Annotated in this window: 50 protein-coding genes and 4 pseudogenes (1 of these 54 running past the window's edge); 32 read left to right on the forward strand and 22 right to left on the reverse strand. The window is 30.3% G+C overall.

The features are described from left to right. The coding region (locus tag FBF10_RS07190; protein WP_172671602.1) for a cache domain-containing protein at nucleotides 1-967 on the reverse strand (967 nt) is incomplete at its 3' end. Nucleotides 968-1046: 79 nt separating this feature from the next. Here FBF10_RS07190 and FBF10_RS07195 point away from each other — a divergent pair. Continuing rightward, nucleotides 1047-1477, forward strand: a pseudogene (locus FBF10_RS07195) (MerR family transcriptional regulator). Nucleotides 1478-1484: 7 nt separating this feature from the next. Here the strand turns inward: FBF10_RS07195 and FBF10_RS07200 are convergent. After that, on the reverse strand, nucleotides 1485-1808 hold the full coding sequence (locus FBF10_RS07200) for a metalloregulator ArsR/SmtB family transcription factor (RefSeq protein ID WP_020247134.1): 324 nt from the start codon (nucleotides 1806-1808) through the stop codon (nucleotides 1485-1487). 103 nt (nucleotides 1809-1911) lie between these two features. Between FBF10_RS07200 and FBF10_RS07205 the strand changes: the two are divergent. The 4 genes and pseudogenes from FBF10_RS07205 to FBF10_RS07220 form a co-directional block, all read left to right on the forward strand. Next, nucleotides 1912-2007, forward strand: a pseudogene (locus tag FBF10_RS07205) (NAD(P)-dependent oxidoreductase); the annotation flags it as partial. Nucleotides 2008-2182: 175 nt separating this feature from the next. Next, nucleotides 2183-3058, forward strand: a complete 876-nt coding sequence (locus FBF10_RS07210) for an MFS transporter (protein WP_052789879.1) — start codon at nucleotides 2183-2185, stop codon at nucleotides 3056-3058. Nucleotides 3059-3114: 56 nt separating this feature from the next. Next, nucleotides 3115-3533 (forward strand): annotated as a pseudogene (locus FBF10_RS07215) (cupin domain-containing protein). A 107-nt stretch (nucleotides 3534-3640) separates the two neighbouring features. Beyond that, nucleotides 3641-4393 carry a carboxymuconolactone decarboxylase family protein gene (locus FBF10_RS07220; RefSeq protein ID WP_052789880.1) on the forward strand — a complete coding sequence of 251 codons (753 nt, stop codon included), beginning with the start codon at nucleotides 3641-3643 and terminating at the stop codon, nucleotides 4391-4393. A 77-nt stretch (nucleotides 4394-4470) separates the two neighbouring features. On the opposite strand, the gene FBF10_RS07225 is transcribed toward FBF10_RS07220, so the two are convergent. The 4 genes from FBF10_RS07225 to FBF10_RS07240 form a co-directional block, all read right to left on the reverse strand. Next, on the reverse strand, nucleotides 4471-5955 hold the full coding sequence (locus FBF10_RS07225; RefSeq protein ID WP_002909060.1) for a class I SAM-dependent DNA methyltransferase: 1485 nt from the start codon (nucleotides 5953-5955) through the stop codon (nucleotides 4471-4473). A gap of 147 nt (nucleotides 5956-6102) precedes the next feature. Then, nucleotides 6103-7347 carry a restriction endonuclease subunit S gene (locus FBF10_RS07230; RefSeq protein WP_020247170.1) on the reverse strand — a complete coding sequence of 415 codons (1245 nt, stop codon included), beginning with the start codon at nucleotides 7345-7347 and terminating at the stop codon, nucleotides 6103-6105. Between the two features lie 18 nt (nucleotides 7348-7365). Continuing rightward, on the reverse strand, nucleotides 7366-9768 hold the full coding sequence (locus FBF10_RS07235; protein ID WP_052789881.1) for an AAA family ATPase: 2403 nt from the start codon (nucleotides 9766-9768) through the stop codon (nucleotides 7366-7368). Between the two features lie 3 nt (nucleotides 9769-9771). Continuing rightward, nucleotides 9772-12081 carry a type I restriction endonuclease subunit R gene (locus tag FBF10_RS07240; protein WP_020247169.1) on the reverse strand — a complete coding sequence of 770 codons (2310 nt, stop codon included), beginning with the start codon at nucleotides 12079-12081 and terminating at the stop codon, nucleotides 9772-9774. 130 nt (nucleotides 12082-12211) lie between these two features. Between FBF10_RS07240 and FBF10_RS07245 the strand changes: the two genes are divergently transcribed. Further along, the gene (locus tag FBF10_RS07245; protein ID WP_165433907.1) at nucleotides 12212-13288 is read left to right on the forward strand and encodes an NAD(P)-dependent alcohol dehydrogenase; all 1077 of its coding nucleotides are present in this window, start codon (nucleotides 12212-12214) and stop codon (nucleotides 13286-13288) included. Between the two features lie 2 nt (nucleotides 13289-13290). Here the strand turns inward: FBF10_RS07245 and FBF10_RS07250 are convergent, their stop codons facing one another. Both FBF10_RS07250 and FBF10_RS07255 read right to left on the reverse strand, forming a co-directional pair. Then, a complete protein-coding gene (locus FBF10_RS07250; RefSeq protein WP_002873046.1) occupies nucleotides 13291-13842 on the reverse strand; it encodes a hypothetical protein in 552 nt (183 codons plus the stop codon). Then, nucleotides 13843-14184 carry a helix-turn-helix domain-containing protein gene (locus tag FBF10_RS07255; protein ID WP_002860673.1) on the reverse strand — a complete coding sequence of 114 codons (342 nt, stop codon included), beginning with the start codon at nucleotides 14182-14184 and terminating at the stop codon, nucleotides 13843-13845. Between the two features lie 99 nt (nucleotides 14185-14283). On the opposite strand from FBF10_RS07255, the gene FBF10_RS07260 reads away from it, so the two are divergent. Together FBF10_RS07260 and FBF10_RS07265 are read left to right on the forward strand one after the other, a co-directional pair. After that, a complete protein-coding gene (locus FBF10_RS07260) occupies nucleotides 14284-14862 on the forward strand; it encodes an NAD(P)H-dependent oxidoreductase (RefSeq protein ID WP_002860674.1) in 579 nt (192 codons plus the stop codon). Between the two features lie 32 nt (nucleotides 14863-14894). Continuing rightward, nucleotides 14895-15791, forward strand: coding sequence for a DMT family transporter (locus FBF10_RS07265; RefSeq protein ID WP_002869215.1), 897 nt, complete (start codon nucleotides 14895-14897; stop codon nucleotides 15789-15791). Here the strand turns inward: FBF10_RS07265 and FBF10_RS07270 are convergent. From FBF10_RS07270 to tupA, 4 genes are all read right to left on the reverse strand, one after another. Further along, nucleotides 15788-16753 (reverse strand): biotin-dependent carboxyltransferase family protein, encoded by a 966-nt coding sequence (locus FBF10_RS07270; protein WP_002858255.1) that lies wholly within the window; start codon nucleotides 16751-16753, stop codon nucleotides 15788-15790. The genes FBF10_RS07265 and FBF10_RS07270 overlap by 4 nt on opposite strands. Next, on the reverse strand, nucleotides 16734-17474 hold the full coding sequence (pxpB, locus tag FBF10_RS07275) for a 5-oxoprolinase subunit PxpB (protein ID WP_002884274.1): 741 nt from the start codon (nucleotides 17472-17474) through the stop codon (nucleotides 16734-16736). The genes FBF10_RS07270 and pxpB overlap by 20 nt, the downstream gene beginning before the upstream one ends. A gap of 9 nt (nucleotides 17475-17483) precedes the next feature. Continuing rightward, nucleotides 17484-18251 carry a LamB/YcsF family protein gene (locus tag FBF10_RS07280; RefSeq protein ID WP_002888576.1) on the reverse strand — a complete coding sequence of 256 codons (768 nt, stop codon included), beginning with the start codon at nucleotides 18249-18251 and terminating at the stop codon, nucleotides 17484-17486. 141 nt (nucleotides 18252-18392) lie between these two features. After that, nucleotides 18393-19202, reverse strand: a complete 810-nt coding sequence (gene tupA, locus FBF10_RS07285; RefSeq protein WP_002888579.1) for a tungstate ABC transporter substrate-binding protein TupA — start codon at nucleotides 19200-19202, stop codon at nucleotides 18393-18395. Between the two features lie 78 nt (nucleotides 19203-19280). Here tupA and tupB point away from each other — a divergent pair, with 78 nt between their 5' ends. From tupB to FBF10_RS07320, 7 genes are all read left to right on the forward strand, one after another. Further along, on the forward strand, nucleotides 19281-19967 hold the full coding sequence (tupB, locus tag FBF10_RS07290) for a tungstate ABC transporter permease TupB (RefSeq protein WP_002855945.1): 687 nt from the start codon (nucleotides 19281-19283) through the stop codon (nucleotides 19965-19967). 1 nt (nucleotide 19968) lies between these two features. Next, nucleotides 19969-20964 carry a tungstate ABC transporter ATP-binding protein TupC gene (tupC, locus tag FBF10_RS07295; RefSeq protein WP_002855825.1) on the forward strand — a complete coding sequence of 332 codons (996 nt, stop codon included), beginning with the start codon at nucleotides 19969-19971 and terminating at the stop codon, nucleotides 20962-20964. Between the two features lie 138 nt (nucleotides 20965-21102). Continuing rightward, on the forward strand, nucleotides 21103-23076 hold the full coding sequence (acs, locus tag FBF10_RS07300) for an acetate--CoA ligase (RefSeq protein ID WP_002888581.1): 1974 nt from the start codon (nucleotides 21103-21105) through the stop codon (nucleotides 23074-23076). Nucleotides 23077-23157: 81 nt separating this feature from the next. Continuing rightward, nucleotides 23158-23982, forward strand: a complete 825-nt coding sequence (gene galU, locus FBF10_RS07305; protein ID WP_002860681.1) for a UTP--glucose-1-phosphate uridylyltransferase GalU — start codon at nucleotides 23158-23160, stop codon at nucleotides 23980-23982. Then, entirely contained in the window at nucleotides 23976-25196 is a 1221-nt protein-coding gene (locus tag FBF10_RS07310; RefSeq protein ID WP_002860682.1) for a glucose-6-phosphate isomerase, read from the forward strand. The genes galU and FBF10_RS07310 overlap by 7 nt, the downstream gene beginning before the upstream one ends. Nucleotides 25197-25322: 126 nt before the next feature. After that, nucleotides 25323-25772: a Dps family protein gene (locus tag FBF10_RS07315; RefSeq protein ID WP_002851546.1), complete on the forward strand. Its 450-nt coding sequence runs from the start codon at nucleotides 25323-25325 to the stop codon at nucleotides 25770-25772. Between the two features lie 64 nt (nucleotides 25773-25836). Next, complete coding sequence (locus FBF10_RS07320; protein WP_002888583.1) at nucleotides 25837-26874, forward strand: ATP-binding protein; 1038 nt, start codon at nucleotides 25837-25839, stop codon at nucleotides 26872-26874. On the opposite strand, the gene FBF10_RS07325 is transcribed toward FBF10_RS07320, so the two are convergent. From FBF10_RS07325 to coaE, 3 genes are read right to left on the reverse strand one after another with little or no spacing between them, the layout of a single operon-like run. Beyond that, nucleotides 26871-27602, reverse strand: a complete 732-nt coding sequence (locus tag FBF10_RS07325) for a glucosaminidase domain-containing protein (protein WP_002855377.1) — start codon at nucleotides 27600-27602, stop codon at nucleotides 26871-26873. The two genes, FBF10_RS07320 and FBF10_RS07325, sit on opposite strands and share 4 nt — an antisense overlap. Continuing rightward, nucleotides 27577-28326, reverse strand: coding sequence for a diaminopimelate epimerase (gene dapF, locus FBF10_RS07330; protein WP_002888585.1), 750 nt, complete (start codon nucleotides 28324-28326; stop codon nucleotides 27577-27579). The genes FBF10_RS07325 and dapF overlap by 26 nt, the downstream gene beginning before the upstream one ends. Beyond that, nucleotides 28323-28928 (reverse strand): dephospho-CoA kinase, encoded by a 606-nt coding sequence (gene coaE, locus FBF10_RS07335; RefSeq protein ID WP_002858894.1) that lies wholly within the window; start codon nucleotides 28926-28928, stop codon nucleotides 28323-28325. The genes dapF and coaE overlap by 4 nt, the downstream gene beginning before the upstream one ends. A gap of 60 nt (nucleotides 28929-28988) precedes the next feature. On the opposite strand from coaE, the gene purM reads away from it, so the two are divergent. Further along, nucleotides 28989-29978, forward strand: a complete 990-nt coding sequence (purM, locus tag FBF10_RS07340; RefSeq protein ID WP_002888587.1) for a phosphoribosylformylglycinamidine cyclo-ligase — start codon at nucleotides 28989-28991, stop codon at nucleotides 29976-29978. A gap of 20 nt (nucleotides 29979-29998) precedes the next feature. Here the strand turns inward: purM and dcuC are convergent, their stop codons facing one another. Then, entirely contained in the window at nucleotides 29999-31453 is a 1455-nt protein-coding gene (gene dcuC, locus FBF10_RS07345) for a C4-dicarboxylate transporter DcuC (RefSeq protein ID WP_057033335.1), read from the reverse strand. A 206-nt stretch (nucleotides 31454-31659) separates the two neighbouring features. Here dcuC and cas9 point away from each other — a divergent pair, with 206 nt between their 5' ends. From cas9 to cas2, 3 genes and pseudogenes are all read left to right on the forward strand, one after another. After that, a complete protein-coding gene (cas9, locus tag FBF10_RS07350; RefSeq protein WP_032584577.1) occupies nucleotides 31660-34623 on the forward strand; it encodes a type II CRISPR RNA-guided endonuclease Cas9 in 2964 nt (987 codons plus the stop codon). Next, nucleotides 34610-35499, forward strand: a pseudogene (gene cas1 / locus FBF10_RS07355) (type II CRISPR-associated endonuclease Cas1). Before cas9 ends, cas1 begins: the two are co-directional and overlap by 14 nt. Then, nucleotides 35492-35923 carry a CRISPR-associated endonuclease Cas2 gene (cas2, locus tag FBF10_RS07360; protein WP_002780988.1) on the forward strand — a complete coding sequence of 144 codons (432 nt, stop codon included), beginning with the start codon at nucleotides 35492-35494 and terminating at the stop codon, nucleotides 35921-35923. Before cas1 ends, cas2 begins: the two are co-directional and overlap by 8 nt. Before the next feature lie 364 nt (nucleotides 35924-36287). On the opposite strand, the gene FBF10_RS07365 is transcribed toward cas2, so the two are convergent. From FBF10_RS07365 to cueO, 4 genes are read right to left on the reverse strand one after another with little or no spacing between them, the layout of a single operon-like run. Then, entirely contained in the window at nucleotides 36288-37478 is a 1191-nt protein-coding gene (locus FBF10_RS07365; RefSeq protein WP_002887719.1) for a molybdopterin molybdotransferase MoeA, read from the reverse strand. A 3-nt stretch (nucleotides 37479-37481) separates the two neighbouring features. Continuing rightward, nucleotides 37482-37928 carry a molybdenum cofactor biosynthesis protein MoaE gene (locus FBF10_RS07370; protein WP_002887720.1) on the reverse strand — a complete coding sequence of 149 codons (447 nt, stop codon included), beginning with the start codon at nucleotides 37926-37928 and terminating at the stop codon, nucleotides 37482-37484. Then, entirely contained in the window at nucleotides 37929-38150 is a 222-nt protein-coding gene (locus FBF10_RS07375; protein ID WP_002807291.1) for a MoaD/ThiS family protein, read from the reverse strand. It abuts the gene before it with no gap. Between the two features lies 1 nt (nucleotide 38151). After that, nucleotides 38152-39693 (reverse strand): multicopper oxidase CueO, encoded by a 1542-nt coding sequence (cueO, locus tag FBF10_RS07380; RefSeq protein ID WP_002887722.1) that lies wholly within the window; start codon nucleotides 39691-39693, stop codon nucleotides 38152-38154. A gap of 123 nt (nucleotides 39694-39816) precedes the next feature. On the opposite strand from cueO, the gene nspC reads away from it, so the two are divergent. From nspC to putP, 13 genes are all read left to right on the forward strand, one after another. Then, nucleotides 39817-40965: a carboxynorspermidine decarboxylase gene (gene nspC, locus FBF10_RS07385; protein WP_002887724.1), complete on the forward strand. Its 1149-nt coding sequence runs from the start codon at nucleotides 39817-39819 to the stop codon at nucleotides 40963-40965. Nucleotides 40966-41268: 303 nt separating this feature from the next. Next, complete coding sequence (locus tag FBF10_RS07390; protein ID WP_020247128.1) at nucleotides 41269-41982, forward strand: molecular chaperone TorD family protein; 714 nt, start codon at nucleotides 41269-41271, stop codon at nucleotides 41980-41982. After that, a complete protein-coding gene (locus tag FBF10_RS07395) occupies nucleotides 41957-42148 on the forward strand; it encodes a twin-arginine translocation signal domain-containing protein (protein WP_002803269.1) in 192 nt (63 codons plus the stop codon). Before FBF10_RS07390 ends, FBF10_RS07395 begins: the two co-directional genes overlap by 26 nt. Then, nucleotides 42148-44952, forward strand: a complete 2805-nt coding sequence (locus FBF10_RS07405; RefSeq protein WP_079263690.1) for a formate dehydrogenase subunit alpha — start codon at nucleotides 42148-42150, stop codon at nucleotides 44950-44952. The genes FBF10_RS07395 and FBF10_RS07405 overlap by 1 nt, the downstream gene beginning before the upstream one ends. Next, the gene (gene fdh3B / locus FBF10_RS07410) at nucleotides 44949-45590 is read left to right on the forward strand and encodes a formate dehydrogenase FDH3 subunit beta (protein WP_002851264.1); all 642 of its coding nucleotides are present in this window, start codon (nucleotides 44949-44951) and stop codon (nucleotides 45588-45590) included. The genes FBF10_RS07405 and fdh3B overlap by 4 nt, the downstream gene beginning before the upstream one ends. Beyond that, the gene (locus tag FBF10_RS07415; RefSeq protein ID WP_002867229.1) at nucleotides 45587-46519 is read left to right on the forward strand and encodes a formate dehydrogenase subunit gamma; all 933 of its coding nucleotides are present in this window, start codon (nucleotides 45587-45589) and stop codon (nucleotides 46517-46519) included. The genes fdh3B and FBF10_RS07415 overlap by 4 nt, the downstream gene beginning before the upstream one ends. 166 nt (nucleotides 46520-46685) lie before the next feature. Further along, nucleotides 46686-47468 (forward strand): formate dehydrogenase accessory sulfurtransferase FdhD, encoded by a 783-nt coding sequence (gene fdhD / locus FBF10_RS07420; RefSeq protein WP_002858885.1) that lies wholly within the window; start codon nucleotides 46686-46688, stop codon nucleotides 47466-47468. Then, a complete protein-coding gene (locus FBF10_RS07425; RefSeq protein WP_002822570.1) occupies nucleotides 47461-48198 on the forward strand; it encodes a winged helix-turn-helix domain-containing protein in 738 nt (245 codons plus the stop codon). Before fdhD ends, FBF10_RS07425 begins: the two co-directional genes overlap by 8 nt. A gap of 112 nt (nucleotides 48199-48310) precedes the next feature. After that, complete coding sequence (gene ccaA / locus FBF10_RS07430; protein WP_002858883.1) at nucleotides 48311-50413, forward strand: aspartate chemotaxis receptor CcaA; 2103 nt, start codon at nucleotides 48311-48313, stop codon at nucleotides 50411-50413. Between the two features lie 110 nt (nucleotides 50414-50523). Then, nucleotides 50524-51096 carry a sulfurtransferase-like selenium metabolism protein YedF gene (yedF, locus tag FBF10_RS07435; RefSeq protein ID WP_002860696.1) on the forward strand — a complete coding sequence of 191 codons (573 nt, stop codon included), beginning with the start codon at nucleotides 50524-50526 and terminating at the stop codon, nucleotides 51094-51096. 9 nt (nucleotides 51097-51105) lie between these two features. Next, nucleotides 51106-52128, forward strand: a complete 1023-nt coding sequence (selD, locus tag FBF10_RS07440) for a selenide, water dikinase SelD (protein ID WP_079268905.1) — start codon at nucleotides 51106-51108, stop codon at nucleotides 52126-52128. Between the two features lie 130 nt (nucleotides 52129-52258). Continuing rightward, nucleotides 52259-55747: a proline dehydrogenase family protein gene (locus FBF10_RS07445; RefSeq protein ID WP_020247125.1), complete on the forward strand. Its 3489-nt coding sequence runs from the start codon at nucleotides 52259-52261 to the stop codon at nucleotides 55745-55747. A 17-nt stretch (nucleotides 55748-55764) separates the two neighbouring features. Beyond that, nucleotides 55765-57234 carry a sodium/proline symporter PutP gene (putP, locus tag FBF10_RS07450; protein WP_002887731.1) on the forward strand — a complete coding sequence of 490 codons (1470 nt, stop codon included), beginning with the start codon at nucleotides 55765-55767 and terminating at the stop codon, nucleotides 57232-57234. 15 nt (nucleotides 57235-57249) lie between these two features. Here putP and yedF (FBF10_RS07455) read toward each other — a convergent pair whose 3' ends face one another. Both yedF (FBF10_RS07455) and yedE read right to left on the reverse strand, forming a co-directional pair. Then, nucleotides 57250-57477, reverse strand: coding sequence for a sulfurtransferase-like selenium metabolism protein YedF (yedF, locus tag FBF10_RS07455; protein WP_002851188.1), 228 nt, complete (start codon nucleotides 57475-57477; stop codon nucleotides 57250-57252). A 3-nt stretch (nucleotides 57478-57480) separates the two neighbouring features. Continuing rightward, nucleotides 57481-57671, reverse strand: the 3' end of a protein-coding gene (gene yedE, locus FBF10_RS07460) for a selenium metabolism membrane protein YedE/FdhT (protein WP_002851361.1). 1018 nt of this gene lie beyond the right edge of the window; the window shows 191 of its 1209 coding nt (coding positions 1019-1209); its start codon lies beyond the right edge, outside the window — the gene reads right to left on this strand; the stop codon is at nucleotides 57481-57483.

Genomic DNA, 57671 nt, shown 5'->3' on the forward strand with positions numbered 1-57671 from the left:
TAGCTGCAAGTGGAGAGAGGTATTTTGATACGATGAAATAAAGGAGGATGACGCTAAATACTACTACAATAATGACAACAATGGCTTGAATAAATGCAGCTTTATAAATAGGTTTATTTATAATATCAGCGCTTTCGGTAATACAAGCTGTATAAGCAAAGACTTTAGTACAAGCTCCAAGTCTTTCTTCATTATTTAACTTATAAGAGAAGAAGTTGTTATCACCATGAGCTTTATATGCATTTAAAACAGGAGAATGATCAATGGATGGATTTAATAATTCTTTATTGGTTGCTGCAAATATTTTATTTTTTTGATCAAATAAAAAAGTATTTCCAGGGGTTTTTGCAACTAAATTTTGCAAATCTTCTGATGGTATATCGACACCCAGTACCCCTATGATTTTACCATCTTTATAAATAGCTTTAGAATACGTTATTACATATTGTTTTAAAACTGTATCTAAATATGCTGGTGTAACAAAAATATCATTTGTTTTTAAAGCTTCTTGATACCAATCTTTTGTCTTTATATCTAAATCATCACGTAATTCAGGCATTTTTGCATCATTAGATTTTTGACTAAGTAAAACTTTTCCATTGTTTAAACCTAAATAAACATTTAGTGCATTTATACTATGACGATAATATTTCAATATTGGACCAACATTGTTAATAATATTTTCTTCAGTGATTAAAGATTGATAAGGTAAGTTCGCGATATCTTTTTCTAAAGCTCTAGTAAAAGATTGATTTGTGGAACGGAAATCTTCAACGGTAGATTGTGTGACTTTAAGTAGGTCAGTTTGATTTTTAAGAGTGCTTTCATATAGTGAGGTTTTTGTAAAATAAAAACTTACAATACCTAGAACAATTAAGGCAAAAATTGCAATTAAATTTGCAATGAGGGAAAGTTTGATTTTAATACTATTCATTATTTTCCTTTTAATCTTTGTTATTTTTAGCATAAAACTAATAATTTGGCTATTATTTTATCACAAAAAAATAAAATAAATTTTTATTTTTATCTTAAATAAAGGAGAAAATATGGCTTATACTATAAAAAAAGTAGAAAAAGAAACAAAAATTAGTGCTCATACTTTAAGATTTTGGGCTAAAAAAGTTTGTTTCCTTTTGTTCAAAAAGATGAAAATAGTGTGAAATATTTTTCAAAAAGCGATATAGAATGGGTAAAATGGATAGAATGGCTTAGAATTTCAGGTATGCCAATAGAACAAGTCAAACATTATATAAAACTTTGCTCTTTGGGTATAAAAACTGCTAAAGAAAGACAAGAGATGTTAAAGCAAACAAAGAAAAAATTACAAAACCAGATTAAAACATTAAAAGAAAGTGAAAAAGTTTTAAGCAAAAAGATAAAAATTTATGAAGAAATGCTTGCAAATGAAGTCGATGGGTTTAATCCAGAAAGCAAGGACTATCAACCTTGTGATAAATTGCATAAGTTTAAGGGTTGATTTTATATTAAGGGCAAATTTGGGTAATAATATTTTCATTTTTTTTAATAGCATTTTTAAGCTCTAAATTTTTGATATTTTCAAAAAGATCTAAATGCAGCTTTAAAAGCTCATTATTAATCCCATAATACGCCCAAGTTCCTTGACGCCTTACATACAAAAAACCCGCATCTTTTAAAATTTTTAAATGTCTTGAAAGTCTTGATTGACCCATGTTTAAGAGCTCTTGTAGATCACAAACACAAAGTTCTTTGTATCTTAAAAGATGATGCAAAATCAAAATCCTACTTTCATCATTGATTGCTGAAATGATGGTTAAAAATTTTTGCATTTTATTTCCTTAAATTAAATTAATAAAAATTCCAAAAGATATAGCCACGCCTAAAATAATCATAACAAATAAAAATAAAAATTTTATTTTAAACATTTGTTTGAGTAAAATCAGCTATAGTGATTATGCTAGTGCTATGATAGACATAGTGCTTAATTCTTGCTATGAAAACACACGCATTGGAGTAATAAGCCTATAAATAAAAGATGCCTTATGCTTTTAAGGCATCTTTTATTTCTTTTAAATGCTTATTTTGAAGTTTTAGATTTTTCTAAAGATTTTATTTAATATAGATAAATATTTTTATTTTAGGTTATTGACTTAGACCTACTCTCATCTTTTATACTTTTAAAAATATTAATTGAAAGGATAAAATGAAAAATTTAAATAAAGCTTCAAATGCTCAAATTATTCTAGTATTTTGTTTAGGGGTATTTGGGATTTTGAGCACAGAACTAGGGATGATGGGTATAATTCCTATTGTTTCTCAAAATTTCAGTGTAAGTATTTCAGATGCGGGTTGGTGTGTGAGTATTTTTGCACTCGTGATAACTTTTTGCGCCCCTATTGTCCCGCTGCTTTGTGCAAATTTCAATCCTAAAAAACTTATGCTTATTTGTTTAGCTGTGTTTATCTTAAGCTCGTTAACTTCCGCTTTTGTGGGTGAATTTTGGCAATTGCTTATTTTAAGATACTCGCTTTTATGGATTAGAGTACTTTGTGTTATTTGTATAAATGCTGGAATTTGGGGTTTTTACTCTTATTTTTCTGATTTCTTACATAGTGTAGGAAAGATGAATTTTACTTTAATTAGTATTGTATTGGCTATTTATGGTTTTTCAAATATTATAGGCAATTATATAGCCGGAAAGACCCTTGTTAAAAACGCAAATTTTACTTTGATTTTAACACCTTTAATTATGATAGGATTTTATATTTTACTTTTTAGTTTTTATAGTGAAATTATACTTATAATATTTGCCTTTATATTAGGAATTTTAGCAGGTGTGATGAATAACGGCACGCATTTTATGATAAGTTATCCCTTTCCAAAGGCTGCTAATTTTAGCAATGGACTTTTTATAAGCGTGGCCAATATAGGATTAAGCACCGGAACTGCTATTTGTGGACTTGTGATTTCTTTGAGTGATACGCGTTATATTATCGTAAATACTATTGTTTTGTTGATTTTAGGAATTATCATGATTTTTGTAAGAAGTAGGATAGAAAAAATGAAATTAAGATTTTAAATTTTTATTGACTTAGAGTAGCTCTCATGTTTTATAATACTAAAAAAGGAGGTAAAATGCAAGAATTAGAAAAAGCAGGAATTCATGGAAGTTTTAAAGGCGATAGTAATTTTTTAGCAAAAATGTAAAAGTTTCTATGATGTTTAAATCAAATGAGTGGAGAAATTTTAGCGGGGCTTTGGTTGAATTTGAAGCCAGTGCTAGAAGTGCGTGGCATACTCATCCTCAAGGACAAACCTTAATCGTAACAGAGGGTGAAATCATCACAAAAGTTCCAGGCCAAAAAGCCTTTATAGCTAAAAAAGGCGATGTCATAAGCTGTCCTATAGGAGTAAAGCATTTTCATGGTGCAACTAATACAAGTAGTGGAGCACACATAGCACTTACAGGCGAAAAAGAGGGTAAAAATGTAGAATGGCTTGAGCTTGTAAGCGATGAAGAATATGAAAATGCCTTAAAAGAAGCAAGAGAGTAGAGAAATTTGTAAATAAAACACAAAAATTTTTATAAAAACTTTTATGTTTTTGGAGTATTTTAAATGCTCTTTTTTTATAAACTTTAAAAACTACAAAGGATAAAACCATGCAATTAAGACAAAAAGCAAGAGAAATTTTTGAAAAACTCTTAGGAGTAAAAAAGGATCAACTTTTTGCAAGTGATAAAGAGTATTTTATCAATCACATAAATTTTACTTTTGGAGAGAGTTTTGTAAAAGCAAATTTGGATACACAAAAATATTTTTTAATCGCCCTTGCTTCTACTTTAGCAGTGGGTGGAAAAATAGAGTTTAAAGCTTTACTTCAAGGTGCAATCAAGAACGATATAAGTCCTATTGTCATTAAAGAAGTGATTTATCAAGCTACGCCTTATGTGGGTTTTGCTAGAGTATGTGATTTTTTAAGCCTTTGCAATAAAGTGTTTAAAAAACTAAATATCGCCTTAGTTTTAACTCCACAAGGCACTACTACGCAAGAAAATCGCAAAATAAAAGGCAGGGAAATACAAAATGCTATTTTTGGTGAAGCTAATATCACTAAAATGATAGAATCTACCCCAGAAGATAAAGCTTTTATAAATGATTTTTTGAGTGCGAATTGTTTTGGAGATTACTATACACGCATGGGACTTGATCTAAAAACTAGGGAGCTTTTAACCCTTGTATATCTTATCTCACTTGGTGGGCTAGACAATCAAGTAAAAGCTCACATACAAGGCAATCTTAACATGGGGCAAAGTAGAAAAGATTTGCTAAATATCATTGCAGCTCTTATTCCATATATTGGCTATCCAAAGGCTTTAAATGCCCTAAATTTGCTTGATGATATTAAAAAGTAGAATGCAAGCAATAAATATTTATTGTAAATTGAGCTTAGAAGTTATTTGTAAATTAGTTTTTATCAAAAAACTTGCAATCATTTTAGTATGCTTTTAAGCTCATTTAGATATTCTTGTTGTATTTTTAGATTTTCTTCTAAAGAATTTAAAATCTCTTCACTAGTTTTTAGGATTTTTTCTTCTTTTACATTTGGATTTTTAGCACTTAAATCATAATTTCTTTCTTCAAGCTCTTTTTTGCTAACAAGCCAAGAATTAGCAGTGATTTTTCTTTCTTTGTAGCACTTTAGAAATTCTTTAAAATGTGTGTATTCTAAAGGCTTATTTTTAGTAAGTTTATAAGGTGGTATAAGCTCGTAGTAATAAACTCCATCGCCTTCACAAATACATTTTTTACCTTTAGAGAAAAAAAGCACATTAGTCTTAACAGCACTATAAGGCAAAAATACCCCACTTGGCAAACTCAAAACGCATTCTAAATTAAAATCATCTAGTAAATCTTTTTTTACACTCACAAAGGCATTTGAATTTTGAAAAAGTACACCTTCAGGCACGATGATCGCACATCTTCCATTGTTTTTTAAAGATCTTAAAATGTGTTGCAAAAACAAAAGTTCAGTAGCGTTTGATTTTATAGGAAAATTTTCTTGAATTTGTTCTTTTTCTTTACCTCCAAAAGGTGGATTTGCAAGGATTACTTCGTATTTTTCTTGTTCTGTTATATCTGTGATTTTTTTACTTAAAGTGTTTGTTTTTATGATATTTGGACTTGAAATTTCATGTAATATCATATTCATAACGCCCATTGCATAGCTAAGAGGAGTTTTTTCTTTACCAAAAAGAGCATCATTTTTTAAAAATTCAAGCTCTTCTACGCTTAAATTTGCTTTTTTGCCTTTGGTTCTGTCTTTATATAAAATATGTAAAAAACTCTCAACTAAAAATCCACAACTACCACAAGAAGGATCATAAATTCTTTCTTTTGGTTTAGGATCTATTACTTCCACCATAGCCTTTATCAAAGGACGAGGGGTGTAAAATTCTCCACTATTTCCACCATCGCTACCCATATCTTTTAAAAGTTTTTCATAAACTTCACCTAAGGCAAATACTTCATCTTCTTTATTAAAACTAATCTCATCAATGATATTTATCACTTCTCTTAAAGTATGTCCATTTGCTATGCGATTGTCTATAAATTCAAAAATTCCACCGATTTTATACTCTATACTTTTAAAATCATCATTATTTTTAAAATTTTTAAGATAAGGAAAAAGCTCTTTATTTACAAATTCAAGCAAATCCGATCCACTTAAAGCATTTTTTACATCAAGTTTGCCATCTTTTTTAGGTGCTGCCCAAACACTCCAGCTAAATTTTTCTTGCAAAATGCTTTTATAATCTTTGCCATCTAAAAACGCTAAATCTTTTAAATTTGTCTCATAATCATCTAAAAATTTTAAAAAAAGTATCCAGCCAATCTGCTCTGTATAATGCATAGCACCGCTTATACCATCATCTCTTCTTAAAATATCTGTGATTTTATCGATTTTGTTTTGCATTTTCTTCCCTTAAAACCTTTAAAATAATTTTATCAAAGTCTAGTTTTATTTTTGTATATTTTTGTTTTTGAACTGCAATATGTTAAAAAAATCAAAAATTTTTAACATATCAAGCCAATGTGTTAAAATTTGGCAAATTTTTTAACATTATAATTCTCCCTTAAAAGCTTTATCAAGTAAGGATTGCTTAAGTTCTTCATAATCTTTTAGTTCTTTAGTGTAAAGCTCTTTTAAAGCCTTTGCCTTTTCAAAGATAAAATCTAAATGCTTTGTGATTTGCTCTTGCTCTTTGAGTGGGGGTAGGGGGATTTTAAAATCTTTTATCTTTGCTTTACTTACTTCTTTATAAGTTGTGCCTTGTGCTAACAATTCTATTTCTTTAGTAAAATGTTTTAATGCAAAATATAAAAATTCATAATACAATATACTTTCATCGCAAATAAAATTCTTATAACCTTGATTTGTCGCGGTTTCTACCTTCGCAATACTTATCTCTCCAATTGATGCACGAGATGAGAAAATTACAGAATTTATAGGTAATAAAATTGCATTACTACAATCCAATCCTTTTTGCGTAATTTTCCTTTTTGTTCCATACAAATATTTTTGTTTTGTATCTACAAGAGTAGCCCAATAATAGCTTTTTTCAAATTGCACTTCATCTGCTTGGCTTGAATACCAAAAAATAGGATTTTTTGTATCTGGAGTACCACCGCCTAAAATTTCGCAAATTTCCCCTAAGCTTTTCCATTTCCAGCCTTGTGGGAGTTTATAGTTTTCTTTAGCATTGTCTTTTAATGGATTGAAAGCTTTTTGCAAGGCGCTTTGCATTAACTCATCTAAATTTAGCAAATTCTGCTCTAAGATTTTTATACTCTCATCTATCTTTGCAAAACTCTCATCTAAAATTCCCACTATCCTTTCTTGCTCTTTTATGTCTTTTGGATAAATAATTTCAAGTTTAGAAAATTCAGTCTTATTTAAAATAGCTAAAGTTGTTTGGGGTGCTTTTGAAAATAATATAGATTGAAATTTAGAAGATATGCAATAATAATAAATATACTCGGCAATTATATTTTTGTGAGGGATAATTGCATTTATTTGCTGATTGCAACTCCCAATAACTCTAGTTAATGCTACTTTACCCAAAGAACCTATACAAACTACAAGGATTGTTTTAGGCGGAAGCTGTCTAGCTTTATCAAAGCCTAGTTTTGATAGATTATCCCCAGCATTTTCTAAAAAATACCCTTGCTCGAAATCACTCGGCTTAAAAAATGGATAATCTTTTCCATAAAAATCTAAATTACTTTTACTAGGTGTTGAACCCGTAACAATTTCACCTATTTCACCAAGCTTTTTAACTTCCCAACCCTGCGGTAAATTTGTCATTGTATTGCCTTTTTCTATTTATTTACCTATACTTTTAACTAACGCTTTATATTGTTGTTTATCATTTTGTTTTATTGTTTCTAAAATAAATTTAGCTATTTTTTTGCTTTCTTCTATATCAATAGGTTGCATTCCTCTGCTAAGTATCTCTCTTAAATGTGAGTATTCATTTTGATACCTATTTATAATACTTGCTACCATTTTTTGATGATTTTCATCAATCCTATCACTTTGATATGTATCATTAAAAAATCTTTCGATTAATTCTTTATCTAAACTCTCAAAATTATTTGGATATTTAAAAAATAAATAAATCTCAAGAAATTTTCTTAAATTATTTCCAAAATTATAAACAAGAGAAATTTTTAAATCTTCATCATTTATACCATCAATATTTTTAAACTTATAAATTTGTTCAAAAAGATAATTAAATTCTGTTGTATATTTCTCTAAACATTTAGGTAATTTTTTAACTTCACTTGTTTCCATACTTTCTTTGACACTTTTTTCAATAAAATAGTATTGTGGAAAATCATACTCTTTTTCATCATTTTTGCTTTGTTTGGATTTGCTTTTCTTTAATCTTTTTATATATTTTAAAAAATCTAAATTATGCGTAGATATAAAAAATTGCTCAAAAGAATTTTTTCTTACTATTTCATTCTCTATCACAGAAAATATAAAAAATATATGATTATTATCAAGGCTAGAGATAGGATCATCTATCCATATTATAGGATTTTTATCTTTGGTGTTTGCATCTTTTAAACTTGCCACAAAATAACAAAAAGCAATTAAACTACACTCACCCTCACTTAAATTCTTAGCTTGCTTGCCATTTCTTAAAATTTCAAATTCTCCATTTAATTGCCCATTATCATCTTTTTTTGCTTTTAATTCTAATAGATTGTGTCCAAAATATGATTTTAAATATTTATTTATATTGCTTGTAGAAGTTTCTAGATTACTAAGCTTTGTCTTATAATTTTCTATTCTTTTATTTAAAAGGTTTATTTTGTTGTCTTGTGTTTTAATACTTTCCTCTAAAATATTTATATTTTGTTGTAGAATTTCAACTTCATCTTGTTTGGCAAGATAATCGCTATCTTTAGCAAACTTTGCTACTTCATTCAGTCTTAATCTTTCTCTTGCTTCATTTTGATTTGCTAATAATTTTTCTGTGTATTCATCATTTTCTTTGCATAAATTTTCAATTTGGTTTAATGTTAAAAATATCTCATTTGAAAAATCATTAATATTTTCTAACTTTATGGGAGTAAAAACATCTTTTTGTTTTTCTTTTATTTTTTTCTCTATTTTCAATATCTCTTTATTATAATTCGCAATACTTACTCCTAGTTGTTCTTTTAGGGCAATAAAACTATCTTTATAATTAGAATAAAAATTTTCATTTTTAACATCTTGTAATAAATTTTTTAATTCTAATTTATAATTTTCAAAATTATCTAATAAATATTTTAATTCTTTTTCAATTTTTTCTTTTTCTCCACTATCATCTTTTATGTTATTTTCAATCCAAACTATTCTTTCTAGTGTTAATGGGTTGTTGCAAAATTTACATTGCTGTGTAGATGAATGCTCTTTATGAAATTTTAAACCTTCTTCTAGCCATTGTCTTAATTCGCTTGTTAAATTTTCTTTAATGATAATTTTTTTTTCAAGAATTTCTGATGAATGTTTTAAAATATTTTGAAAATTATTTTTATTAAAATTAATTGTAAAATTTATATTTTGCTTTTCTTTGTCTTCTAAGATTTTTACAAGTTTATTTTGTGTTTCATCGTTAAGAATATAGATATTTACATCATTTTTAATTACAATTAAATCTTTTTCTAAATTTTTCTTATTATAGTCATTACCTTGTTTTGTCAAATTTGAACTACTTTTTATAACTTTAGCTTTATTTGTAAGATTTTCATTTAAAGTTTTTATTTTATCTTGTTGTTTTTTAGAAATATCATCTTGATTTATTTGTATGTTTTTTAACTTCTCATTTCTTTTTGCTAAAATTTCTTCTCTTTTTTCAATTATTTCTTTTATATTTTTTTGCTCCTCCCCTATGCTTTTAAAACCTTTTATATTTCCTTTTTTATCATATAAATAATTTAAGTTTTCCTTTACAAAATCACTATTATAAACCCTAATATCTAGATTAGATTTTATAACATCATTTTGGGTTAAAAAATTACCATCTTCTAATTTTATTTTAAAATTTCCATCCAAAAAATCTTCATTATGTTTTTTAAGCTCAAAACTTCTAGCTATCCTTGAAAGTGTAGTTTTACCTGAATAATTTCTACCATAAAAAATATTAATTGTTTTAAATTCTTCAAGATTATTACCCCATTTAAAATTTTTATAAGAGCCAAAATTTATTTCATTAAATTTTAAAATTTTCATTTTTTACCTCGCATAAATCTCCCTTTGTAAATCATCAAAGCTTTGTTTTAGAATTTCTAAGCCACCAAATTCATCGGCCAATTCTCTTACATTACCCAAAGAACTAAGTTCTATAAGTGGTTTTAAGCCATCATCAAAATCTTTTATGCCGTATTCTTGATATCTATTTAGTAAAAATTCTATAAATTTTATAGCCTTTTCTTTTTGAAAGCGTTTTAAAAACTCACCATTTTCTACTTGTAAAACACGCTCTTGCCTTGTTTTTATCTCGGCATTAAAGCTTAAATGTGCTAAAACATCGTATATATCACAATCTTTTTGAAAAATTTCTCTTAGATCTTTTAAAGCATTTTCATCTACTCCATCATTTGCAAGGGCTTTTAAAAATCTTTCTCTATTTTTTTGATCACTCCAAATTTCACGCAATTTTGCTTCATCATCATAATACTCACCAAGCTTTCCTATCAAAAATTCCAAAAACTCCTTAGTGCTAAGTGGCTTACCTTGTGCTCCTACATAAGTAGTTGTGATATCTAAAACCTTAAGTTTTGTGCCTTTTAAGTGTATGGTTACGCTCTTTTTTTCTTTGCTTTCTTCTTTTGTTTGTTTTATATGCTCTTTAGTGATTTTTTCTTTTTCATCTTGCTCTTTTAATTCTTCTATTTTTTCACCATCCCATTTTGGATCATAAAAAAGCTTAGTCGCACCGACAAAATCAAGTATGGTAAAAAAGTCTTTGCCTTCATAAACCCTAGTGCCACGCCCGATGATTTGCTTAAATTCCACCATAGAACCTATATTTGCTAGCAATACTATATTTCGCACATTTTTTGCATCAACTCCAGTTGTAAGCATTTTAGAGCTAGTAAGTATGACAGGATAGCTTTTATCATTATCTTGAAACAATTTTAGATAATCAAGCCCTATTTTACCTTCATCACTCGTAACTCTTACACAATAATCATCTCTTTTAACACTTTTATATTTATCTATAGCTCTTTTTACTTCATTTGCATGAGCTTGATTTACACAAAAAATTATGGTTTTATCCATAGGATTTATAAGCTCTAAAATTTTCTTAGCGATAAAGTCATTATAGTTTGGTAAAAAGATATTTCTTTCAAACTCACTTTGTTTATAAAAGCCTTTTTCAAGCTCACCTTGTATCAAATCATCAGGATTGTAAGTATAACCATCACTCAAAGTTGTTTTTATGAGTTTGACTTTATAAGGGGTTAAAAATCCATCTTCAATACCACTTTTAAGACTATAATCATAAACACTCTCACCAAAATACTCATAAGTGTCTATATTTTCTTCTTTTTTTGGAGTAGCGGTTAAACCAAGCTGAGTCGCATAAGAAAAATACTCAAGCACAGCTCTCCAGCTTCCTTCTTCGTTTGCTCCACCTCTGTGGCACTCATCTATGATGATAAGATCAAAAAAATCTTTTGGGTATTGAAGATAAAATTTGCTCTCTTGTTCTTCTTGGATGTTTTCTTGTTCTTTTGAATTTGCGGCTAAGCTTTGATAAATTCCAAAGAAAATATTTGCATTTGTTATGATTTTTCCATCATTTTTCTTTATTTCTTCAGCACTAATTGCCTTACAATCACTTTCTATAGGATTAAATTCTCCTAAGGCTTGATCTCTTAAGCTCACTCTATCACATAAAAATAGTATTTTAGGCTTTTGATCTTTGTTTTCTTTATTCCATCTTGCCTCTAACAAACGATAGCACAAATTAAAAGCTATGGTTGTTTTTCCTGTGCCTGTAGCAAGAGTGAGTAAAATTCTATTTTTGTTATTTATAATGGCTTCTATGACTTTATCTATTGCTATTTTTTGATAATATCTTAATTCTTTTTGCGGTATATACATAACATTTTGGGTTAAAAGCTTGTATTGCCATTCTTTGACATTGCCATAAATCCTATCAAAAAGCTCTTTAGGACTTGGGAATTTATCTATATATTTACCACTATGATTTCTTATATCGTATTCATAAATTTTTTCTCCATTGCTACTATATACAAAAGGCACATTTAAAATTTTTGCATATTCTATGCCTTGAGATAAACCATCTAAAGGATCTTTACTAAATTTTTTAGCTTCTATTATAGCAAGGTTGTTTCCTTCATATCTAAGCAAATAATCTGCAAATTTTCTTTGTGCTCTTTTACCACCTAAAAGCTTTCTACCATCTGTAAAATAATAATTTCTTTTTATATTTTCTTCATTCCAAGAACTATCATAAAGCTTTGCATCTATAAATTTTACTCTAGTATCATCTTCTGAATACAAATTTTGCATTTTTACCCCAAAGTGAAATTAAATTTTATAATTATAGCATTTATACTAATTTTTAAAAAATTATTTTCACTCTTGACTTATAGCTACTCTAATGTTTTATAATTATAAAAAAATCAAAAAAGGAGCAAAAATGCAATACAAAATTTTAGAAAACAATCGCATCGCAAGTAAAGGCTATGCAATGCTTAGCAAGGATGCGAAATTTACACCCTTTGAATTTAGCCGCCATGCTATTGGCGATAATGATATTTTGATTAAAATCCTATATGCAGGCATTTGTCATAGCGATATTCACACCGCAAGAAGCGAGTGGGAAGAAGCTACTTATCCTTGCGTGCCTGGGCATGAGATAGCAGGAGAAGTTATCGCTGTGGGTAAAAATGTGAGTAAATTTAAAGTAGGAGATTACGCAGGGGTTGGTTGTATGGTAAATTCATGCGGTGAGTGCGATGCTTGCAAACGCTCACAAGAGCAGTTTTGCGAAAATGGCAAAACCATCTTTACTTACAATAGTTGTGATGTATTTCATGGCAATGAAAACACTTATGGGGGCTACTCAAACAACATAGTTGTAAGTGAAAAATTTGCCGTTTGTGTGCCAAAAGATGCACCGATGGAAAAAGTCGCGCCTTTGCTTTGTGCAGGAATTACCACTTATTCTCCGCTTAAATTTTCAAATATCAAAGAAGGCTCAAGCGTAGCAGTAGCGGGATTTGGCGGACTTGGTATGATGGCGGTTAAATATGCTGTTAAAATGGGTGCAAAGGTTAGCGTTTTTGCTAGAAATGAAAACAAAAAAGCCGATGCTTTGGCTATGGGCGTGAGTTCTTTTTATACAAGCACAGATAAAAATGCTGTAAAAGAACGCTTTGATCTTATCATCTCTACCATCCCAACTCCTTATGATCCTAGTGCTTATATGGATTTGCTTAAATTTGGCGGTGAAATGGCGATAGTGGGTTTGCCACCTCACGAAGTTGCTCCAAGTATCAGCGTGATAACCTTTGTACATAAGGCAGGTAAAAAGGTTTATGGCTCGTTAATTGGTGGTATTGCTGAAACTCAAGAAATGCTTGATTTTTCTTTAAAACACGGAATTTATCCAGAAACCGAGCTTATTATCCCACAAGAAATCGATAAAGCTTATGAAAATCTAACCTCAGGAAAGGCTAAATTTCGCTATGTCATTGATATGAGAGATGAGTAAATTCAAGACTCTTTAAGAGTCTTGAATTTATACCAAGAAATGAAAAGCAAAATCGCACTAGCGCCCAACATAAAAAAGCCAAAAAAGGCGTTAAAATAACTTACAATCAAAGCCACCATAAAAAATTTATATACAAATAAAAACTCGTTCCAAGAACTAATTTTAGCCATTGTTTTAAAATGAAAATAGCCTAAAATAAAAGCAAGAGTGGTAAAAAATGCACAAAAATAAAATGCTAATTTTCCTTTTGTTTGTGAAAATAAAAAATTATTATATTCTATATAACATTGATAAAAACCAAAACTTGCTAAAACACAAAATAAAAATCCTAAAAAAATTAAAGCAAAGCTTATGCTTTTAAGCTTGAAAGAAAGCAAAATAATACTTAAAAAATAGAGTAAAATTCCACAAATCATACTTATAAAAATCAATGTCAAAATAATAATATTTCTTTCTTCTATAAAATAATCAAAAAATAAATAAAAGCATAAAGCAATACTTAAAGCAAATGCAAAAATGGCTAAAAATGCTAAAATTTTTATAGTTTTTATCATTTATTTTCCTTGTAATTTTTTATTTTCTTCTTCCCAATCGCACATTGCTTGTAAGATAGGAATTAAACTTTGTCCGCGTTTGGATAAGCTATATTCTACCTTGGGTGGAATTTGAGCGTATTCTTTTCTGATAATTAAACCATCGTTTTCTAGTTCTCTTAAGGTATTGGTTAAAGTTTTAAAAGATATGGAGCTTAAAAAGCGTTTGAGTTCATTATAACGCACGATTTCATAGCGAAATAAGCAGTATAAAATACTCATTTTATATTTTCCATTAATTAATGCTAGAGTATAGTTAAATCCACATTCTTCGAAATTGCACGGAGAATTCTCTTTAGTCATTTAACATTCCTTTAGTATAGTATATTGCTTTATTTTCTGTATTGAAAATGATATTATGCTAAGTTATAATTGTATCATAAAATTTAAAAAAGGATAAAAATGAAAAATATACTCTTGCTTAATGGTGCTAAAGAATTTGGAAATTCAAAAGGACAACTTAATTTGACATTGCATAATCATGCTTTAGAAATTTTAAAAACACTAGGATACGAGGTAGATCAAACTCACATAGATCAAGGATATGATCCTAAAGAAGAGATGCAAAAATTTATAAAAGCTGATGCTGTGATCTATCAAATGCCAGCTTGGTGGATGGGGGAGCCTTGGATAGTTAAAAAATATATCGATGAAGTGTTTGGTTTGGGTGCTGGAGTGCTTTTTAAAAATGATGGAAGAACTCATGAAAATCCTAGTAAAAACTACGGAAAAGGTGGTTTAGATCATGGTAAAAAATACATGTTTTCTCTCACTTGGAATGCACCTCTTGAAGCCTTTAATGATAAAAATGAATTTTTTGAAGGAAAGGGTGTAGATATGGTGTATTGGCATTTGCATAAGGCTCATGAATTTATAGGTATGAAAGCTTTACCAACTTTTATGTGTAATGATGTGGTAAAAAATCCTCAAGTGGAAAAATATCTAAACGAGTATGAACTACACTTGAAAAAAATTTTTTAAAAAATTTGACTTAAAAATTTCAAGGTGTAACATTGACTCGAACAAAGTATTTGTATATCTTGCTTGTTATTGCTATGTTTTTATGGGGCTCATCTTGGCCAACATCTAAGATTTTAGCAAATTATACGGATACTTCTATTATTACCTTTTGGCGTTTTTTCTTTGTTGTATTGGGTTCATTTTTTGTTTTAAACTTCTTAAAAATTCCTCTTAAAATCGAAAAAACTGCCTTAAAATGGGTATTGATAGCAGGAGTTTTAAATGGGCTTTATGCCTTTGTATTTTTTATCGCTATAAAGCACGGCTTGGCAGGCAAAGGAGGAGTTTTAGTAACCACTATGATTCCTATTTTTTCTTATTTGATATTTATGATAGCGATATTTTTTCAAAAAAACAAAAAATCAACTCACAAGATCACAAAGAGTGAAATTCTAGGCTTATTTTTAGGTTTATTATCTGGATTTTGTTTGCTAAATTTAGGGAGTTTAGAAGATTTATTTGGTAAATTTAATATTTTATTTTTAACTTGTTCTTTTATTTGGGCTTTGATGGCAGTGTTTAATCATAAAGCCAAAGGAGCTCACCCTTTGGCGATTAACTTTTATATTAATCTCATTTCTATTTTAATGTTTTCTTGGATATTGTTTGATGTAAAAAGTTATGAAATTTTTCATTTTGAATTTAAATTTTGGATCAGTATGTTTGTCGTGGCTTTTTTATCAACTATTATAGGAACTAGTATTTATTATTATGGGATTCACATTTTAGGAAGCGTTAAGGCAAATTCTTTTGTTTTAATCACTCCTGCTAGTGCTTTAATTTGCAGTTATTTTATACTAGACGAGGTGCCAAATGCACTTACCTTGTTAGGTTGTGCCTTGGCTATAGGTGCTATATATTTTATCAATATTTATGGTAAAAAAGCTTAGATTAAATTTTCAAAATCAAGATTGATTTTTTGATCCATAGCTTTAAATTTCATTTCTCTTTGTTTATAAAGTTCTAAGGCTTCTTGCATGCTAATGCTTTGAAATTTAAAGCTAGAACCTAACTTAGCTTGTGCGAGTAAGCTTAGATCATTTTCTATAACCGTGGCTATTTTTGTATAGCCTCCTGTGCTTTGTCTTCCTGCCATTAAAATAATAGGAATACCACTTTTTGGCACTTGTATACTTCCAAAAACCGCAGGATCTGAGATGATATCTGCTGAGTTTTTATGCTCTATACTTTCACTAGATTCTGCATAAATTGCCATTCTATCGCTTTTTAAACCTACTTTATAAGTAGTATTTAAAAAGGTTTCTATGCCTTTTTGGGTAAAAGCATCTTCATTTGTTCCTAAAATAACGCGTATAATAGGCTCTTTAGGGCTTTTAAAAAGAGGATTTTCACATTCTCTAGCTTCTAAATTAAAAGGTATAAAAGTATTATGAGTATTTAAAATATCATCTTTTTGCAAAGCTCTTCCTTCAAAAACTCCAGCTCCCATTTTAGCATCACTGGATTTAGAGTTTAAAAAACTTTTTACTTCAAAGCCACCCGCTACGCATAAATACCCACGAAAACCTATTTTTGCTAAATCAAGTTCTAAAATATCGCCTTTATTTGCTTGATATACTTTGCAAGTTTTGATTTTTTGATTATCAAGCTTTGCCTCAAATTCAGCTCCACTTAAAACAAAATAATTCTCATCTAAAAATTCGTATTTTCCACCCTTTAAACAAAGCTCAATTCCTGCTTCATCTTGTTTGTTTCCAAGCAAGATATTTGCCATTCTTAAAGCATCTTCATCCATAGCTCCACTTCTTGCTATGCCAAATTTAGCAAATTTTTTTCTACCAAAGTCTTGCAAACTTGAATTTATAGATGCTTCAATGATTTTTATACTCATAAATTTCCTTTTGATAGACTTTTTTAGCAACTTGCTCTTGGATCTCAAAAAATTCATCTTTTGAAATGGCTTTAAATTTTAAAAACATACCCGCTTTTAAAAGAGTGGGATTTTTTTCATCTTCTTTATCAAAAAATTCCAAAGGTGTTCTAGCAATGATTTGCCAACCCCCTGGACTTGATATGGGATAAACTCCTGTTTGTTTATCGGCTATACCTACACTTCCAGCTTCTATTTTTGCTCTAGGGCTTGAAAGGCGTGGGGTAAAAAGTCTTTCATCTAAACCTCCAAGATAAGGAAAACCTGCCATAAAACCTAGCATAAAAACAAGATAATAAGGTTTAGTGTGAAGAGATATAAGCTCTTCTTTTGAAATTTGATTGTGTTTGCACACAAATTCTAAATCCAGCCCAAATTCTTCATCATAACAAAGTGGAACTTCTATACAAAGACTTGAGTTTTGCTCCGTAAGTTTGATATCCTTTTTAATTTTTTCCAAAAAATCAAGCAAAGAATTTAAAGAAAGCACGCAAGGATTAAAGTATATCAACAAACTTGCATAAGTACTTACCAACTCATCAATACCATAAATTTCACCTTTTTTTAGGGCTTTTTGTATCCTTTGTTCTGTGCTTAAAACATAGGCATTGATTTGAGGTGAAATTTCTTGCTCAAAACGCAAAAGCAAAGCTTTACTTCCACTAAAATGCACACTAAACATTGCTAAAACTTATATAAAATTTTCCAAAGCACAAATTTGAATTTGCTCTTTTTTTAAATTTTCTTTGATTTTTTTAACAAATTCTAAAGCTTTTGCATTATCCCCATGAACACAAATACTATCGGCTTTTAAATCAATTTCTTTGCCATTTATGCTTGTAACTTTGCTTTCTTTTATCATTTTTATCACGCGTTTGATAGCTAAATTTTCATCGTGTATTAACGCCCCTTCTAATTTTCTTGAAACTAAAGTGCCATCATCATTATAGGCACGATCTGCAAAAACTTCATTAGCATATCTTAAACCCTTTTTCTTAGCTGCTTCATTCATAGCAGAATTACTAAGCCCTAGAAAAATAATATTTTCATCAAAACTCGCCACTGCCTCACAAAGTGCTAAGGCTAAATTTTCATCAATAGCTGCCATATTATAAAGCGCCCCATGGGCTTTAAAATGCTGTATTTTCATACCTTTTGCCTTAGCAAAGCCAAATAAAGCTCCTAGTTGATACAAGGCATAGTTTTTAGCCTCTTCAAAGCTTATTTGCATATTGCGTCTTCCAAAACCCAAAAGATCAGGATAAGATGGATGTGCTCCTATGCAAACACCATTTTGCTTGGCTAAATTTAAGGTTTCATCTATCACACAAGGATCACCCGCATGAAAGCCACAAGCGACATTTACTGAACTTACAAATTTTAAAATTTCTTCATCCATTCCCATTTTATAGGCGCCAAAACTTTCCCCTAAATCACTATTTAAATCCACTTTGAACATTATTTGACCTTGTATATTTAATTATTGATTTTATTATATCTAAAGAAGAATTTTAAATAAGCTAAAAGTTTTGAAAAATAAATAAAAAAGTTACAATAAGTAAAAAATGATATTTTAAGCAGGTTAAAACCTGCTTAATTTTTAGTCTTTTCTTGTTTTTGTATCAATTACAAATAAAGGTTTATTAAGAAGTTTAAAATCAGCAATGAAATTTAAAGTCTTATCACTTGTTACCCATTTGATAAATTTACTAGCTTCTGTATAATTTACATTTTTACAATGCTTAGGATTTGTCGCTATAACAGAATAAAAATTTTTAAGACTATCATCGCCTTCATTTACAATGACTAAGTTTGGTTTGCCTTTTTCATTGGCTTCATATTTGATATAAGTACCACGATCGGTTAAAATCACACCTTTTTTTTCTTCAGCAATTTTAATGCTTGCTAACATACCTTGTCCGCTTTGTTGATACCAGCTTTGCTTTTCAGGAACACCGCCAAGATTTTTCCAAAGGCTTTTTTCTTTATTGTCAGTGCCTGATTTATCGCCTCTTGAGATGAAAGTAAGCTTTTCATTTTTGATAAGTTCTAAGCTTTCTTTTAAATTTTTACCTTTAAATTTAGAAGCTAAAGATTTATCTGCGATGATGATAAAATCATTATACATCACAGGAGTTCTATCTACACCAAAGCCTTTTTTCATAAATTCTTTTTCAGCCTTTGGAGAATGCACAAAAAGCACATCAGCATTGCAATCTTCACCCATTTTTAAAGCCGCACCTGTTCCTACGGCAACCCATTTTAAGGTATTGCCACTTTCTTTTTCATAAAGAGGTTTTAGAGCATCTAAAAGTCCTGTATTGTCAGTGCTTGTTGTAGTTGCCATTTTAAGTTCTGCTGCACTTGCACTTAAAGCTAAAGCAAGGGCTAAAGAAATGATTTTTTTCATTTTTTTTCCTTATAAATTTACATAAAAAAATATTTTAGCATAATTATGCTAAAATTACTTATTTTAAAAAGGATATTTTTGGATTATATTTTTGATGGTTTTAAACAGGCTTTATTTTTACTTTTCAATGCTGATGAAAGCGTAATTTCAGCTATAAAAACTACACTTTTAAGCTCAAGTATTTCTATAGTTTTAGCTTTGCTTATAGGTTTTCCTTTGGGATTTATCTTAGGTTTTTTTGATTTTAAATTCAAATGCTTTATAAAACTTATCATAGATACTAGCCTTTCTTTTCCAACAGTTGCAGTAGGACTTATACTTTATGCACTGATTTCAAGTCGAGGACCTTTGGGAGAATTTGGACTGCTTTTTACTATAAAGGCTTTAATTTTAGGGCAGTTTATCTTAGCACTTCCTATAGTGATCGCACTTTTTTCAAATTTGATAGAAAATATGAATAAAAAACATTTTTTACTTATAAAATCTTTTCACCTAAGTCCTTTAAAACTTGTTTTAACGATGATTTATGAATTACGCTTTGCTTTGATTAGCGTCGTTGCACTAGCTTATGGACGCATTGTAGCAGAAGTAGGAGTAGCGATGATAGTAGGTGGAAATATCAAATACGATACTAGAACCATAACCACAGCTATTTCTCTTGAAACAAACAAAGGCGAATTTGCTAGCGGTATAGCTTTGGCTTTGGTTTTAATTCTCATTGCCTTTTGTTTAAATTTCATCACGCACAAACTCAAAAGAACATAAAATGATAGAAATTTCTAATCTTTTTTTCAACTATCAAAACAAAGAAGTTTTAAAAATCAAAAATTTAAAACTTGATACAAGTAAAATTAGCATCTTAATGGGAGCGAATGGAAGTGGAAAATCTACATTTTTAAGAATATTAAAATTTTTAGAAGGAGATTTTTCAAAAAATATTTCTTATTTTGGAAATTTTAAACCTAATAATAAACAAAAGCGTGAAATTTATTTGCTTTTTCCAGAGCCTATTTTGTTAAATCGTAGTGTAAGGGCAAATTTTTTATTTACCTTAAAAACTTATGGGATTAAAGAAGATATTGAAGAACGCATAAAAGAAAGTTTGATGTTTTTAAATTTAGATGAAAGTCTTTTAAGTAAACATCCTAATGAACTTTCATCAGGACAAAGTCAAAAAATAGCTTTTGCTATAGCTTTAAGCGTAAGAGCGAAGTATTATTTACTTGATGAACCAAGTGCTTTTTTGGATAAAAATACTACACTTTTATTTAAAAAAGCTATTCTTAAAATGCATGAAAATTTCAATACAGGTTTTTTAATCGCAAGTCATGATAAACATTTTTTAGATTCTTTGGCGCAAAAAAAACTTTATTTGCACAGTGGAGAAATTTTAGAATTTGAAAATACTAATGTTTTTGAACTAGAAAATCAAGGTGTGAAATTTTGTAATTTTATAGATTTTAGTAATTGTAAAAAATATAAAGATTTTAAAAAACCTCCAAGTAAAATTGCTATTGATCCTTATAAAATTTCTTTTTTTAATTCTAAAAATATTCCAAAAAATAATTATGATTTTATTTTAGAAAAATGTTATATTATAGCACTTAGAAGTAGGAAAAGTGATGTTTTTATAAGGGTAAGTTGTATGGATAAAATTTTAGAATTTGCCTTGGAAAAACAAGAATTTTTAAGATTCGATTTAAAATTATACGAAGAACTTAGTCTTTATTTTTATGAAGATGCAATATGTTTCTTAAATTAACATACATTATAAAATTTAAATAAAATATTACAAATATTCCCATTTTTTATAAAATTTATCTTAATTATTTTTTAAATTTGTATTTAATACAAATAAACTCTTATATAATGTTTAAAAATAACCATATAAGGAGTTTTTATGCTTAATCAAAATAATCAAGAGCTTTTTAAGCCAAGTAAAGAATTTTCTCGTAATGCTCGTATAAAAAATTTATGTGAATACTATGATTTATGCGATGAAGCCAAGGAAGATTTTGAAGGTTTTTGGAAAAGACAAGCATTTGAGAAGATTGAGTGGTTTTCGCCTTTTTCAAGAGTGCTAAATGAGGATAAAGCTCCATTTTATAAATGGTTTGAAGGTGGAACTTTAAATGTAAGTTATCAATGTCTTGATCGTCATATGAAAACAAGACGCAATAAAGCTGCTTTGATTTTTGAAGGTGAAATGGGGGATTATGAAGTTTATACTTATAGAAGATTATTGCATGAAACTTGCAAGGCGGCCAATTTGCTTAAAAAATTCGGAGTAAAAAAAGGCGATAGGGTTGTAATTTATATGCCTATGATTCCAGAAACAGCTATAGTAATGTTAGCTTGTGCAAGGATTGGGGCTATTCATAGTGTAGTATTTGGAGGGTTTTCTCCTGAAGCCTTAAGAGATAGAATTATAGATGCAGGAGTTAAACTTGTAGTAACGGCTGATGGTGCTTTTCGTCGTGGCAAACCTTATATGTTAAAACCTGCAGTAGATAAGGCTTTAAGTGAAGGGTGTGAAAGTGTAGAAAAAGTACTTATAGTTATACGCAATAATGAGCCTATAGAATATATTAAAGGAAGGGACTATGTTTATAACGAACTTGTGAAAAATGAGTCTTATAAGTGTGAACCCGAAATTATGGATAGTGAGGATTTGTTGTTTTTGCTTTACACTTCAGGATCAACGGGCAAGCCAAAAGGAGTTATGCATGCAAGTGCAGGATATATACTTTGGGCACAAATGACTATGGAATGGGTTTTTGATATTAAAGATTATGATAATTATTGGTGTAGTGCTGATGTGGGTTGGATTACAGGACATACTTATGTAGTTTATGGGCCTTTAGCATGTGGAGCAACGACTATAATGCATGAAGGAACTCCTACTTATCCAAATTCTGGGCGTTGGTGGAGAATGATAGAAGAGTATCAAATAAGCAAATTCTACACTTCGCCAACTGCCATAAGAATGCTTTATGCTGATGCACCTAATGAGCCAAGAAAATATGATTTAAGTACGCTTGAAGTGCTTGGAACGGTTGGAGAGCCTATCAATCCTAGTGCTTGGAAGTGGTTTTATGATGAAATAGGGGGAACTAAAAGTCCTATAGTCGATACTTGGTGGCAAACAGAAACAGGTGGGCATATGATCACGCCTTTACCAGGCGCCACTCCTTTAAAACCAGGTTGTGCCACCTTGCCTTTGCCAGGGATTTTTGCAGAAGTTATTGATGAAGAAGGCAATAAAAAAGATGAAGGTGAAGATGGGTTGCTTTGTATAACTAAACCTTGGCCTTCGATGATTCGTGGAATTTGGGGCAATGATGAACGCTATATAGAAAGTTATTTTTCTCAAGCTAAAAAAGATGGAAAAGCTGTATATTTTAGTGGCGATGGTGCTTTTTATGATAAAAATGGTTATATTACCATCACAGGAAGAACAGATGATGTGGTTAATGTTGCAGGACATCGTATAGGAACGGCTGAAATTGAAAGCGCTATTGCTAAACATCCAAGTGTAGCAGAATCAGCTGTAGTGAGTATTTTGGATACGATTAAGGGCGAGTCATTGTTTGCTTTTGTGGTTTTAAGTCCTGCATCCAGTTGTGATCTTGGCGGAGCTATAGAAACTTTAAAAGAACTTAATGACATTTTAAGAGTAGAAATAGGACCTATAGCTAAAATAGAAAAAATTCTTTATACTCCAGGTTTGCCAAAAACTAGAAGTGGTAAAATAATGAGAAGAATTTTAAGAACTATAGCAAGAGGCGAAGAAATCAAACAGGATATTTCAACACTTGAAGATTCTAAAGTAGTAGAAACCATTGTTAAATTAGCTAAGGCAGAGTTTGAATAACAAGGTAAAAAGAACTTTGCCTAGTTGCATGAAAATTCATAAAAATAAGCTATAATGATAAAAAAATAAAAGGAAATTTTTATGCTTCAAACTTGTATTTTCCCTGCGGCAGGTTATGGGACGAGATTTTTACCTGCAACAAAAACTTTACCTAAAGAGATGTTACCTATCTTAACCAAGCCTTTGATCCATTATGGAGTTGATGAAGCTTTAGAAGCAGGAATGGAAAATATGGGATTTGTCACAGGGCGTGGAAAAAGAGCTTTGGAGGATTATTTTGATATTTCTTATGAACTTGAACATCAAATTTCAGGTACAAAAAAAGAATACTTACTTGATGAAATTCGCTCTTTGATCAATCGTTGTACCTTTACTTTTACAAGACAAAATCAAATGAAAGGCTTAGGTGATGCGGTTTTAAAAGGTAGACCTTTGGTTGGCGATGAAGCTTTTGGCGTAATTTTGGCTGATGATTTGTGTGTTAATGAAGAAGGCTTAAATGTTATGGCTCAAATGGTAAAAATTTATGAAAAATATCGCTGCACCATCATAGCTGTGATGGAAGTACCAAAAGAGCAAGTTTCAAACTATGGAGTAATTTCTGGAAATTTTGTAGAAGAAAATCTTATCATGGTTAATTCTATGATAGAAAAACCAAGTCCTGATGAAGCTCCAAGTAATCTTGCTATCATAGGAAGATATATTTTAACTCCTGATATTTTTGGAATTTTAGAAAATACTAAAGCGGGAAAAAATGGTGAAGTCCAACTTACCGACGCGCTTTTAACTCAAGCAACCAATGGTATGGTTTTAGCTTATAAATTTCAAGGAAAACGCTTTGATTGTGGAAGTGTAGAAGGCTTTGTAGAAGCGACAAATTATTTTTACGAGAAAAGTAAATGTTAAACAATACACTTTTTTTTAAGCAAAGTGAAATTCACACTATAAGTTCTTATGCAAATCGTATTAATGATGAGGTAAAAAGTGGAGATATAGGGTATTATCATCTTATTGATACAAGTTTGAATTTAATCGATGAGAGTTTGGCTTTTATCAAAGACAAAGAACACATAAAAAATATCGTTTTAGTGGGAATGGGTGGTTCAAGTTGTGGTGTAAAAGCCTTGCGTGATATGCTTTTTAATGAAAAAAGCAACCAAAGAGAACTTTTTATACTCGATAACACAAGTTCACATTCTTTTAATAAGACTTTAGAAAAAATCAAGCTTGAGGAAAGTTTGTTTTTAATCATCAGCAAAACAGGTAGTACTATAGAAGTTGTATCGCTTTTTAAACTTCTTATTGAACATTTTAAACTTGATATGCAAGAATTAAAAAAATACTTTGTTTTTATTACCGATAAGGATTCAAAACTTCATCAAGAAGGTGAAAATTTAGGTATTAAATGCTTTTTTATCCCTGCAAATGTAGGAGGTCGTTTTAGCATACTTTCAGCCGTAGGTATAGTTCCGCTTTGTTTTTGTGGCTATAATGCCAAAGCTCTTTTAGAAGGAGCTAAAGCTTGTTTTGAAGATTTTTTTACTCATAAAAAAGATGAAATTTTACAAAAAGCCTATCATTATTGCACACACAAAAATGCCAATATCAATGTACTTTTTTCATATAGTGATGCTTTTAAAGGCTTTAATGAATGGTATATCCAGCTTATTGCTGAAAGTTTAGGTAAAAAGCAAGGCTATAAACGCATAGGTTTAACTCCTATTGCACTCATTGGAGCAAGAGATCAGCATAGTTTTTTACAACTCATTATGGATGGACCTAAAAATAAAACTGTAACTTTTTTAAAAATCAAAGACGCTCAAAAAGCACCTATTATCCCTGATATTCATTTTAAATTTTTAGATTCTTTAAGTAATAAAGTCAATCTTCACGAACTTTTAAACGCTCAATGTAATGCAACTATGCACGCTTTAATCGCTGAAAATTTGAGTGTTGATGTGATAGAACTTGAAAAACTTGATGCTTGGCATGCGGGATATTTGATGTATTATTATGAACTTTTTACTTCAACTTGCGGTGTTATGCTAGGGATTAACACCTATGATCAACCTGGTGTGGAAGTTGGAAAGTTGATCTTAAAAAATATATTAAATTCTTAATCAAAATTCATTAAAAAAGAGTATAATAATTTTAAGTTAAAATTATAATAAAAATTTTTAATTAATAATAATTATTATTTAAGAATTTTATGTTATAATTTTAAAAATTAAAAAAAGGAGTCAATCATGTCAGTTACAAAACAATTATTACAAATGCAAGCAGATGCTCATCATCTATGGGTTAAATTTCATAATTATCACTGGAATGTAAAAGGTTTGCAATTTTTTTCTATACATGAGTACACAGAAAAAGCTTATGAAGAAATGGCAGAACTTTTTGATAGTTGTGCTGAAAGAGTTTTACAACTTGGCGAAAAAGCTATCACTTGCCAAAAAGTTTTAATGGAAAATGCAAAAAGTCCAAAAGTTGCAAAAGATTGCTTTACTCCGCTTGAAGTCATAGAACTGATCAAACAAGATTATGAATATCTTTTAGCAGAATTTAAAAAACTCAATGAAGCAGCAGAAAAAGAAAGTGATACCACAACAGCTGCTTTTGCGCAAGAAAATATTGCAAAATATGAAAAAAGTCTTTGGATGATAGGTGCTACTTTACAGGGTGCTTGCAAAATGTAATTTAAGGGGCTTTATGCCCCAATTATACAAACTAGGTTATAATATCCTTTTTTAAAGGATAAAATTGAAAGTACTTAATTTTTTTTATGAAAATCACCCTAAATTTGAAGTAAGTTATGAAAGAAAAAATCAAATTTCAAAACCAAATATTATCATAAAAGGCCCACGATTTTGTGGTAAAAAAACACTTATTTTTAATTTTTTATCTCAATTTAAAGCAAGTGAAATTTTGTTTTTAGATTTATATGATACACGCTTTGAAAAACAAAGTTTAGAAAGACTTGCTGATTTTCTGAATGAAAATTTACAAATTAAAATTCTTTGCCTTTATAATTTGGATTTTATCCCTAATTTAGAAAAAATTAAAATTCCCATCATCTTAAGTACAAATATAAAAGATTTAAATATAAATGGGTTTGAAGAGCTTGAACTTGATTATTTTGATTTTGAAGAATTTATTAGTGTAAGTAAGAAAAATTTACCTATAAATAATTTAGTAGGTCTTTTTTTACAAAGTGGACGCAGTAAATTTGGAGAAAAAAACATACTTCTAAGACAAAGCTTTACTCTTTTAGAATTAGAAATTTTAAAGTATTTAGCTTTAAATTTGGGTCAGCAAATCAGTATTTCTAAGATATTTATAGAACTTAAAAAAAGATTAAAAACTTCAAAAGATAGTGTTTATCAAGCTATAAAAAAATTAGAAAATACTTATGTGATCTATACTTTAAAACATGATGAAAAAAAACTTCAAAAGATTTATTTTAAAGATTTTGGCCTAAGAAATAATCTTTGTATTTCAAAGGATTTTTCGCATTTATTTGAAAATTTAGTTTTAAGCGAGTTGTTTAAATTTAAAGAAGATTTTTTTTATAACAAATACTTTAACTTTTATAGCCAAATATCTAAAATTGCTTATATTTCAAGTCCAACTTTAGATATTGATTTGATTAAATTATGTGCTAAGAAAATTTTACCAAAGGCTTTAGAACTTGGAATTTTTCATGTGATTTTTATCACTCTTTCAAGCGAGGATAGTTTTTTTGAGCAAGGGGTTAAATTTGAAGTCATATCTTTTGATAAATTTTCACTTGGATTTTAGGTGTTGTTTGAGTTTGTATCGTATTTTTCAAGGTTGTATCGTTTGATGATTTTTGTAATAAGATTGATATAATATCCCTTGCGTTCAGAATAAGAATCTAAAGTTTTAATAGCCTCTAGTCCTGTTATCTCTTTGCCTTCGCTTGCAAATTTAGCTCTTGCATCGCGAAACTTTTCATAAGCAAAATGACGATTTAAATTTAAAACATAAGAGTAAACACTATCTTGCAGACTATCAAAAATCTTAATTTTATGTTTTTTATCTGGATGTCTTAAATCAGGAATTAAACCTTTCTCACCCCAAGTCCATTCTCCAAAAAGATTATTTGCTTCTCTTGCGAAGCGACTTGTACCTGTAGCACTTTCAACTAAAGCTTGGGCTATACCCATGGATTTTGGAATTTTTTGAATACGTTTTTTATATTCTGCAAAATCATAAAGATTTTCAATGCGATATTTGTTTTTTATCGTGATAAGTTTTTCAAGATTTGTTTGATTTGAAGTCCTAAAGCCTGTTTTGTAAGCATCTTTAAAAAAGGCTTCGATAAAAGCTCTTTCTTGTTCAATTTTTTTAAAGCTTTGATCAAACATTTCATTCATTTTTATAAAAAAAATTTGTCTTTTTTGATCTATATCAAGTTTGTAATATTCCTCTCCAAAGCCATTTTTTAGATCATCAGCAAAAAGTGGGATTAGAAAAAGACTAAGAAAAATTATAATTGGCTTCAAAACAATACTTTACCTTTCCTTCAAAAAACAATTCTTCATTTTTATATGCAAACCCTACCTCTTCACCACTTTTAGGAGTTATTTTAACTTTATTTTGTACTTTTTTATTTAAAAATGCCAGATAAAAACAAGCCCCCATTCCTGTGCCACAAGCTAAGGTTTCATCTTCAACTCCGCGTTCATACGTACGAACTTTTAAATGATTTTCATCTAAAATTTTTACAAAATTAACATTGGCATTATATTTTTGTCTCATTTTTTGACAAAGTATTGTATCAAATTCATCTAAATTTTGACAAAAATGCACTAGATGTGGAACTCCAGTGTCGCAAAGTTGCCAAGTTTTTCCTAATTCTTCAAAAGTATTTTGCACGCTTTTTATTTTGCCTAAAGATACTTCAACTTTATCTTGATTTACCTTTGCTTTTATTATTCCTGCACTGGTTAAAAAACTCATGTTAGGATTTATTTTGTTAATATGATGTGCAAAATGTGCCGCAGCCCTTGAGCCATTGCCACACATAGCAGCCCTTGAGCCATCGTTATTATAAAATTCCCATTCAAAGTCGTATTTTTCATGAGGCAATATCACGATAAAGCCATCCCCACCTATGCCCTCATAACGATTGCAAAGTTCTTTAGCTAAAGTACTTCTATCTTCTTTTCTATCAGCATTTGTTATGACAAAATCATTCCCACTTGCACAATATTTATAAAATTTCACATTTTTCCTTTGGAAATTTCTTGTATTACTTTAACACATTCTTGCCTAAAATCGGCATAAGAATTAGTATTTTTAATGATAAAATCTGCTTTTTTAAGTTTTTCTTCAATATCTATTTGAGAATCAAGTCTTGCTTTTGCAGCTTCTAAGCTGAGCTTATCTCTTTGCATGATTCTTTTAAGGCTTAATTCTTTAGGTGTGTAAATTACAATGACTTTGCCTAAATTTTCATAAGCACCGCTTTCAAAAAAAAGAGGAATTTCTACAAAAAAAGCTTTATTTTCTTTATCTAGAATTTGTATTTGTTCTAAAATTTTAGCTCGAATTTTAGGATGAGTGAAATTTTCTAAGATTTTTTTAGCTTCTTTATTGTTAAAAACAATTTCTCCAAGGATTTTTCTATCGATTTTCTTTTCTTTTGTGAGTAAATTTTTTAAACTAAAGGGAGAAAAAATCTTTTCAAGTTCTAAAGCATTTTCATCTAAAATTTTATGAGCGATTTTGTCTGCGCTAATGCTTTTAAAGTCTAAAGAATTCGCTATTTCTATAAAAGTGCTTTTACCACAAGCAATTGAAGCGGTTACAAAAAAAGCATTTTTCATCTTATGCCTTATTAAAACTTTTTTCGTTAAAATACCTTTTTAGTTCTTAAAGGAAAATAAATGAAAATTTCATATGAAGATGCAGGCGTAAGTATAGATAATGGAAATGCCTTTGTAGAGGCTATAAAACCTTTGGTTAAAGAAACTTTTAATGATAATGTTGTAGGTGGAATTGGTTCTTTTGCTGGTGCTTTTAGAATGCCAAGTGGTTTTAAAAAGCCTGTGATTTTAGGTGCAACAGATGGGGTTGGTACCAAGCTTCGCTTGGCAATTGATGCTAAAAAATATGATACTATAGGGCAAGATTTAGTAGCAATGTGCGTGAATGATTTGATTTGTAATTTTGCTACGCCTTTGTTTTTCCTAGATTATTATGCTACAGCCAAGCTCGAAGTAGAAGTAGCAAAGGCTGTTGTATCAGGCATTGCCAAGGGATGTAAGATGGCAAATTGTGCATTAATTGGCGGAGAAACTGCTGAAATGCCTGGAATGTATGTAAAAGATGATTTTGATCTTGCGGGTTTTGCAGTGGGTATGGCTGAAGAAGATGAGATTGATAGAAGTAAATTTGTTAAAAATGGTGATATTTTATTGGCACTTCCTAGTTCAGGACTTCATTCAAATGGTTATTCTTTAGCTAGAAAAGTACTTTTTGAAAGTTTAAAATTAAAATTTGATGACAAGATAGAGGGTAAAAATTTAATTGATATTTTGTTAGAACCTACAAGGATTTATGTGCGTGATTTTCTTACATTAAAGCCTTATATCAGTGCTCTAGCTCATATTACAGGGGGTGGTTTAGTAGAAAATTTACCACGCGTTTTGCCTCGTGGTATGGGTGCAACTATACGCAAACATCATCTTAAAACTCCTGAAATTTTTTATACTATAGGACAGGCTGTAGAAGAAAGCGAAATGTATAGAAGCTTTAACATGGGAGTGGGTTTAGTAATGGTTGTAGATCCTTCTAATGTAAGTAAGGTTTTAGAAAATTCAGATGCCTTTATTATCGGCGAAATTTGCATTAATGAAGGTATTGTTTTAGAATGAAAATAAAGCGTCAATACGCTTTATTTTTGTATTTTAAGTTCTATTTTTGTAGTGTTTTGTTCTTTTGGCAAAGGATTGGTTTGTGCTAGATAAAAGGCTACAAGTACATTTACAAGCATAGCGATAAGTAAAAGAGGAGTGGTTCGTTTTATAATATCCATTGGAGCTACTTTTGCAAATCCAGCTAAAGCTATGATTCCGCCTGCTATTGGTGAAGCTGCACGACCTAAACAAGATGCAATTTCTATAGGTAAAACTAGAGTAATAGGTGCAACGCCTAATTTTTTAGCTATATCAGGAGCTAGTTTTCCAAAAGCATTAAAAGCGGCAATTCCACTTCCCATAATCACTGTGGCAAAATAAACTAAAAAGCTTAAAATAGTTATACTCAAAAGAATTCCAAACCATGCAAAATTTCCTGTTCCAAGACTTGAAACCGCGTTGGCAAGGATATTAACTCCACCAAGTGCTTTAATGCCTTCAGCAAATACTCCAGCGGCGATGATTATGCTTACGACTGAGATAAAAATTTCAGCCATAGCTTTTAAAATCACCATCATGTCTTCGCCTAATTTTCTAGCATTTCTGTGTCTTGCAAATTCAACAAGAAAAACTAAAGAAATGCTTACAAAATTTGCTGTTACAACATCGAGCTTGATAGTAAAAAAATACGCTATAAATAAAAATACAACAGGTAACCAAGGAAAGAGTATGTAAAAAGTAGGGCATTTAGGATCAATGATTTGCGGAATTTCAACTTCATCATTTAAAACACCTTTTTCTTTATCTCTTTTATCAATCCAAGCAAAGTAAAAAGGTATTAAGATAGCAATAACCATCACATAAGCAATCACGCTATAAATTTGATAATTTAAAAAAAGCCCCACGACATTATCGCTTTGTCCTACCATATCTGCCATATTGATTGAATTTCCATCTTTTGGACCATAATCAAGCGCAATCAAAGAAAGCACACATACAGCTGTAATAGGACGGATTTTAAGTGAGATTAAAACAGGATAAATACATGCTAATAAAAGCAAAAGAAGTCCAGCATAGCTAGAAATAACAATTTTTAAGGCCATTCCAACGATAAAAGTTCCGCTTAAAATCAAATATTTATTTTTGATTTTTCCTAAAGGTTTGTTTGCTAAAAAAGCGAGTTTAGCCGAAGCATTGATATGTTTCATATAAGTAGCAAAACCTGCCACACTCATGATAATAAGTCCTACTCCAGAAAGCTGACTTTTAAAAGTCGCTGTGATAAAAGCATAGCTATCAAGTAAAACATTCAAAAAGCTTGCATGTTCTCTGCTCGGGGCTTTGGGTATAGGTGTTCCTGTGATGTAAAAAGCAAAAATAAGCAAGATAATACCTGAAAGAAAAAATACAAAAATAGGATTGTATTTTTTAAGTATATAATAAGCAACGACAATTACCGCTAAAAGTGTAGAACATATCATAAAAATTGGCATGATTTCTCCTAAAGTTATTATTAGCTTTTATTTTATTTTAGCTAAAATTTAACTAATAAATATTTTTCATTTAAAATTTTACTTATTTTTTACATTATAAAATTAATAATATGTATAGTTTGGTTACTGAAAAGTTTATGTTTGTTTAAAAAATGATTTTTGTATTATAATTATACACAAATCATAAATATTAAAAAGGATCTAGTGTGGCAAGAATTTTGGCATTTGATATAGGAATAAGCTCTATTGGCTGGGCATTTAGTGAAAATGATGAGTTAAAAGATTGTGGAGTTAGGATTTTTACAAAGGCTGAAAATCCCAAAACAGGAGAATCCTTAGCCTTGCCAAGACGCCTTGCAAGAAGTGCTAGAAAACGCCTTGCTAGACGCAAAGCAAGGCTAAATCACTTAAAACATTTAATCGCAAATGAATTTAAGTTAAATTACGAAGATTATCAAAGCTTTGATGAAAGTTTAGCCAAGGCTTATAAAGGATCTTTAATTAGCCCTTATGAGTTAAGATTTAGAGCTTTAAACGAGCTTTTAAGTAAGCAAGATTTTGCAAGAGTGATTTTACATATTGCAAAAAGGCGTGGCTATGATGATATTAAAAATAGTGATGATAAAGAAAAAGGTGCGATTTTAAAAGCTATCAAGCAAAATGAAGAAAAACTAGCAAATTATCAAAGTGTGGGCGAGTATCTTTATAAAGAGTATTTTCAAAAATTCAAAGAAAATTCCAAAGAATTTACAAATGTTAGAAATAAAAAAGAAAGTTATGAACGCTGCATAGCGCAAAGTTTTTTAAAAGATGAATTAAAGCTTATTTTTAAAAAACAAAGAGAATTTGGCTTTTCTTTTTCAAAAAAATTTGAAGAAGAGGTGCTTAGTGTAGCATTTTATAAAAGGGCTTTAAAAGATTTTTCTCATTTGGTGGGAAATTGTAGTTTTTTTACCGATGAAAAAAGAGCGCCAAAAAATTCGCCCTTAGCTTTTATGTTTGTAGCACTTACAAGAATTATCAATCTTTTAAACAATCTTAAAAATACTGAAGGAATTTTATATACAAAAGATGATTTAAACGCCCTTTTGAATGAAGTTTTAAAAAACGGCACTCTAACTTATAAACAAACAAAAAAGCTTTTGGGCTTAAGCGATGATTATGAATTTAAAGGGGAAAAAGGAACTTATTTTATTGAGTTTAAAAAATATAAAGAATTTATAAAAGCCCTAGGTGATCATAGTTTAAGCCAAGATGATTTAAATGAAATAGCAAAAGATATTACCCTTATAAAAGATGAGATTAAGCTTAAAAAGGCTTTAGCAAAATATGATTTAAATCAAAATCAAATTGATAGTTTAAGCAAATTGGAATTTAAAGACCATTTAAATATAAGTTTTAAAGCCTTAAAACTTATCACTCCTTTAATGCTTGAAGGTAAAAAATACGATGAAGCTTGTAATGAGCTTAATTTAAAAGTAGCAATCAATGAAGATAAAAAAGATTTTTTACCCGCATTTAATGAAACTTATTATAAAGATGAGGTAACTAATCCTGTGGTTTTAAGAGCGATTAAAGAATACAGAAAGGTCTTAAATGCTTTACTTAAAAAATACGGCAAAGTGCATAAAATAAACATTGAATTAGCAAGAGAAGTAGGTAAAAATTACAGCCAAAGAGCTAAAATAGAAAAAGAGCAAAATGAAAACTACAAGGCCAAAAAAGACGCCGAACTTGAATGTGAAAAACTAGGCTTAAAAATAAATAGCAAAAATATTTTAAAATTAAGATTATTTAAAGAACAAAAAGAATTTTGTGCTTATAGTGGAGAAAAGATTAAAATTAGTGATTTGCAAGATGAAAAAATGCTTGAAATTGATCACATTTACCCTTATTCTAGAAGTTTTGATGATTCTTATATGAATAAAGTTTTAGTTTTTACCAAGCAAAATCAAGAAAAACTTAATCAAACCCCCTTTGAAGCCTTTGGCAATGATAGTGCAAAATGGCAGAAAATTGAAGTTTTAGCAAAAAATTTACCTACTAAAAAGCAAAAAAGAATTTTAGATAAAAATTACAAAGACAAAGAGCAAAAAGACTTTAAAGATAGAAATCTAAACGATACTCGCTACATCGCAAGGCTTGTTTTAAACTACACTAAAGATTATTTAGATTTTTTACCTTTAAGCGATGATGAAAATACAAAGTTAAACGACACACAAAAAGGCTCAAAAGTGCATGTAGAAGCAAAAAGCGGTATGCTTACATCGGCTTTAAGACACACTTGGGGCTTTAGCGCTAAGGATAGAAATAACCATCTTCATCACGCCATCGATGCAGTAATTATTGCTTATGCAAACAACTCTATCGTAAAGGCTTTTTCAGATTTTAAAAAAGAGCAAGAAAGCAACAGTGCAGAACTTTATGCAAAAAAAATTAGTGAATTAGATTATAAAAACAAAAGGAAGTTTTTTGAGCCTTTTAGTGGTTTTAGGCAAAAGGTTTTAGATAAAATTGATGAAATTTTTGTCTCAAAACCTGAGAGAAAAAAGCCAAGCGGAGCCTTACATGAAGAAACATTTAGAAAAGAAGAAGAATTCTATCAATCATACGGCGGAAAAGAAGGAGTTTTAAAAGCCCTAGAGCTTGGTAAAATCCGCAAAGTAAATGGTAAAATTGTTAAAAATGGCGATATGTTTAGAGTGGATATTTTTAAACACAAAAAGACAAATAAATTTTATGCTGTGCCAATTTATACTATGGATTTTGCTTTAAAAGTATTACCAAATAAAGCTGTAGCACGAAGTAAAAAAGGTGAGATAAAAGACTGGATTTTAATGGATGAAAATTATGAGTTTTGCTTTTCTTTATACAAAGATAGTTTGATTTTAATTCAAACTAAAGATATGCAAGAGCCAGAACTTGTTTATTTTAATGCTTTTACAAGCTCTACTGTTAGTTTGATTGTTTCAAAACACGATAATAAATTTGAAACGCTAAGCAAAAATCAAAAAATATTGTTTAAAAATGCAAATGAAAAAGAAGTAATCGCAAAAAGCATAGGAATTCAAAATCTAAAAGTATTTGAAAAATACATAGTTTCAGCACTTGGAGAAGTGACAAAGGCTGAGTTTAGACAAAGAGAAGATTTTAAAAATGAGTTACGATGAAGCTTTTAAAACACTGCTTATTAGCTCTAATGCCAAGCTAAATTTAGAGCTAAATCATCTTGTGATTAAGCAAGATGAAAATATAGCCAAATTGTTTTTAAAAGATATAAATATCATCGTTTTAGAAAGCTTACAAGCAAGCCTTAGTTCCGCACTTTTTAATGCCTTTGCAAGGCATAAAATCATCTTGCTAACCTGCGATGAAACTCATAGTATAAATGGTATTTTTACTCCTTTTTTAGGGCATTTTCAAAGTGCAAAAATCGCAAAAGAACAAATAAATGTAAGTGCTCAAAAAAGGCTATTTTATGGCAAAAAATCATTAAAAATAAAATCCTAAATCAAGCCTTTGTTTTGAAAAAACACAATAAAATAGAGCAAAGCAATGAGCTTATAAATTTGGCCAAAAAAGTAAGCTTAAATGATAGTAAAAATATCGAAGCTGTTGCAGCGGCGCTTTATTTTAAAACTTTGTTTGGGACTTCTTTTTCAAGAGATGAGCTTTGCTTTGAAAATTCTGCTTTAAATTATGGCTATGCAATCATTAGGGCTTGTATTATTAGAGCAGTTTGTATAAGTGGGCTTTTGCCTTGGCTTGGCATTAAGCACGATAATATTTATAATTCTTTTGCGCTTTGTGATGATTTGATAGAAGTGTTTAGGGCTAGTGTTGATGATTGTGTTTTAAAGCTTAAGGGTGAAAGTGAGTTTTTAAGCAAAGATGACAAAAGAGCGTTGATTGGCAATTTACAAAGCAAAATCAATTTTGATGGGCAAAATTATCCTTTAAACAGAGCGATAAATCATTATGTGGCAAATTTTAAAAATGCTTTATTGTATGAAGATGAACTAAAGATAGTGAAATTTGATGATTGAAGATAAATTTATGCGCGTGCTTTTGATGTTTGATGTACCTACTAAAAGTAAAAAAGAGCAAAAACTAGCAAGTAAATTTAGAAACAATCTTATAAAATTAGGTTATTTTATGCTGCAATTTAGCGTTTATATGCGTATTTGCAAGGGTTTAAGTTCTGCAAAAAGTTCTATTGAAAATGTAAAAAAGATTTTGCCACCTTATGGAAATGTAAGGGCTTTAATCATCACTGAAAAGCAATTTGATAAAATGGAGCTTTTGCTTGGTGGCATAGTTTTTAATGAAAAAGTTAATAACGAAACCAATTTAACACTTTTTGATATAGATAGTCATGGAGAATTTAAATACAAAAATTCAAATAATGAAGAAATACAACTAAACAAAAAACAAGAAAAATATCATCAGCAAAATTTATTTGAATTTTAAAAGCGGTTTTAGGGGATTGTAACCCCGCAGAGTCCCGCAAACTCTTTATTTTAGTCCCTTTTTAAATTTCTTATGAGATTATAGCATAATTTTTGCTATTTTTCATGAAAAAACCCCGAAATTTTCATTATCTGGTAAATATCTATTTTACCATAAAGAAATTTAAAAAGGGACTAAAATGTGGCTATTTCCCCAATGTATCAAAATTCATTTTACCATAAAGAAATTTAAAAAGGGACTAAAATAAACCCTAGTGGATTGAAACTCCGCTAGGGCTAATTACTCCACTAAAAGGAGGTTGCGAATTTGAAACTTATTGAAATTTAGGGTTGATTAAAATCGAAATAAAATTATTTAAATAATTTTAAGGCATAAAGATAATATCCACTAAACTTTCATTTTCTAAAATTTCACATTCTTTTGGCGCCACCATAAGGGCAGCTTTATTGTTAAGATTGTTTATAATCGCACTAGAGCCTTCTTTTTTGCCTTCAAGATTGGCTAAAATGCGTCCATTTTCAAACTTTATGTTACAAGCGACAAATTCCAAATAAGGTGTTTTTTTCTTGTAACTTCCTTGTAAAAAGGCTTTGCAAATATAGTCTTTAGGCTGAAGTAACCAAGAGTTTAAAATCTCTCTTGCGTAAAGATTAAACATTACCATAGCCGAGTAAGGAAAACCTGGTAAGGCGATGATGAATTTTTCATTAGCCTTAGCTATTTTGATATGTCTACCTGGTTTTATGTCGGCTTTATCGATGATGATTTCGTATTCTTTGATGGCTTTTTTTAAAAAGTCAAAATCTCCCATAGAAACCCCGCCCGTTGTAACCAAAATATCACAACTTTGCAAAGCACTTTCAAGGGTGGAAAAAGTGGCTTTCTCATCATCTTTTAAAAGAGGAAAAACCCTTGTATCGCAATTTAAATTTTTAGCTAAATTAGCTATGGCGATATGATTTGAAGAGCGGATTTGAGCAGGATTTTCCAAGGCTTCTCCTAGATCTTTGATCTCACTTCCACTACTTAAAACCCCTACAATAGGCTTTATAAACACACTAATGTGAAAAAATCCAAGTTCAGCTAAAAGAGCTATCTCACTATAATTTAACTTTGTGCCTTTTTTGAGTAAAATTTCATCTTTTTTATAGTTTTCTCCTACCGCACGCACGGCAAAAGCTTGGGGAACTTTTTTTTCTATAAAAAGAGTATCATTTTCTATGCATATATTTTCAACAGGGACTAAAGTATCGCTTCCTTCGCTCATGAGTGAGCCTGTAAAGGTTTTTACACAAGTGCCATTTTGCACGCTAAATTGTGGCATAGTACCCGCAGGTGTGATACCTAAAATTTTTAAAGGCTTATCTTGATCTTCAAATTTGATCGCATAACCATCCATAGCCGAAGTTGGAAATTCGGGCTGATTTTTAGGGGCTTTTATGTCTTGAGCTAAAATGCGTCCTAAACACTCTGTAAGAGCTATTTTTTCAATCTTTTCATAAGTTTTAATATGAGAATGTAAAATTTTTAAACTTTCTTCATAAGACATTAACATTTTTTATCCTTTTAAAAGTCCTGCACCGCAAAGTTTGGTTGATCTTTCTTTGGCATAAATTCTTTCTTTGTTTATCACATCATACTTCCAAATGGGCGCACTTGCTTTAAAATCTTCAACAAATTCATTAAGAAGTTTAAGTCCTAATTTTCTTTGTTTGCTTAAAATTCCTGCAAAATACGAGCTTTCATGTATCGCTACATCGCCTATAGAGTGAGCAAAAAGCAAGCTAATACCATCAAAATCTACTCTTTTTTGCCACTCATCAAACCATTTTTTTAAAAGCGGTTCATAAATATCAAAACTAAGTGCCTCAATACCTCCTTCTTCACGCACAATACCGCAAAAAGTCAGCAAAGCACCGCAGTTTTTATCCTTGGCAAATTCATACCATTGGCTATAAATTTTAGAAATATCTAAAGAACCTTGATAGAGTGTAAAATGTTCCATTTAGCCCCCACAAACTGGCGGTAAAAGTGCTATTTTATCACCATCTTTTAACTTAGTGTTTTCATCAAAAATGATTTCATCATTTAAAGATACCGCACAAAGTTCTAGCCATTCTTTTAAACTCTCATCTTTTTGCAAAATTTCTTTTAATTCTTTTAAATTTTTTACCTTAAGTTCTAAATTTTCTTTATTTATGGGGCCTAAAAATTCCACTTTTACCATTTTATTCCTTTACTTCTAAATTTCCCATCATTCCTAAATCTTCATGTTCTAAAATATGACAATGATACATTCTAAGCCCTTTAAAATCTTGTTTCATTCTAAGTCTTAATTCTTCATTAGGACGCACATTTATAGTATCTCTTAAGGCTCTAAATTCGGCTTTTTGAACTTTGCCATTGAGTTTTGATGAGATGAGTTCAAATTGCGTGCCGTGTATGTGGAAAGGATGATCCATGTGAGATTTGTTTATCACTATCCAGTCTTCAACTACTCCAAGTTTGGAGCTTAAATCAATGCGTTTTAAATCATAGCTTTTGCCATTGATTAAAAACATAGACGCAAGAGCGATTTTTAATTCGCTTTCACTTTTTCCCATCATACCATGCATTTGCATATGATCTTCACTCATGATTATTTCTTTAAATTCCTTAGGTTCTTCTGAAGGTTTGAAAATTTTTAAATTTTTTGGAAGTTCTACATTTTCTTTTTTTAGGTTAATATTGGCTAGAAATAGGGTATTAGGTTCTTCTTTTACCATCATTTTATCCCTATCATAATAAGCACTTTCTAGCTTAAAATTCCCATCTTTTGGAGCGTCGATTAAAACTTCTGCACGAGAAGCAGGACTTAAGAAAAGTTCTTCTTTATAAATAGTTTTTTCTATAAGTCCACCATCAGTACCAACAAGTATAAACTTAGCTCCTTGTATGCGTAAATTTAAATATCTTGCCGCAGTAGCATTATAAATGCGTATGCGTTCGTTTGTGGCGAGTTTGATTTGAGGTTTAAATTGTCCATTAATGAGTACAAATTCTCCTTCTCTGCCATTAAGCCAATCATTTAGGTTGTTGTTCGGAATTTGAGCGTTTTCATCAAGACGCAAATCGCTAATCATCAAATCTCTTTCTTTTAAATGACTTAAAGCATCTTTTTTTGCTTTGATCACAAAAGCCCCTGCTAAACCCATAAAAACTTGTTTAGAAGCGGTATAATGAGGGTGTGGATGATACCAGTAAGTTCCTGCGCTATCTTGAGGAATTTTAAAACGATATATTCTTTCTTCTCCTGCTAAAATAGGATCATGTGGGCTTCCATCTTGATCAGGCGGCACAGGAACGCCATGCCAATGTATAGTTGTAGCTTCTTTGAGTTTGTTTTTGACTAAAATTTCAAGTTTATCTCCTTCAAAAACTTCTATTTTTGGAGCAGGCACGAGGCCATTGTAAGTATAAAATAAGGTTTTTTTACCTTTGATAAGCTCTATATGATTTTCTTTGATTTCTAGGGTAGCACGAAAAATATTTTTTTCTTTACTTTCATTTTTGAGTAAAGGCAAGGCTTTTAAAATTTCTCCTTGGGGGAATTGTTTTGGATCTAAAAGTTTTAAATTTTTTGGAGCAAAGTTGATAAAAGAAGTATCTAAGTCATGATTTATAGAATGATTTTTATGCATGGAGTGCATATCGTGCATAGGATTTGCATAGGCTACACCCATACTTGCTAGAGTGAGTGCATTAAATTTTAAAAAATTTCTTCTATTCATTAGTTTTTCCTTTTGCTTGATTTTTTATATTATAGTCATTATTTTTTTAGTTTTAGTAAATATTTATTTTGAAAATTTGGTTTAATTTTGTTATGATTTTAGCAATTTAATCAAGGAAAAATAATGTTTTATGAAAAAATTCAAACTCCAGCTTATATTTTAGAAGAAGATAAATTAAGAAAAAATTGTGAGCTTTTAGCAAGTGTTGGTGAAAAAAGTGGTGCTAAAGTGCTTTTAGCTTTAAAAGGTTTTGCTTTTTCAGGAGCGATGAAAATTGTTGGAGAATACCTAAAAGGTTGTACTTGTAGCGGACTTTGGGAAGCAAAATTTGCTAAAGAATACATGGATAAAGAAATTCATACTTATTCACCTGCTTTTAAAGAAGATGAAATAGGTGAAATAGCCAGTTTATCTCATCATATAGTGTTTAACTCTTTAGCCCAATTTCATAAATTTCAAGCTAAAACACAAAAAAATTCCTTAGGTCTTCGTTGTAATGTTGAATTTTCTCTAGCCCCAAAAGAACTTTACAATCCTTGTGGAAGATACTCAAGACTTGGAATTCGTGCTAAAGATTTTGAAAATGTGGATTTAAGTACCATAGAAGGGCTTCATTTTCACGCACTTTGCGAAGAAAGTGCTGATGCTTTAGAAGCTGTTTTAAAGGCTTTTGAAGAGAAATTTGGCAAATGGATAGGGCAAATGAAATGGGTGAATTTTGGAGGAGGACATCACATCACTAAAAAAGGCTATGATGTTGAAAAACTTATTGCTTTGTGTAAAAATTTCAGTGATAAATATGGCGTGCAAGTTTATCTTGAACCAGGCGAAGCGGTGGGTTGGCAAACAGGAAATTTGGTGGCTAGTGTAGTAGATATCATAGAAAATGAAAAGCAAATTGCTATTTTAGATACTTCAAGCGAAGCACATATGCCAGATACTATCATCATGCCTTATACAAGTGAAGTTTTAAATGCTAGAATGTTGGCCACAAGAGAAAATGAAAAAATTTCAGACTTAAAAGAAAGCGAATTTTCCTATTTGCTTACTGGAAATACTTGTTTAGCAGGTGATGTAATGGGAGAATACGCCTTTGATAAAAAGCTTAAAATCGGCGATAAAATTGTTTTTTTAGATCAAATTCATTACACCATTGTGAAAAACACAACTTTTAATGGTATAAGACTTCCAAATCTCATGCTTTTAGACCGTAAAAATGAACTTCAAATGATAAGAGAATTTTCTTATAAGGATTATTCTTTAAGAAATTAGTATTATTTATAATTTGCATAAAATGTTAATTTTACTCGGAAGAGAATCAAAGATGTAAATTTTATGCAAAGTATTTTATTTTTTCAAATATAAAATCAACTCAAATATCTAATTTTCAATACTTTGGTATGATTTTTTAATATTTTAAATCCTTGTGGAATTTTATTGAAATTCAGTGATTTTTAAATCAAATAGTATTAAGATAAATCGATTTAAAAATCGGCTTTAAAATGAATATTAGGTATATTTTGCATAATATTCATTCAAGCAAAATTTAAAGCTATTTTTGAAAATTTTGAATGCATGGGAGCTTTAATGGATTTGGAAAAATTAAGATTAGCTAGAAGTCTTTATTATCAATGTCTAGGAGAGCTTTTTGTTTTTTCATTTTCTGAAGAAAGATTGTCAAAATTACAAGAGTATTTAAAGACAATGCAAGAATGTTTATTTGATGAAAATTTAAAATCAAATTTTGATATCTTGCTTAAGCATTTAGATGATGAAAATTCTATACAAGCATTTTTTAAAGAATATGATTTGCTTTTTTTAAGTCTTAAAAATAGCATTCCAACGACTTTTTCTTACATAGAAGAAGGTTTTGAAAATTCAAATCCTTTACTTTGCGTGCGTCAAATTTTAGTCAAAAGTAAAATAAGACGCAATGAAAAATTTTTTAAAGAAAGTGAAGATAGTGTTGGATTTTGTTTATTGTTGATGAGTGAATTTTTAAGGCAAAATGAAGATGATTTAGCCAAAGAGCTTTTTGAAAAAGTGATCAATAAAAGCATTGATGAGTTTTTAGGCGATGTTTTCATGAATAAAAATGCGAATTTATATAAGGAAATTGCAAGTATTGCATCGGCTTTTATGGAATTTGAAAGACTTTGCTTTGAAGTGGAAAAACCTGCAAAAATAAATTCTAAAAAAGTGCAAAACGATCTATCGCGTTCAGAATTTTTAAGAAGAGAAGTAAATAAACAAAGGAGGACTCGTGAAAAATCGCAGGGAATTTCTTAAAAAATCCGCTTTTGCCTTAGGGGCTGCTGGAGTGCTTGGTAGCACGACTTTAGCTCTAGCTAAAGATGAAGAAAGAAAAGATTTGGTTAAAGGTAAAAGTAAGAAAAAAGAAGTGCTTTTTCAAAGAAGTGCTAATTGGGAAAAATATTATATAAAGGCTGAGTAATGTCAAGTGTAGGTGAAAATATCAAGCTTACGCGTCGTTCTTTTCTTAAAATGGCAGCACTTTCAAGCCTAGCAACACCGTTGCTTGCTAGAAGTGAAACTTTAAGAGAAGCGAGTGCTGATGAGCTTAAAGAAGCGTATGAAGGTAGTAAAAAAGTAAAAACAGTTTGTACAGCCTGTTCTGTAGGCTGTGGGATTATTGCAGAAGTGCAAAATGGTGTTTGGGTGCGTCAAGAAATTGCTCAAGATCATCCTGTGAGTTCAGGTGGACATTGCTGCAAGGGATCTGATATGATCGATATGGTGCGTTCACATGTGCGTTTAAAATATCCCATGAAAAAAGAAAATGGAGAATGGAAACGCATAAGTTATGAGCAAGCTTTAAGTGAGATCGGAGAAAAACTAGCTGCTTATCGTAAAGAAAATCCTGAAAGTGTTATGTTTTTAGGTTCTGCAAAACTTAATAATGAACAAGCTTATTATATAAGAAAATTTGCAGCATTTTTTGGAACGAACAATGTAGATCATCAAGCTAGAATTTGACACAGCGCAACAGTCGCCGGTGTGGCGAATACATTTGGTTATGGCGCTATGACAAACCATCTTGGAGACATTCAAAGAAGTAAATGTATCATTATCATTGGAGCAAATCCAGCGGTAAATCACCCTGTGGGTTTTAGACATTTCTTAAAAGCAAAAGAAAAAGGTGCAAAGCTTATCGTTGTAGATCCTAGATTTACAAAAAGTGCAGCAAAAGCGGATATTTATGCAAGAATTCGTCCAGGAACTGACATTGCTTTCATGTATGGAATGTTAAAAATCATTTTTGATGAAGGCTTGGAAGATACAAAATATCTTGATGAAAGAGTTTTTGGAATTGATAAAATTCGTGAAGAAGCAGCAAAATGGACAGCTGAAGAAGTGGAAAATGTTACAGGGATCTCTAAAGAACTTTTGGTGCAAATCACTCACGAAGTAGCTAAAAACAAACCAACTACGCTTATTTGGGCTATGGGTTTAACTCAACATACTGTAGGAACTTCAAATACACGTTTAGCACCTATTGTGCAAATGGTACTTGGAAATATAGGTAAATTTGGTGGTGGAGTTAATATCTTACGCGGACACGATAATGTTCAAGGTGCTTCAGATATGGCTTGTTTGAGCGAAAATTTACCAGGTTATTATCCTTTAAATGAAGCGACTTGGAGATACTATGCCAAAATTTGGGGTGTGGATTATGAGTGGCTTTTAGGAAATTTTGTAAGCAAAGATTGGATGCATAAAACTGGGCTTTCACTTGCTAGATGGTGGGCAGCGGCTTTAAATGGAAAAGATGGAAATGATGCTATCGATAATGCAGGAACGCCTTTAAAAGCTTTAGTAGTTATGGGAAATGGTATTACTTCGACTGCACAACAAGTAAAAGTTAAAGAAGGTTTGGAAGCTTTAGAGCTTTTAGTTTTAGCCGATCCTTTTGTAAATGAAGCAGGGATTATTGCAGAAAGAAAAGATGGAATTTATCTTTTACCTGCAGCAACACAGTTTGAAACAAGCGGAAGTGTAACAGCAACAAATCGTAGCGGACAATGGAGATTTAAAGTTGTAGATCCACTTTATGAAAGCATGGAAGATCAAGAAATTTTATTTGAGCTTGCTAAAAAATTAGGTTTTTATGAAGACTTTACCAAGACTTTACGCGATGAAAAAGGTGAGATTGTTTGGCCTGAAAATGCAACAAGAGAAATTGCAAAAGCAGTTAGAAGTATAGGGCTTAATGGTTGGAGTCCTGAAAGGCTTAAAAAGCATACTTTATACTGGGATAAATTTGATGAGGTAACTTTAGAAGGAAAAGACGAAGTTGCTGGCGAGTATTACGGGCTTCCTTGGCCTTGTTGGAGTGATAAGCACCCAGGTTCTCCTGTGCTTTATAATACCGACATTGAAGTAGCAAAAGGTGGTATGGGCTTTAGAAACAATTTTGGACTTGAATATGAAGGAGAGAGTTTACTTGCTAAAAATGCACCTTTAAATTCACCTATTGATACAGGTTATCCACAAATTACTAAAGATAATATAGAAAAAGTTTTAGGTATTACTTTAAGTGCTCAAGAAAAAGAAAAAATGGGATCAACTTGGTCTTATGATGATAGCAATATCATAGCAACTAAATGTATAGAAAAAGGCATAGTTCCTTATGGAAATGCTAAAGCTAGAGCTGTAGTTTGGACTTTTAAAGATAAAATTCCACTCCACCGTGAGCCTTTACATTCTCCAAGAAACGATTTGGTGCAAAAATATCCAAGTTTTGAAGATCAAAAAGCGCTTTACCGCGTGGATACTAAATTTGTTTCTGTGCAACAAGCTAAGGATTATTCTAAAGAATTCCCGCTTAATCTTGTTACTGCAAGACTTGTGAATTTAAATGGTGCAGGTATGGAAAATAGAGCATCTATGTATCTAACGCGTTTAACACCTGAAATGTTTTGTGAGATCAATCCTCAATTAGCAAAAGAGCAAGACATTAAAGCAGGAGATATGATTTGGGTGCATTCTCCAGAAGGTACTAAAATTCATGTAAGAGTGAAGGTTAATCCAGGTGTAGCAAAAGATATGATTTTCTTGCCTTTCCATTTTACAGGAGTTATGCAAGGCGTGGATTTAACGCACAATTTCCCAGAAGGAACTAAGCCTTATGCAAGCGGAGAAAGTGCTAATACGGTAACAAATTATGGTTATGATATCATGTGTCAGATTCCAGAGACTAAAGGTGGACTTTGTAGAATCAGTAAGGATGGAAAATGAGTAAGGTAAATTTTGCAAATTTAGAAAAAGAACGCTTGAAATTCTTTTGTGATAATGAGCGTTGTATTGATTGTAATGGTTGCGCGGTAGCTTGTGATGAAGCACATGAGCTTCCTATTCATATTCGCCGCCGCCGTGTGATTACTTTAAATGAAGGAATTCAAGGAAAAGAAGTTTCAACTTCTATTTCTTGTATGCATTGTGATGATGCTCCTTGTTCTATCGTTTGTCCTGTGGATTGTTTTTACATCCGTGCTGATGGTATTGTTTTGCATGATAAAGAAATTTGCATAGGTTGTGGATATTGTCTTTATGCTTGTCCTTTTGGTGCACCACAATTTCCAAAAGATAGTGTTTTTGGAAATAAAGGCATTATGGATAAATGTACTATGTGTGCAGGTGGCCCTGAAGCAACGAATTCAGAAAAAGAAAGAGAACTTTATGGTCAAAATCGTATCGCAGAAGGAAAAGTCCCTGTATGTGCTGCGATGTGTTCGACAAAAGCACTTTTAGTAGGTGAAAGTTCTAAAATAGAAGAGATTTATCATAATAGACTTATGAATAGAAATTATGGCATTCCAAATCCTTCGGAAAGTTTGGAATGGAAGATTGCTTACACAGGAAAGGAACGCTTATGAGAAAAGTATTTGTAACGCTTTTATTAAGCGTAGTGAGTTTATTTGCTTATGGTAGCGAGAGAATGGGACAAGATACTCAAATTTGGGATTTTCATCGTATTACAAATATCCCAAATTATGATACTTTTGGCAAACTTTGGACAACTTTGCAAGGTGAATATATAGCTACTATAGCTTTAATCGCTGTTATTGCGGTATTATCTGCATTTGCTTTGCATTATATGGTTATAGGACCTAAGCAATTTTCACACGATGGAAAGAAAATTTATGCTTTTACATTATTTGAAAGACTTTTTCATTTTATCGCGGCAATTTCTTGGGTGATTTTAGTGCCAACTGGTTTTGTGATGATGTTTGGGGCGACTTTTGGAGGCGGACTTTTTGTAAGGGTTTGTAAAAATTTACATGCTTTTGCAACGGTTTTATTTATCATCTCTATAATCCCTATGTTTTTATGGTGGATTAAAAGAATGCTTCCTGCAAGTTATGATATCAGATGGATGATGATAGTAGGTGGTTATTTAAGCAAAGTAAAACGTCCTGTACCTGCAGGTAAGTTTAATTTTGGTCAAAAATCTTGGTATTATATAGCTGTATTTGGTGGATTTTTGATGATAATTACAGGTGGATTTATGTATTTTCTTGATTTTAATTCCACGGCAATTCAAGGTCTTTTTGGTTTAACTCAAATTGAACTTTTAAGAATTTCAGCTATAGTGCATAATTTCTTGGGTATAGTGTGTGCAGTGTTTTTTGGTGTGCATATTTATATGGCAGTATTTGCAATCAAAGGCAGTATCCATTCTATGATTAGTGGTTATAAAGAAGAAGAAGAGGTTTATATTTTACATTCTTATTGGTATAAAGAATTAAGCAATAAAAAGCAAATTGAACCTAGTTTTTCTTATGATCCTAATGTAAAAATTTAATCTTTAACCGCTATGTTATTGCATAGCGGTAGTTTTAAGCTTTTTTGAAATAAATAGAACGAATTTTCTTTTATAAGTTGAATCTAAAATCTATTTTTCCATATATAAATTTGTTATTTATGTTTTTTTGATATAATATTATTTAAAGATATTTAAAGGATAAGGTATGGATCCGTTATTTACAACTCAAATTTTAAAATATAAAGGTGATGAATCTTTTACATGCAATGATACTTTAGTGCGTGAAATTAAGCTTGAAATTTTTATTAATGATGAAAAAGTAGGTGCTTTAATGGCAACTCCTGTAGATGAACAGGCATTAGCAATAGGATATTTAATGAGTGAAAATATCATTGCGAAAGTAAGCGATATTGAGAGCATAGAAACAAAAGATGATGGTATGAGTGTGCATATTAAAGCAAAGATTGATAAAGAAAATTTAGCAAAGCTTAATGCTGAAGGTGTAGTTATAAGTGGTTGCGGTAGAGCACATACTGCCAATATCGATCCAGAAGCTATTGAAGCGAGTAAAATTAGTTCTGATGCAAAATTTAGCAAAGATGAAATTTTAAAACAAATGAGTACTTTTTATACTCAATGCGAGCTTTACGAGAAAACAGGCTGTGTGCATACGGCTAAGCTTTTTGTAGATGAGAAAACTTTTTTTATAGGTGAAGATATAGCTCAACATAATACCATAGATAAAGCTTTAGGAAAAGCACGTTTAGCTGGGGTTGATTTAAGTCAATGTTTTTTAATGGTTAGTGGAAGGCTAAGTTCTGAAATGGTAGCTAAAGCAGTTATGCATAAAATTCCAGTGCTTGTTTCACGCACGGCTCCTACTTGTTTAGGGGTTATGATAGCAAGAAAATTTGATTTAACGCTTTGTGGTTTTGCTAGAGAAAATAAGATCAATATTTATAGTGGAGAATTTAGAATTCATGGATAAAAATCAAGAAAAAGAAATCATCTCATACATGAGAGAATTGTTAAATAGCAATGAAAAATTAGATTGTGGTACGGCTTTTAAAATTGCAAAGAAATTTAATATAAATATAGAAAAAATCGGACAATTAGCCGATGAAAATCACATGAGAATTGATAATTGCGAGTTGGGGCAATTTGGACATTTAGATTTTGAAAAAGCAAAGATTGAAGTGCTTAAAAAAATAGAACCTAGTTTAGATGAAAAGCGTAGAATTTTTTGTAAAGATGCAAGAGATATTGCTAAAGAAGGTTGTGGACTTAAAAGTATGCGTTCAGCTTTAAAAACTTATAAGGTTGATGTAAAGTATTGTCAACTTGGTTGTTTTAAAGAAAAAAAAGGTAAGCAATTTATAGTAAGAACAAAAACTTGGATTGAAAATGCGGATGGAGATTTGCTTTTTGGTCGAGGAAAAACAGAACTTTTAGAACTTATCGGACAAACAGGTAGTTTATTACATGCTTCTAAACTTATGGGGATTAATTATAAAAAAGCTTGGATGCATTTACAAACCTTACAAAAAAATTCTCAAGAAATTTTAGTTAGCACAAGACAAGGACGCTCTAAAGAATCAGGAACAAAACTTACTCCTAGAGCTATGGAATTGATGGAAAATTACTCTATTTTGCAAAAAGACATAGAAGAATACGCTAATAAACGCTTTAAAGAATTGTTTTTAAAAGGAAAAAAATAAATCTTCTATCAAAAAATACTAATACATAATTTTTTTATAATTAATTAATATTATTTTTTTAAAAATATGTTAAAATTAGAATCTAAATTTTTTATTTTTTAGGAGTTATAAGATGTTTAAATCTTTAAATATAGGTTTAAAACTTATTTTTTCTGTGGCAGCTGTTGTTGTTATTGGACTTGTTATTTTAATTTCATTAATCACAAAACAAGTAAGTCAAAATATTACCAAAAATACAGAAGATATTCTTGCTTCTATCACGAAAGAATATGCTACTCAAACTCAAGGAATTTTTGGGGAAATGATCGCTTTAAATAAAAGTATTTCAGGTACTTTAACAGAAATGTTTAGATCAACCTCTAAAGAAGATTTAGATATAGACAATATAACAAATATTATAACCAATACTTTTGATAATAGTGCTTATTCTAATTTTACTTATTTATATCTTATTGATCCGCCAGAATACTTTAAAGAAGAGAGTAAATTTTTTAATACTCAAAGTGGAAAATTTGTTATGCTTTACGCTGATGAAGAAAAGGATAATAAAGGCGGAATAAAAGCAATACAAGCTAGTGATGAAATAGCTAATCTGCAAGTTGTGCAAGATATATTAAAAAAAGCAAAATATGGGGAAAATAAAGTATATATAGGCCGTCCTATTAAGATGAATTTAGAAGGTCAAGATTTTGATGCTGTAAATGTTGCTATGCCTATTTTTGATCGAAAAAATCAAGTTGTAGGTGTCATAGGCATGACTTTAGATTTTTCAGATATTGCTACTTATCTTTTAGACCCTAAAGGTCAAAAATATGATGGTGAATTAAGAGTTCTTTTAAATTCAGATGGTTTTATGGCGATACATCCAAATAAAAATCTAGTTTTAAAAAATTTAAAAGATATCAATCCTAATAAAGGTGCACAAGAAACTTATAAGGCCATAAGTGAAGGAAAAAATGGAGTTTTTAACTATATAGCTTCTGATGGTGATGATTCTTATGCTGCGATTAATAGTTTTAAAGTGCAAGATAGTTCTTGGGCAGTTTTGGTAACTGCTCCTAAATATTCGGTATTTAAACCCTTAAAAAAATTACAATTAATTATTCTTGGTGCATCTTTTATTTTTATTTTTGTTGTTTTAGGAGTGGTTTATTATTGCGTAAGAAAAATTGTTGCATCTAGATTGCCTGTGATTCTTAGTTCTTTAGAATCATTTTTCCGTTTTTTAAATCATGAAAAAATTGAACCTAAGGCTATTGAAATTCGTGCTAATGATGAGCTAGGAGCAATGGGAAGAATCATAAATGAAAATATTGAAAAGATTCAAATATCTTTAGAACAAGATCAAAATGCTGTAGATGAATCGGTGCAAACTGCTAGAGAAATCGAAAAGGGTAATTTAACTGCAAGAATTACTAAAAATCCTATAAATCCTCAATTAGTAGAACTTAAAAATGTTCTTAATAGGATGCTTGATGTTTTACAAAGTAAAATTGGTTCTAATATGAATGAAATTAATAGAGTTTTTGATAGTTATAAGGCTCTTGATTTTAGTACAGAAGTATTTAATGCTAAAGGTGAAGTTGAGATTACAACTAATATTTTAGGCAAAGAAATTAAAAAGATGCTTTTGGCTTCTTCAAATTTTGCTAAAGATTTAGCCAATCAGTCAGAAGAGTTAAAAAATTCTATGCAAAAACTTGCTGATGGCTCTAATGCACAAGCGAGTTCTTTAGAACAATCGGCTGCAGCTGTGGAGGAGATTAATTCTTCTATGCAAAATGTAAGTGGAAAAACAGTTGAGGTTGCTTCACAAGCTGATGATATAAAAAATATTGTCAATGTGATTAAAGATATCGCTGAGCAAACGAATCTTCTTGCTTTAAATGCAGCTATTGAAGCTGCACGTGCTGGAGAACATGGGCGTGGTTTTGCAGTTGTTGCAGATGAGGTAAGACAGCTTGCGGAAAGAACAGGAAAATCCTTATCTGAAATCGAGGCAAATATTAATATACTTGTTCAAAGCGTAAATGAAGTAGCAGAATCTGTAAAAGAACAAACAGCAGGAATCACACAGATTAACGATGCTATAGCACAACTTGAAACTGTAACTAAGGAAAATGTCGAAGTTGCAAATGTCACCAATAATATAACAAATGAAGTCAATCAAATTGCTGCGGCAATTCTTGAAGATGTGAATAAAAAAAGATTTTAAAAAAGCTCATTTTTGAGCTTTTAAATTTTTTCTATATTATTTAAAATTTTTAAACACAAAACAAGTAATAAAATAATATTATTTTTCAAAGCTAATATCAAGGAAAAATAATGAAAATTGATTGTCGCAATCTATCTTGTCCTCAGCCTATAGTTGAAACAAAAAACGCTCTTGAAAAACTTCAAGAAAATGAAATTTTAGAAATTGTTTTAAATTCTATTATTTCAAAAAATAATGTTGTAAAATTTCTTAACTCTTTAAATTTAAATCCTGTTGTAGATGAAAATGCACAAGAGTTTTGCATCAAAGTACAAAAAAAGAATTTTGATTCTAGTAAAGTAAATATTCACGATTATAATGTTTTATTTTTAAAAACCGACAAAGTGGGTGAGGGTGAATTGGGACAAAATTTACTTGTAGGATTTTTAAGTACCTTAAAAAATTTAGATCATGCTCCAAGTAAAATTCTTTGCGTAAATGAAAGTGTTTTAATCAATGTTGATGAAAATCATAAAGCACATTTAGCTATGAAAGAACTTGAAAATTTAGGTATTGAGATCATAAGTTGTGGAGCTTGTCTAGAATTTTTTAATAAAAGCAAAGAACTTAAAATAGGAAATATAGGCAATGCTTATGAAATTTTAAACGAGCTTTTTGGTAAAGCAAAAATCATTACTCTATAAGGAAAAACACTGCAATATAAAAATCAAAATTTAACGCATTTTGTTAAAGCAGCAGGCTGAGCAGCGAAATTAAGCCCGGGTGGTCTTAAAACAATTTTAAATTTCATGCAAAAAACTCCTGCTTTACTTAGTGATATCGGAAATAATGAAGATGCAAGCGTATATCAAATCAGTCCCGATTTAGCTTTGGTGCAAACGCTTGATTTTATCACTCCTATAGTAGATAGTGCTTATCATTTTGGTTCTATTGCTGCAGCAAATGCTTTAAGCGATGTTTTTGCTATGGGTGCAGAGGTAATTAATGCCTTAAATATAGTAGGTTTTGATACTTGCAATCATGATTTAAACATCTTAAAAGAGCTTTTAGAAGGTGCAAATGATAAAGTTAAAGAATGTAATGCTTTAGTCGTGGGTGGCCATACTATAGAAAGCACCGAGCTTTTTTTTGGACTTAGTGTTACAGGAAAAGTACATCCTAGTAAATTTATTGCTAATAATACTTCTAAAATCGGAGATTGTATCATTTTAACCAAGCCTTTAGGAACAGGAATTTTAAGTACAGCTTTAAAGGCGCAAATGTTAAATCAAAAACATTTAGATATAATGCTTAAAAACATGATGGAGTTAAATTATAAAGCCAGTCAAATTGCTCTTAAATTTCATCCAAGTGCCATGAGTGATGTTACAGGTTTTGGACTTTTAGGACATTTAAAAGAAATGCTAAATAAAAATATTTCTTTTGAAATTTTTGAAAGTGAACTTCCTTTTTTAGATGGAGTAAAAGAGTATTTTAATATGGGTTTAATTCCTGCTGGAGCTTATAAAAATTTAGAATTTATAAAAGAACTTACCCCTGATTTAAATGAAGAAAAATTATTACTTTGTGATCCACAAACTTCAGGAGGACTTTTAATTTCTATAAGTGAAAAAGATTCCTTAGAATGTTTAAAAAAACTAGAAGATGAAAATATTCAAGCTAAAATTATTGCTAAGGTTGTAAATAAGCAAGAAAATGATATTATCATTTCTTAATTTTTGTTACTTATATACCCATTAAAATTTTTTTTATCATTTTTTATACATTTTCTATGATTTAAAATATTATTTTTTATCTTATTTATATATTATTTATTAAAATTTATTTTATCTTAGGAGATACGAAATGATACAAAAAGCTTTAGCCTTAGCTGAAGAATTACAAGGACAAATAGAAGCCAATATTTCAAATTCTGAAAAAGAATTTCATGCTAAAATGCAAAAACTTCTTAATAATCCCAAAAATAAAGTTATGCTTATAGAGCTTTTAGATCGTTCTTTTAGATGTAAAGATAAAAATGCAAGTTTTGAGCTTATAGAATATACTTTGAGTAAATATGGCATAGCGGATTTTTTTAGCACTTTTGAAAAATTCCTACTTTTTAGCTTTTTAAATTTTGGCAAATTTGCTCCTAATTTAAGTGTACCTTTTTTTGTCAAACATTTAAGAGAAGATACTAAAGCTATGGTTCTAGATGCAAATCCTAGTGTTTTAGAACCACATATTAAGAAAAGAAAAGAGCAAGATAAAATTACCTTAAATGTGAATTTAATCGGCGAAGAGGTTTTAGGTGAAGCTGAGAGTAAATATCGTATGCAAAAATACGAAGAAGCCTTAAAATCAAGCTATATCACTTATATTTCCATAAAAATTACTACTATTTTTTCACAAATTAATATTATAGATTTTAATTATTCTAAAGAAGAGGTCGTAAAAAGACTAGATTATCTTTATGCTTTAGCCTTAGAAGAAGAGAAAAAACAAGGTGTATCTAAATTTATCAATCTTGATATGGAAGAATTTAGGGATTTAGAGCTCACCGTTGCAGCTTTTATGGAAAGTGTGGCTAAATTTGATATTAAAGCAGGGATTGTTTTGCAAGCTTATATTCCTGATTCTTATAAGTATCTTAAAAAACTTTTTGCTTTTTCAAAAGAGAGGGTTTTAAAAGGTATGAAGCCTATTAAGATCCGTTTTGTTAAGGGTGCTAATATGGAAAGTGAAGAAACCATTGCGTCTCAAAGGGGTTGGGAGCTTCCTACTTTTTACAAAAAAATAGATACTGATAGTAATTATAATAAAATGCTTGATTTTATTCTTGAAGGAGATAATTATAAATACATCAACATAGGAATTGCAAGTCATAATATCTTTGAGATTGCTTATGCTTATACACGCATAAGTGAAGTGGGTGCTTTGGATTCTTTTACTTTTGAAATGCTTGAAGGTATGAGTTTGCAATGTTCTTATGAATTATCTAAAATGCATGATCTAATCCTTTATGCCCCAGTTTGCGATGAAGCACATTTTAACAATGCCATTGCTTATCTTGTAAGACGCCTTGATGAAAATACAAGTGAAGATAATTTTATGCGTTATTTTTTCAATCTTAAAGTAGGAGATAAGAACTGGAATATCCAAAAAGAACTTTTTTTAAAATCTTTAGAAGGCATAAAAACTCTTGATAATACTACACATCGTAAGCAAGATAGAAATAAAGAATCAAATATCATAAGTTCTTATGAAAGTAAAAAATTTAGCAATGAAAGCGATACGGATTTTATTTTAGCACAAAATAGAGCGTGGGCTAAAGAAATTAAAACTAAATATGAAAATTTAAAAGATTATGATGTTTATCCTGTTATAGGCGAACTTGATTTTAAAGCAGAAAATTTAAATGTTTTAGAAGTTAAAGATAAGATCAAAGATAGAGTTATAGGAAAGGCTTATTTAGCAGGAGAAAAAGAAATCAAACAAGCTTTAGAAGTAGCTAAAAATTCCAAATTTACACAAAAAAGTCATGATGAAATTTATCAAATTTTAGCCAAAAGTGCAAAACTGATGAGAGAAAGAAGAGGGGATTTGATAGGTTTGGCAGCTTTAGAAGTGGGCAAAACCTTTTTAGAGATCGATCCTGAAGTAAGCGAGGCTATTGATTTTATAGAGTTTTATCCGCACTCTTTAGAAGAGCTTAAAAAACAAAATCCAAAAGTTACATTCACACCTAAAGGTATAGGGGTTACCATAGCTCCTTGGAATTTTCCTATAGGAATTTCAGTAGGTACTATAGCTGCACCACTAGCCGCAGGTAATGTGGTGATTTACAAACCTTCTTCACTTTCAACTCTAACAGGTTATATGCTTTGTAAGTGTTTTTGGGATTCGGGTATTCCAAAAGATGCTTTGATTTTCTTACCTTCAAAAGGAAGTGATATTTCTAAATATTTACTTATTGATGAAGCGATTAAATTTTCAATTCTTACAGGAGGAGAGGATACTGCTTATGCCATGTTAAAAGCTAATCCAACCTTGCTTTTAAGTGCTGAAACTGGCGGAAAGAATGCGACTATAGTTTCTAAATTTGCTGATCGTGATAGTGCGATTAAAAATATCATTCATTCTGCTTTTAGCAATAGCGGTCAAAAATGTTCAGCTACTTCTTTGCTAGTCTTAGAAGAAGAGGTTTATCATGATGAAGAATTTAAAAAGACTTTAGTGGATGCTGCGAGTTCTATGGCAGTGGGCAATCCTTTTGAATTTAAAAATAAATTAGGTACTTTAGCTGATAAGCCAAGTTCTAAAGTTCAAAAGGCCTTAGATGAATTACAACCTTATGAAGAATGGGCATTAAAACCTAAGTTTTTAGAGGATAATCCTTATTTGATGACTCCAGGCATAAAATATGGCACTAAAAAGGGTGATTTTACTCATATGAATGAACTTTTTGTACCGATTTTAAGTGTGATGAAGGCTAAAGACTTAAAAGAAGCTATTGATATAGTAAATTCCACAGGTTATGGTTTAACTGCAGGTTTTGAAAGCTTAGATGAAAGAGAATGGGAGTATTTTCACACTCACATAGAAGCAGGAAATATTTATATCAATAAACCAACCACAGGGGCTATAGTGCTGCGTCAACCTTTTGGTGGGATTAAAAAATCAGCTATAGGTTTGGGTAGAAAAGTGGGAATTTATAATTATATCACTCAATTTTTAGAGATTAAGCAAGAAGATTTTGATGATCATTTAATTGAAGATAAATTTTCAAAAAAATTAGCACAAATAGATTTAAAAGAAGCACAAGATTTTATAAACAATTTAATTAAAATGTCTCAATCTTATGCTTATCATTATAAAAACGAGTTTAGTGTTTCAAAAGATTATGTCAATATTCGTGGAGAAGATAATCTTTTTTCTTATACTAAAATAAAGAATATGGTTTTAAGACTTTGTGGAAATGAAAGCTTAAAAGATGTTTTAGGTGTGGTTTTAGGTGCAAATATTGCAAATATTGATCTAAGTATCAGTTATGATGAACAAGATGTTAGTATGATAGAACGAATTGTTCAAAGCATAGGAGCAAAAGTATTGTTTTTAAAAGAAAATAAAGAAAATTTTATCAAGAGTATTAAAGAATATGAAAGAGTGCGTTATTTAGCAAAGCCAGATGTAAATGATGAGATTTATAAAGAGGCTGCAAAGCTTGCTAAAATCATTATAAGAGAAAAGCCATTATTAAATGGTCGTTTTGAACTTTTAAATTATTTTAATGAAAAAGCTTTAAGTATATCTTTTCATCGTTATGGAAATTTAGGCATTAGAGCAATATCTTAATGATCAAGGAGAGATTGATGGAAGTGGTTCAAATTAATACCCCAATAGCAGTGATGTTTGTAGTGTATGCCTTATTAATGCTTTATATAGGTTTTTATTTTTATAAGCAAAATAAAAATTCAGAGGATTATTTTCTAGGTGGGCGTACTATGGGGCCTATGATATCTGCACTTAGCGCAGGGGCTTCTGATATGAGTGGTTGGCTTTTAATGGGTTTACCAGGAGCTTTATATGTAAGTGGTTTTATAGATTCTTATATTGCAATTGGGCTTACTATAGGAGCTAGTTTAAATTGGATTTTTGTGGCAAAAAGACTTAGAATTTATACCAGTGTGATTGCAAATTCTTTGACTATTCCTGATTATTTTGAAACTCGTTTTGATGATGATAAACATATACTGCGCATTGTATGTGCGGTGGTAATTTTGATATTTTTTACCTTTTATGTTTCATCAGGGCTTGTAAGCGGAGCAAAACTTTTTGAAAGTACTTTTGGTATCAGATACGATTATGCTTTAACTACTGGAACGATTATTATTGTTGCTTATACTTTTTTAGGTGGATATAAGGCGGTTTGTTGGACGGATATGATACAAGGGCTTTTAATGATGATGGCTTTAATTATTGTACCTTTGGTTATGCTTTATCATTTAGGTGGTTTTGGTGAAGCGATGAATATAGTAAGAGAAATAAAGCCACAAGCTTTATCTATGGGCGAAGGAGTAGGAATTGTAAGCATTATATCTGCACTTGCTTGGGGTTTGGGTTATTTTGGTCAACCACATATTTTAGTGCGTTTTATGTCGATTCGTTCTACTAAAGATATTCCTATGGCCACTTTTATAGGTATTGCTTGGATGGCGGTTTGTCTTTTAAGTGCTTGTATGATAGGTATTTTAGGTATAGCTTATGTGCATAAATTTGAATTAAGTTTGCAAGATCCTGAAAAGATTTTCATCGTGATGTCGCAGCTTTTATTTAATCCTTGGATAGCAGGTATTTTACTCAGTGCTATTTTAGCGGCTATTATGAGTACGGCAAGTTCACAATTGCTGGTTTCAAGTTCTACTATAGCGGAAGATTTTTATAAAAAGATTTTTAGAGAAGATGCACCAAGTCATATTGTATTAAATTTAGGTAAATTAGGTGTTTTATTGGTAGCTGTAATAGCGTTTTTGATTTCTACTGATAAAAACTCAAGTGTTTTGAGTATAGTTTCTTATGCATGGGCTGGATTTGGAGCTTCTTTTGGTTCTGTAATGCTTTTTTCTTTATTTTGGAGTAGGATGACAAGAGTAGGAGCGATCTTAGGTATGATAACAGGAGCTGCTACTGTGGTGCTTTGGAAGAATTTTGCAAATTCAGGTCTTTATGAAATAGTTCCAGGGTTTTTAGTAGCTTCGGTGGTGATTATTATTGCAAGTTTGTTTACAAATGTAAGATCTGGAACTAAGGCAGCTTATGAAAAGATGTTAAAAGAGCTTTGAGAATAAAAGCCTTTTTTAAGGCTTTTGGATTAAAAATCTTAGTGTGGGTCCACTTTGATCGATTTCAAGCACTTTAAAACCACGGTTTTTTACATCTTGAGGTATGGAATTGATACTTTGTGGGCAATCGCAAAGCACTTCCAAAATTTCTCCACTTTTAAGCTTAGGTAAGACATCAAGTGTTGCTATAGCAGGATAAGGACAAGCTTCACCTTGTAAATTTAAACTATAAGTAATTTTCACTGTTTATCCTTTAAGTTGATTTTTAAAAAAGTGTTTTTTGTAAAATACTACAAAAACAAACATTAAGATGAATAAAATAAGGTTGATAAAAAATCCATTTAAATTGCCAAATTCAGTTAAAAGATTGATTTTTATACCTTCTTTAAAAGCTTTTGGTAAAAAGTCATAACTTAAAGCTAAAATCATAGTTCCTA

The organism is Campylobacter sp. CFSAN093249 (assembly GCF_011067895.1).
GTDB classification, from domain to species: Bacteria; Campylobacterota; Campylobacteria; order Campylobacterales; family Campylobacteraceae; genus Campylobacter_D; species Campylobacter_D jejuni.

Coding starts and splice junctions, on each gene's coding strand:
- cueO (WP_002887722.1), bottom strand. CDS start 39,693: ATGAATAGAAGAAATTTTTTAAAATTTAATGCACTCACTCTAGCAAGT.
- FBF10_RS07250 (WP_002873046.1), bottom strand. CDS start 13,842: ATGATAAAAACTATAAAAATTTTAGCATTTTTAGCCATTTTTGCATTT.
- nspC (WP_002887724.1), top strand. CDS start 39,817: ATGTTTTATGAAAAAATTCAAACTCCAGCTTATATTTTAGAAGAAGAT.
- FBF10_RS07415 (WP_002867229.1), top strand. CDS start 45,587: ATGAGAAAAGTATTTGTAACGCTTTTATTAAGCGTAGTGAGTTTATTT.
- FBF10_RS07390 (WP_020247128.1), top strand. CDS start 41,269: ATGGGAGCTTTAATGGATTTGGAAAAATTAAGATTAGCTAGAAGTCTT.
- FBF10_RS07375 (WP_002807291.1), bottom strand. CDS start 38,150: ATGGTAAAAGTGGAATTTTTAGGCCCCATAAATAAAGAAAATTTAGAA.
- FBF10_RS07260 (WP_002860674.1), top strand. CDS start 14,284: ATGAAAAATATACTCTTGCTTAATGGTGCTAAAGAATTTGGAAATTCA.
- tupC (WP_002855825.1), top strand. CDS start 19,969: ATGATAGAAATTTCTAATCTTTTTTTCAACTATCAAAACAAAGAAGTT.
- FBF10_RS07210 (WP_052789879.1), top strand. CDS start 2,183: ATGAAAAATTTAAATAAAGCTTCAAATGCTCAAATTATTCTAGTATTT.
- pxpB (WP_002884274.1), bottom strand. CDS start 17,474: ATGTTTAGTGTGCATTTTAGTGGAAGTAAAGCTTTGCTTTTGCGTTTT.
- FBF10_RS07225 (WP_002909060.1), bottom strand. CDS start 5,955: ATGCAAAACAAAATCGATAAAATCACAGATATTTTAAGAAGAGATGAT.
- FBF10_RS07270 (WP_002858255.1), bottom strand. CDS start 16,753: ATGAGTATAAAAATCATTGAAGCATCTATAAATTCAAGTTTGCAAGAC.
- FBF10_RS07370 (WP_002887720.1), bottom strand. CDS start 37,928: ATGGAACATTTTACACTCTATCAAGGTTCTTTAGATATTTCTAAAATT.
- FBF10_RS07255 (WP_002860673.1), bottom strand. CDS start 14,184: ATGACTAAAGAGAATTCTCCGTGCAATTTCGAAGAATGTGGATTTAAC.
- ccaA (WP_002858883.1), top strand. CDS start 48,311: ATGTTTAAATCTTTAAATATAGGTTTAAAACTTATTTTTTCTGTGGCA.
- FBF10_RS07445 (WP_020247125.1), top strand. CDS start 52,259: ATGATACAAAAAGCTTTAGCCTTAGCTGAAGAATTACAAGGACAAATA.
- galU (WP_002860681.1), top strand. CDS start 23,158: ATGCTTCAAACTTGTATTTTCCCTGCGGCAGGTTATGGGACGAGATTT.
- coaE (WP_002858894.1), bottom strand. CDS start 28,928: ATGAAAAATGCTTTTTTTGTAACCGCTTCAATTGCTTGTGGTAAAAGC.
- dcuC (WP_057033335.1), bottom strand. CDS start 31,453: ATGCCAATTTTTATGATATGTTCTACACTTTTAGCGGTAATTGTCGTT.
- yedF (WP_002860696.1), top strand. CDS start 50,524: ATGAAAATTGATTGTCGCAATCTATCTTGTCCTCAGCCTATAGTTGAA.
- FBF10_RS07200 (WP_020247134.1), bottom strand. CDS start 1,808: ATGCAAAAATTTTTAACCATCATTTCAGCAATCAATGATGAAAGTAGG.
- cas2 (WP_002780988.1), top strand. CDS start 35,492: ATGATTGAAGATAAATTTATGCGCGTGCTTTTGATGTTTGATGTACCT.
- FBF10_RS07280 (WP_002888576.1), bottom strand. CDS start 18,251: ATGTTCAAAGTGGATTTAAATAGTGATTTAGGGGAAAGTTTTGGCGCC.
- FBF10_RS07365 (WP_002887719.1), bottom strand. CDS start 37,478: ATGTTAATGTCTTATGAAGAAAGTTTAAAAATTTTACATTCTCATATT.
- tupA (WP_002888579.1), bottom strand. CDS start 19,202: ATGAAAAAAATCATTTCTTTAGCCCTTGCTTTAGCTTTAAGTGCAAGT.
- putP (WP_002887731.1), top strand. CDS start 55,765: ATGGAAGTGGTTCAAATTAATACCCCAATAGCAGTGATGTTTGTAGTG.
- fdhD (WP_002858885.1), top strand. CDS start 46,686: ATGGATCCGTTATTTACAACTCAAATTTTAAAATATAAAGGTGATGAA.
- purM (WP_002888587.1), top strand. CDS start 28,989: ATGAAAATTTCATATGAAGATGCAGGCGTAAGTATAGATAATGGAAAT.
- FBF10_RS07235 (WP_052789881.1), bottom strand. CDS start 9,768: ATGAAAATTTTAAAATTTAATGAAATAAATTTTGGCTCTTATAAAAAT.
- FBF10_RS07315 (WP_002851546.1), top strand. CDS start 25,323: ATGTCAGTTACAAAACAATTATTACAAATGCAAGCAGATGCTCATCAT.
- FBF10_RS07230 (WP_020247170.1), bottom strand. CDS start 7,347: ATGACAAATTTACCGCAGGGTTGGGAAGTTAAAAAGCTTGGTGAAATA.
- FBF10_RS07220 (WP_052789880.1), top strand. CDS start 3,641: ATGCAATTAAGACAAAAAGCAAGAGAAATTTTTGAAAAACTCTTAGGA.
- FBF10_RS07425 (WP_002822570.1), top strand. CDS start 47,461: ATGGATAAAAATCAAGAAAAAGAAATCATCTCATACATGAGAGAATTG.
- fdh3B (WP_002851264.1), top strand. CDS start 44,949: ATGAGTAAGGTAAATTTTGCAAATTTAGAAAAAGAACGCTTGAAATTC.
- acs (WP_002888581.1), top strand. CDS start 21,103: ATGCTTAATCAAAATAATCAAGAGCTTTTTAAGCCAAGTAAAGAATTT.
- FBF10_RS07245 (WP_165433907.1), top strand. CDS start 12,212: ATGCAATACAAAATTTTAGAAAACAATCGCATCGCAAGTAAAGGCTAT.
- FBF10_RS07240 (WP_020247169.1), bottom strand. CDS start 12,081: ATGCAAAATTTGTATTCAGAAGATGATACTAGAGTAAAATTTATAGAT.
- FBF10_RS07310 (WP_002860682.1), top strand. CDS start 23,976: ATGTTAAACAATACACTTTTTTTTAAGCAAAGTGAAATTCACACTATA.